This window comes from Amycolatopsis sp. NBC_01286 (assembly GCF_035982555.1).
GTDB lineage: Bacteria > Actinomycetota > Actinomycetes > Mycobacteriales > Pseudonocardiaceae > Amycolatopsis.
Window position 1 is genome coordinate 1 of record NZ_CP108428.1, and the last position, 57671, is coordinate 57671.

Below are 57671 nucleotides of genomic sequence, written 5' to 3' on the forward strand. Positions count from 1 at the left end.
TCGGATCGGACATCACCCGGATTGTGAGGCCAGAAGCAGGGCGCTGCGGTAATCGGAGCCGCAACTCACGTGATCCCGCACGGATCTCGCGTGATCCCGGGCGGACTCGTGTGGTCCGGCCGGGAACCTCGTGTTTCCAGGCGGATCTCGCGTGATTGAGACCGGAACTCGCGCACCGCCCGGTGAGCAGCTCGCACACCCGAACAGTCAGCTCGCGCACCCAGCCGGTCGGTTCGCGTACCCAGAGAGTCGGCTCATGTACCCGGATGGTCGGCTCACGCATCTAGCCGGTCGGTTTACGTCCCGAACGGTCGACTCGCGTACTCAGACAGTCGGCTCACGTGCCTCGACGGTCGGCTCCCGCGATCGAAGCGCCGGCCACCTACGATCCAGGGGGTCGGCACCCGTAATCAGGCAGTCGACACCGGTAATTCACGGGTCACCACTCGGCCAGACGGCCGGCGCGCGTGCGTGCGTGCGTGCGTGAAGGGTCAACTCGCGTGATCAGAGGGTCAACACGTGATTGGAAGGTCAACTCGTGTGATGGGAGGGTCGACACGAAGTGGGTCGCGGTGCCGGCGGCACCGGGTTGTGGGCATAAAGAAAAGGGCCTGGCCCGGGAGAACTAGTGTTCTCGACCGGGCCAGGCCCTCTCCCAACGAAATGTTCGGCGGTGTCCTACTCTCCCACAACCCTTCGGTTGCAGTACCATCGGCGCTGTCAAGCTTAGCTTCCGGGTTCGGAATGGGACCGGGCGTTTCCCTGACGCTAAAACCACCGAAACACTATCAAACACCCACACCCCCCAAAAACACGAGGGCCGTGTGGTGTTTCAGAACCGTAGAGTGGATGCGTAACACCTTCGTAGACAAGTCCTCGGCCTATTAGTACCAGTCAACTCGACAACACATTACTGTGCTTCCATATCTGGCCTATCAACCCAATGGTCTATTGGGGGCCTTAACCCACAAAGGGTGGGATACCTCATCTTGGAACAGGCTTCCCGCTTAGATGCCTTCAGCGGTTATCCCTTCCGAACGTGGCCAACCAGCCATGCCCCTGGCGGGACAACTGGCACACCAGAGGTTCGTCCGTCCCGGTCCTCTCGTACTAGGGACAGCCTTCCTCAAGTATCCTACGCGCGCGGCGGATAGGGACCGAACTGTCTCACGACGTTCTAAACCCAGCTCGCGTGCCGCTTTAATGGGCGAACAGCCCAACCCTTGGGACCTACTCCGGCCCCAGGATGCGACGAGCCGACATCGAGGTGCCAAACCATGCCGTCGATATGGACTCTTGGGCAAGATCAGCCTGTTATCCCCGGGGTACCTTTTATCCGTTGAGCGACACCCCTTCCACCAGGTGGTGCCGGATCACTAGTCCCGACTTTCGTCCCTGCTCGACATGTCTGTCTCACAGTCAAGCTCCCTTGTGCACTTGCACTCAACACCTGATTGCCAACCAGGCTGAGGGAACCTTTGGGCGCCTCCGTTACTCTTTAGGAGGCAACCGCCCCAGTTAAACTACCCATCAGGCACTGTCCCTGAACCAGATCATGGCCCGAGGTTCAGATTCCCAATTCGACCAGAGTGGTATTTCAACAATGACTCCACAGTAACTAGCGTCACCGCTTCACAGTCTCCCACCTATCCTACACAAGCCGAACCGAAAACCAATACCAAACTATAGTAAAGGTCCCGGGGTCTTTCCGTCCTGCCGCGCGTAACGAGCATCTTTACTCGTAGTGCAATTTCGCCGGGCCTGTGGTTGAGACAGCCGGAAAGTCGTTACGCCATTCGTGCAGGTCGGAACTTACCCGACAAGGAATTTCGCTACCTTAGGATGGTTATAGTTACCACCGCCGTTTACTGGCGCTTAAATTCTCAGCTTCACCCCCGAAGGGATTAACCGGTCCTCTTAACGTTCCAGCACCGGGCAGGCGTCAGTCCATATACATCGTCTTGCGACTTCGCATGGACCTGTGTTTTTAGTAAACAGTCGCTTTCCGCTGGTCTCTGCGGCCACCCACCCCTAGTCCGTAAAGGACTTCAGGATGTTTGGCCCCCCTTCTCCCGAAGTTACGGGGGCATTTTGCCGAGTTCCTTAACCACAGTTCACCCGATCGCCTTAGTATTCTCTACCTGACCACCTGTGTTGGTTTGGGGTACGGGCCGTGCATGCACTCACTAGAGGCTTTTCTCGGCAGCATAGGATCACTCTACTTCACCTCAAACGGCTACGCATCACGTCTCAGAGTATATAAAGCACGGATTTGCCTATGCTTTCTCCTACACGCTTACACCAGGACAACCATCGCCTGGCGGAGCTACCTTCCTGCGTCACCCCATCGCTTGACTACTACGAAATCAGGTCCCACGCTCCACAATGCCAACTCCGCCCGAAGGCATCACCGGCACGCTTTGGGTGGTTAGTATCAAACGCCTCGTCATGGGCGCACATGCTCGGGTACGGGAATATCAACCCGTTGTCCATCGACTACGCCTGTCGGCCTCGCCTTAGGTCCCGACTTACCCTGGGCGGATTAGCCTGGCCCAGGAACCCTTGGTCATCCGGCGGCAGAGTTTCTCACTCTGCATTCGCTACTCATGCCTGCATTCTCACTCCCACACCCTCCACCGCTAGCTTCCGCCACGGCTTCCCTGGGTGCAGGACGCTCCCCTACCCATCAACACGACTACACAAGGACTTCAAGAGCCCAAGTGGATCTATTGTGTCAATGACACAGCTTCGGCGGTGTGCTTAAGCCCCGCTACATTGTCGGCGCAGGACCACTTGACCAGTGAGCTATTACGCACTCTTTCAAGGGTGGCTGCTTCTAAGCCAACCTCCTGGTTGTCTGGGCAATCCCACATCCTTTCCCACTGAGCACACACTTAGGGGCCTTAGCTGGTGTTCTGGGCTGTTTCCCTCTCGACGACGAAGCTTATCCCCCGCCGTCTCACTGCCGCACTCTCACACCACGGTATTCGGAGTTTGGTTGATTTCGGTAACCCGGTAAGGCCCCTAGACCATCCAGTAGCTCTACCCCCGTGGTGAAACATGCGACGCTGCACCTAAATGCATTTCGGGGAGAACCAGCTATCACGGAGTTTGATTGGCCTTTCACCCCTACCCACAGCTCATCCCCTCAGTTTTCAACCTAAGTGGGTTCGGGCCTCCACGACGTCTTACCGTCGCTTCACCCTGGCCATGGGTAGATCACTCCGCTTCGGGTCTAGACCACGCGACTCATTCGCCCTATTCAGACTCGCTTTCGCTACGGCTACCCCACACGGGTTAACCTCGCCACGCAGCACTAACTCGCAGGCTCATTCTTCAAAAGGCACGCCATCACCATTACAGCTCTGACGGCTTGTAGGCACACGGTTTCAGGTACTCTTTCACTCCCCTCCCGGGGTACTTTTCATCTTTCCCTCACGGTACTAGTCCGCTATCGGTCTTCAGGAAGTATTTAGGCTTACCGGGTGGTCCCGGCAGATTCACAGCAAATTCCACGAGCTCGCTGCTACTCGGGAACACCACCAAGAACAACAACACAAGTTTTCGCGTACGGGGCTCTCACCCACTCCGGCCGCCCATCCCAAGGCGTTCCACTAACCCATGCGTCAATTCCGAAGAAATGTCAGTTCCTTCAAGGCAGGTCCCACAACACCGACTACACAACCCCTGACAGGTATCACATGCAATCGGTTTAGCCTCTTCCGCTTTCGCTCGCCACTACTCACGGAATCACGGTTGTTTTCTCTTCCTACGGGTACTGAGATGTTTCACTTCCCCGCGTTCCCTCCACACACCCTATATATTCAGGTGCGGGTAACACCACATCACTGGTGCTGGGTTTCCCCATTCGGAAATCCTCGGATCACAGCTCGGTTGACAGCTCCCCGAGGCTTATCGCAGCCTCCTACGTCCTTCATCGGCTCCTGAAGCCAAGACATCCACCATGTGCCCTTAACAACTTGACCACAAAGATGCTCGCATCCACTCTACAGTTCTCAAACACCACACCAGAAACAAACATCGCTCCCGAGGCGTAAGCCCCGAGGCGTGTTGCCTCAGGACCCAACAGTGTGCATAGCAAACAACCCACCACTCGACTCGGCGAGCGTCCTCCACGACCCCGAAGGATCAGTACTAACGCCGGCGTCTGTCACCGCGATGAGCCATAACCAGTAGTTCCACAATTCCTTGAGCAACCAGAGCAACACTGCATTCGAGTGTTAAACCCCAGCCACCCCACGCTCTAGTTCCGGGTATCCCGGGAACGTGGATGTGTTGTGCTCCTTAGAAAGGAGGTGATCCAGCCGCACCTTCCGGTACGGCTACCTTGTTACGACTTCGTCCCAATCGCCAGTCCCACCTTCGACCACTCCCTCCCCTTACGAGGTTGGGCCATGGGCTTCGGGTGTTACCGACTTTCATGACGTGACGGGCGGTGTGTACAAGGCCCGGGAACGTATTCACCGCAGCGTTGCTGATCTGCGATTACTAGCGACTCCGACTTCACGCAGTCGAGTTGCAGACTGCGATCCGAACTGAGACCGGCTTTAAGGGATTCGCTCCACCTCGCGGTATCGCAGCCCTCTGTACCAGCCATTGTAGCATGTGTGAAGCCCTGGACATAAGGGGCATGATGACTTGACGTCATCCCCACCTTCCTCCGAGTTGACCCCGGCAGTCTCCCACGAGTCCCCGCCATAACGCGCTGGCAACGTAGGATAAGGGTTGCGCTCGTTGCGGGACTTAACCCAACATCTCACGACACGAGCTGACGACAGCCATGCACCACCTGTACACCAACCACAAGGGAAGCCCCATCTCTGGGGATGTCTGGCGCATGTCAAGCCCAGGTAAGGTTCTTCGCGTTGCATCGAATTAATCCACATGCTCCGCCGCTTGTGCGGGCCCCCGTCAATTCCTTTGAGTTTTAGCCTTGCGGCCGTACTCCCCAGGCGGGGTGCTTAATGCGTTAGCTACGGCACGGACAACGTGGAATGTCGCCCACACCTAGCACCCACCGTTTACAGCGTGGACTACCAGGGTATCTAATCCTGTTCGCTCCCCACGCTTTCGCTCCTCAGCGTCAGTATCGGCCCAGAGACCCGCCTTCGCCACCGGTGTTCCTCCTGATATCTGCGCATTTCACCGCTACACCAGGAATTCCAGTCTCCCCTACCGAACTCAAGTCTGCCCGTATCGACTGCACGCTGAAGGTTAAGCCTCCAGATTTCACAGCCGACGCGACAAACCGCCTACGAGCTCTTTACGCCCAATAAATCCGGACAACGCTTGCACCCTACGTATTACCGCGGCTGCTGGCACGTAGTTAGCCGGTGCTTCTTATCCAGGTACCGTCACTTGCGCTTCGTCCCTGGCGAAAGAGGTTTACAACCCGAAGGCCGTCATCCCTCACGCGGCGTCGCTGCATCAGGCTTTCGCCCATTGTGCAATATTCCCCACTGCTGCCTCCCGTAGGAGTCTGGGCCGTGTCTCAGTCCCAGTGTGGCCGGTCACCCTCTCAGGCCGGCTACCCGTCGTCGCCTTGGTAGGCCACTACCCCACCAACAAGCTGATAGGCCGCGGGTTCATCCTGCACCGCCAGAACTTTCAACATTCTCCCATGCGAAAGAATGTGATATCCGGTATTAGACCTCGTTTCCAAGGCTTATCCCAGAGTGCAGGGCAGATTACCCACGTGTTACTCACCCGTTCGCCACTAATCCACCCGAAGGCTTCATCGTTCGACTTGCATGTGTTAAGCACGCCGCCAGCGTTCGTCCTGAGCCAGGATCAAACTCTCCAACAATGAATAGTTTGATCGAGACTATGTACTCAATCATTCTCAAAGGAACCTCATACGAGGTTATATATAAGCTCTACTGGCTTAGTTCACTAGCACACTGTTGAGTTCTCAAGCAACACACTCCGGAATCCGCCACCTTATCGGCGGCTTCACCCTCGGCGATTGTTTCAAGCCTTTGTTGTTCCGAGGCTATCACCTCGGTTCAGGACCACCCACTCTACCACCTTCGTGGGAGCTTGGTTCGCGGTCCTGGCGGCCACCCGGTTTCCCTGGCGACTTGGAGAACTTTACATGCCCCGAAACGGCCTCGCACAGGGGGGTCCCCTTTTTGCACACGAGGCCGCTGACCTGCGGCGATCTACTCCCGCGGCTGCCCGTCGGCGAAGACGACCGTGACGGCGACGAGCGCGGCCGTGAGCACCGCGGTGACGTGGATCGGCACCGGCGTGAACGACGCCGCGACGACGAGCACCGCGGTCACCGGGAAGCCGACCGCGATCGGCCGGCACTCGTTGGCCGGGCCGATGTGCAGCAGCCAGACGCTCAGCAGGAATATCGCGACCGGCACGGTCGTCGCCATCGCCGCGGCGATCGGGCCGACGTCGTGCAGCGTGTGGGTGTCGTAGCCGACCGCCACCTCGAGCCCGGCCCCGACCGCCGCCGCGGACGCGAAGATCAGGTAGTGGCCGTAACCCCAGCTCATCGTCGTGAACAGGGTCGGCCGGCGAACCAGCCGCGCGTGCCCCGGCTGGTCGAAGTACAGCCACCACATGGCGAACACCAGCACCAGGCCGGCCGCGGCGAGCGAGATGAGCCCGCCGACGTGCTCCGCCTCGGCGGCCCCCTCCTTGATCGCGGTGGTCGCGCCGAGGATCACCTCACCGAGCACGATCAGCGTGAACAGGCCGTACCGCTCGGCGATGTGGTGCGGGTGCCACGTCGTGCCGAAGCGGCGCTCCGCCCACAGCGGGACGGCGAGCTCGAGCACGACGAGCACGAAGAACGCGACGACGGCCGGCGTTCCCGACAACCACAGCCGGGCGATCCACAGCACCTGGACGGCGGTGATCCCGACGGCGTAGCGCAGGGCGGCGGGCCGGCAGGGCGGGTCCGACCGCGCGGCGCGCAGCCACTGCGTCACCATCGACAGCCGCATCAGCACGTAGCCGGCGACCATCAGCCGGAAGTCGCCCTCGAAGGCGGTCTCCACCCCGGCCGCGACGGTCAGGCCGCCGGCGATCTGCACCAGCGTCGCCAGGCGGTACGGGACGTCGTCGGTGTCGAACGCTGAGGCGAACCAGCTGAAGTTCAGCCAGCCCCACCAGATCGCGAAGAAGACCAGGGCGAAGGAGAACACGCCGTGGCCGATGTGGCCCTCGGCGAAGGCGTGGTGCAACTGCGCGGCCGCCTGGCCGACGGCGACCACGAAACACAGGTCGAACAGCAGTTCCAGCGGCGTCGCGACGCGGTGTCGCTCACTTCGGTCGCGCGCCAGCATCGGCCGGTGCCACAGGCGGATCCGGCTTCCGGGCCGCGGCGGCTGCTCGGTCATGGACCCTCCCGGGCTCGTGCCTGTCGGATCCGGTCATCCCAACATGATCACGAGCAGCGGGAAAGCGCGACACGGGCGAAAAGGACGGGCGGGCCCGGTTCCCCCTCACCCGGGCCCGCCCGCCGCCGTCACGCGCGCTGCGGCCGGCCGATGGGCAGCCCTTCCGCGAGTGCCGGACGGTCCCCCGCGGACGCCGACACTCACTGGACGGAAGGTGACCGAGTGTGTCCACTCCCTCGAACTCCGGACGCTTCGGTCGCTCGGACCGGTCACCCCATCCCCGGGTGGCCGATCGATTGCCACTGTCGGTAGCCGAAGCCGCGCAGTGAAGGCTCCATAAGATCTACCCGGTCGCTCTGCGTAGCACCAGTGCCTTTCCGTGCTCGTCACTCGTTTGGAGCATCGCGAATCTGCGGAAAGTAGTGTCCTAGCCCCGGTGGACGTCCGCAGCGGACGTCTCGGCCCCGCCGGCCGCCCGATCGTCCCTGGAAAGCTGCGCACGGTGTCTCCGCGCCCGCAGTTCGGCCACGGCGAGGCCCAGCGCGCCACACGTCAGGACGGCCGCGCAGCAGAGGGCGACGGTGAGCGCCACCTGGTAGTCCCCCGCCGCGACGACGACCGCACCGAAGACCGACGCCAGCACGGCCGTGCCGATCGCCGTGCCGATCCGCTGCCCGGTCTGCAGCGCGCCGCCGGCGACGCCGGCCAGCCGGACCGGGACGCACTCCAGCGTCAACGTCGTGTTCGGCGAGATCACCATGCCGCCGCCGACCCCGGCCAGCACCAGCGGCAACGCGAACGCCCAGCCCGCGGCCGCGGGCGGCACCAGCTGGGCCAGCAGCGCGACGATCAGCAGGCCGAGGGCGACCAGCGCCAGCCCGGTGACGGTGAGCCGGCGGCCGAAGCGCGGCACCAGCCGGCCGGCGACGGCCGCGGCCACCGCCGAGCCGAGCGCGAACGGCGTCACCGACAGCCCGGACTGCAGGGGTGTGTAGCCGAGGCCCTGCTGGAAGAACATCGCGAAGACCAGCCAGATCCCGGCGAACCCGCAGAAGTAGAGCGCGCCCACCGCGGCGCCGCTGGCGTATCCCGGGGTGCCGGTGAACAGCCGGGTGTCCAGCAGCGGCGAGCGGCCGCGCCGGACCAGCGAGTGCTCCCAGCGCACGAAGCCGGCGCCGAAGACGAGCGCGATGACGAACATCCACCACAGCCGCGCCGGGCCGCCGTCGTCGGACTCCACCACCGGGAGCAGCACGCCGAGGACCGCGACGGCGAGCAGCAGGATCCCGACGAAGTCGATCTCCGACCGCAGCCTGAGCCCGCTCTTCTCGCTGCGGGGCAGCAGCCGCAGGGCCAGGGCGAACGCGAGCACGCCGATCGGGACGTTGACGTAGAACACCCAGCGCCAGCCGTCCGGATCGCCGAAGACGGCGAGGATCACGCCGCCGAGGATCGGGCCGACCGCCGTCGAGATGCCGACGACGGCGCCGAACATGCCGAACGCGCGGCCGCGCTCGGGCCCGCGGAAGAGGTCCTGGATCAGGCCGGTGTTCTGCGGCGTGAGCATGCCCGCCGCCATGCCCTGGGCGAGCCGCGCGAGCACCAGCGTCGTCTCGTTCGGGGCCGCGCCGGCCAGCGCGCTGGTGGCGACGAACGCCGCGAGGGCGCCGAGGAACATCTTCCGGCGGCCGAACGCGTCGCCGAGGCGGCCGCCGGTGACCAGGACCAGGCCGAACGCCAGCGCGTACCCCGAGACGACCCAGCGGATCCCGCCGCTGCTCGCGCCCAGGTCGCGCTGGATCGACGGCAGCGCGACGTTGACGATGCTGACGTCGAGCAGGCCCATGAACCCGGCCGTCAGCGAGACGGCCAGCGCCTTCCAGCGCTTCGGGTCGGGTTCGTAGTCGTCCATCGAGGGGCTGACCTCACCGGTGCTCACGGGGCGGGGATACCCACTCAGCAAACACGAAGGGCCGGATCCGCGCGCGGTGTGCGCGCGGATCCGGCCCGTTCGAAGCCGTGCTCAGGTCGACGCGGTGATCCCGCGGATGCCCTTCAGCTCGCCGATCAGCATCGAGCTGACCTTCACCGGGTAGTCGTGGAGCGCGAACACCGTCTGGTTCCGCCCGACCAGCTTGAGGTGGACCATCGTCTCGCCCTTGTGCGCGAGCAGTGTGGAGCGCAGCTCGCTCACCACCGACTGGTCGATCTTCTCCGCCGCGGCCAGCAGGACCAGCGGCGGCTCGTCGTCACCGTTGCCGGTGCCGACCTCGGACAGGTCCAGTGTGGCCAGGCCGCCGCCGAAGATCGACATCTTGTCTTCGCGCCAGTTGATCCGGCCCTTCACCAGCACCGCGTTGTCCTCGATCAGCTCGGAGGAGAACAAGGCGTACGACTTGGGGAAGAACAGCACCTCGAGCGAGGCGTCCATGTCCTCGACCGTGCAGATCGCCCAGGGCTCGCCCTTCTTGTTGACCCGCCGTTCGAGCGACGTGATCAGCCCGGAGATGACGAGCTCGCCCTCCCGGGGCGGGTCGGCCAGGATCCCGGCGATCGGCTTCGGGGCGTGCTTGCGCAGGATCCGCTCGGCGCCGTCGAGCGGGTGGGCCGAGACGTACAGGCCGAGCATCTCGCGCTCGTAGGCGAGCAGCTGCTTGCGCGGGTACTCCTCGTCGCCGAACTTCAGGTGCGCGAGCGGTGACGAAGAAACCGCTGCGGCGCTGTCATCCCCGTCTTCCCCGCCGAAGCCGAACAGGTCGAACTGGCCCATCGCCTCCTGGCGCTTGAGCGGGACGACGGCTTCGACCGCGTCTTCGTGGACCTGGATCATCGACAGCCGCGTGTGGCCGAGCGAATCGAACCCGCCCGCCTTGATCAGCGACTCGATGACCCGCTTGTTGCAGACCACGAGCTCGGACTTGTCGAGGAAGTCGGTGAAGGTGGAGTACTTCCCCTTCTCCGCACGGGTCTTGATGATCGACTCGACGACGTTCGCGCCGACGTTGCGGACCGCGCCGAGGCCGAAGCGGATGTCCTCGCCGACGGCCGCGAACCGCAGGGCCGACTCGTTGACGTCCGGCGGCAGCACCTTGATGCCGAGGCGGCGGCACTCGGACAGGTAGACCGCCGACTTGTCCTTGTTGTCGCCGACCGACGTCAGCAGGGCGGCCATGTACTCGGCCCGGAAGTTCGCCTTGAGGTAGGCGGTCCAGTACGAGATCAGGCCGTACGCGGCCGCGTGGCTCTTGTTGAACGCGTAGCCGGCGAACGGGAGGATCGTGTCCCAGAGCGCCTTGACGGCCTCGGCGGAGAACCCGCCGTCGAGCAGCGGGCTGGCCTTCATGCCGGCCTCGAAGCCGTCGTACTCGAGGTCGAGGACTTCCTTCTTCTTCTTGCCCATCGCGCGGCGGAGCACGTCCGCGCGCCCCATCGTGTACCCGGCCACCTTCTGGCCGATGTGCATGATCTGCTCTTGGTACACGATCAGGCCGTAGGTGTCGGCCAGGATCTCCCGCAGCGGCTCGTCGAGCTCCGGGTGGATCGGCTTGACCTTCTGCCGGTTGTTCTTGCGGTCGGCGTAGTCGTTGTGCGCGTTCATGCCCATCGGGCCGGGGCGGTAGAGCGCGCCGACCGCGACGATGTCGTCGAACACCGTGGGCTCCATGCGGCGCAGCAGGTCGCGCATGGGCCCGCCGTCCAGCTGGAACACGCCGAGCGTGTCGCCGCGGGCGAGGAGCTTGTAGGTTTCCTTGTCCTCGACGCCCAGGGTGTCGAGGTCGATGTCGATCCCGCGGTTGGTCTTGATGTTGTCGATCGCGTCACCGATGACCGTCAGGTTCCGCAGGCCCAGGAAGTCCATCTTCAGCAGGCCGATGGCTTCGCACGACGGGTAGTCCCAGCCGGTGATGATCGAGCCGTCGTCACGCTGCCAGAGCGGGATCGCGTCGGTCAGCGGGTCGCACGACATGATGACCGCGCAGGCGTGCACGCCCGCGTTGCGGATCAGGCCTTCGAGACCGCGGGCGGTGTCGAAGATCGTCTTGCACTCTTCGTCCGTCTCGACCAGCGCGCGGACCTCGGCGGCCTCGCCGAAGCGCTCGTGCTGTTTGTCGACGATGCCCGAGAGCGGGATGTCCTTCGCCATGATCGGCGGCGGCAGCGCCTTGGAGATCTTGTCCGCGATCGCGTAACCGGGCTGGCCGAAGTGGACCCGCGCCGAGTCCTTGATCGCGGCCTTGGTCTTAATGGTGCCGAAGGTGATGACCTGAGCGACCTTGTCGACGCCGTACTTGTCGGTCGCGTACCGGATCATCTCGCCGCGCCGGCGGTCGTCGAAGTCGATGTCGATGTCGGGCATCGAGACGCGCTCGGGGTTCAGGAACCGCTCGAACAGCAGCTTCTGCGGGATCGGGTCCAGGTTGGTGATACCGAGCACGTACGCGACCAGCGAACCGGCGGCCGAACCACGGCCGGGGCCGACGCGGATGCCGACGCGGCGGGCGTAGCTGATGAGGTCGGCGACGATCAGGAAGTAGGCCGGGAAGCCCTTCCCGATGATGACGTCGAGCTCCTTCTCGATCCGCTCGTCGTAACCCTCGGGCGGACCGGCCGGGAACCGCCAGGCCAGGCCCTTCGCGACCTCTTCGCGCAGCCAGCCGCCCTGGTCGTAGCCCTCCGGGACCTCGAAGAACGGCAGCCGGTCCTTGTGCGAGTAGACGTCTTCGTAGGACTCGACGCGCTCGGCGATCAGCAGCGTGTTGTCCGACGCGCCGGGGACTTCCTTGTCCCAGTACTCGCGCATCTCGGCGGCGGCCTTGAGGTAGTAGCCGTCACCGTCGAACTTGAACCGGGTCGGGTCGTTGAGGGTTTTGCCGGCCTGGACGCACAGCAGCGCCGAGTGCGTGTCGGCCTGGTCCTTGGTGACGTAGTGCGAGTCGTTCGTCGCGATCGGCTTGAGGTCGAGCAGCCGGCCGACCTCGAGCAGGCCCTCGCGGACCGACCGCTCGATCGGCAGGCCGTGGTCCATCAACTCGAGGAAGAAGTTGCCGGCGCCGAAGATGTCCTTGTAGTCGGACGCGGCCTGGATCGCCGCTTCCTTCTGGCCCAGCCGCAGCCGGGTCTGCACCTCGCCCGACGGGCAGCCGGTGGTCGCGATGATCCCCGAGTGGTTCTCCGAGATCAGCTCGCGGTCCATCCGGGGCTTGCGGTAGTAGCCCTGCATGCTGGCCAGCGAGGACAGCTTGAACAGGTTCCGCAGGCCGGTGGCGTTCTGCGCGAGCATCGTCATGTGGGTGTACGCGCCGGCGCCCGAGACGTCGCCGCCCTCGCCCAGCTCGTCGGACCCGCGCTGGTTCTGCTGCCCCCAGAAGACCGGCTTCTTGTGGAAGCGGCTCTCCGGCGCGACGTAGGCCTCGATGCCGATGATCGGCTTGATGCCGTGCTTCTTGGACTGTTGGTAGAACTCGTCGCCGCCGTACATGTTGCCGTGGTCGGTCATGCCGACCGCCGGCATGCCGAGGCGCGCCGCCTCCGCGAAGAGGGGAGCGATCTTCGCCGCACCGTCGAGCATCGAGTACTCGGTGTGGACGTGCAGGTGGACGAAGGAATCGTTCGACACCAGCGAAAACCTCCCCTAGATCGGTGGGACCGGCTGCGCGCGGGTCACTCACCCTAACCCGTGGCTCGAGTGGCCCGCGCACGTGCTCGCCGCGCTCGATTCTGCTCCTCGCCGGAGCCGTTCGGGCGGTGCGACGCGCCACCGCTTCGGGCGGTGATGATCACGGCACGCGGTGCTGCCGGGCGGTCACCCGGAGCGTCAGCCGACGGGGGTGACGAGGGGTCGGAACGGCTTGGGCGTGACGGCCGGGGCGGCCACGTTCGGGTGAAATGCCGGGAGCGCGGCCTGCGGCGGGGCGTCCGCGGCCGCCGTGCCCCACGTCGGGTTCGGCGTCGTGGACAGGTCGTAGGTGATCGTGCCGCCGTTCGCGACGAACGACTCCGCCACCCACGGCTTCGACGACGGCGAGCCGTTCACGCGCACGCCCTGGACGTAGTACGTGTCCGCCGACGCGCGCGGGGCCTCGACCGTGATCGTCGCGCCGTTGCCGCGGTGGACGACCGCGCGCGGGAACAGCGGCGACGCCAGCACGAGGTCGGCGCGGCTCGGGACCTGCGGGAACATGCCGAGCGTGGCGAAGACGTACCACGCGGACATGGTGCCGAGGTCGTCGTTGCCCGGCAGGCCGCCGGTGCCCGGGCCGTAGACCGTGTTCACGATCTGGCGGACCGTCTGCTGCGTCTGCCACGGCCGGCCGAGGTAGTCGTAGAGCCAGGGCGCGTTGATGTCCGGCTCGTTGCCCGGGTTGTAGTGGACGTCGTCGACGCCCGACAGCGCCCAGTTGCCCGCCGCGTCGTGGAAGAAGCCGTCGAGGCGCTTCACCGTCGCGGACGCGCCGCCCAGGCCGCCGACCACGCCGGCGACGTCGTGCGAAGCCATCCACGTGTACTGCGCGCTGCTGCCCTCGACGAAGCCCGTGTCCGTCGACGGCTGGAACGGCGTCACCCACGAGCCGTCGGCCTTGCGCGCCTGGACGTAGGGGCCGTCGACGCTCGCCCGCGGGTTGACCAGGTTGCGCCAGTAGCCGGAGCGCGCGAGGAATGTAGAAGGGTCACTGCCGATGCGGGACGCCCAGTCCGACAGCGCGAAGTCGGCGACGGAGTCTTCGAGCGTCTCGGCGGCCGAGCCCCAGCAGTGGCAGGCGTCGTCCGGCGCGTAGTGCAGCTTCAGGTAGTCGGCCAGGCCCGGCCGCTGGCCGATGCACTGGATCGGGCAGCCGGCGTCGCGGCTGTCGTTCGCGGTCGGCACGGTGGCCGCGCTGACCAGCGAGCCGAACGCGCCCTGGACGTCGAAGCCGCGGGCGCCGAAGGCGTACATCCCGGCCAGCGCGGGCGCCGACGGGTCACCGGACATCACGTGCGTGCCGCCGTTGTCGTGCAGCCAGCGGTCCCACTCACCGCCGTTCTGCCCGGCGAAGTTGTAGAGCGACTGCGCGTAGTCACCCGCCCGGGCCGGGTCGAGGAACGCGAGCAGCTGGACCTGCCCGCGGTAGACGTCCCAGCCGGAGAACGTGCCGTACTGCGCGTGCTGGCCCTTCGCGAGCCGGTGGACCTTCCGGTCGCTGCCGAGGTACTCGCCGGTGACGTCGCTGGCCAGGCTCGGCTGCTGCAGCGCGTGGTAGAGCGCGGTGTAGAACGTCGTGAGCTGCGCGTGCGTGCCGCCGCCGAGCTCGATCTTCGTCAGCTGGTCCTGCCAGGCCTTCCGGGCCGACGCGCGGACGCCGTCGAACGTCCGGCCGGCGGGGATCTCGGCGTCGGCGTTGCGCTGGGCGTTGGCGGCGCTGACGTAGGAGATGCCGATCCGCGCGGTGACCGGGCCCTTGCTCGCGTCGAAGCCGACGTAGCCGCCCGAGCCCTTGCCGACGCGTGCGGCGTCCGTGAAGCCCTCGCCGCCGGTCGCGCTGCTCGTGCCCGGCCGCAGGGTGCCGTCGACCCAGGTGCCCTGGCCGGTGATCGGCTGGTCGAAGGTGACGCTGAAGTGCAGCGTGTAGTAGGAGCGCTGGTTCTCCTCGCCGCCGGTGGTGCGGCCGCAGAAGCCGCCCGAGTCGACCGAGCCGGTCACCCGCCGGTGCGCCGCGTCGATGCTGATCGAGGCGTTCGAGCTGCCCGGCAGCGAGTTCGACGTCCGGAAGAGCAGGTTCGCGGGCTTGTCCGCGGGGAAGGTGAACCGGCCGAGCCCGGCCCGGTCGGTGGTGGTGAGGTCCACGCCGACGCCGTTGGCCAGGCCGACGCCGTAGTGGCCCGGCTCGGCGGTCTCGTCGGCGTGCGAGAAGTCGCTGGCGAAGACCTGGTCGGTGCGGTCGGCCGACGGCGAGGACAGGACGGCGCCGGGGAACGGCATGATCGGCACGTCGCCGGACGCGCCCGGCGTGCAGCCGGTGCCGTTGAGGTGGGTGAGGCTGAAGCCGCGCACCCGTGTGACGTCGTATTGGTAACCGCCGGCGGCGCCGGTCCCGTTCTGCAGGCCCTTCGTCGTGGTCGGGCTCCAGGCGATCATCCCGAACGGCGTCGTCGCGCCGGGGTAGGTGTTGCCCGCGTTGGTGCTGCCGATCAGCGGGTCGACGTAGGACGCCGGGTCGGCGACCAGCTCGACGCCGGCCGCGGCGGGCGTCGCGAACGCCGTCGCCGCGAGGGCCACCGTGCCGAGCAGGGTCAGGATCTTCCGCGCGGCCATGGCCCGCCCTTCGCCGGTGACGTGCGACAACGTTGTCAGACTGACGCTGCGCAACGCTACGGTCACCCGTTTGCACCCGTCAACGACCCGGTGAACTTCTGTCCGGTTGTCAGGGTGGCCGGTGAAGTGAGCCACAAGCGCGTGGTCCCGCGTTGACACCGCCGCGGCCGGGACCGAGCATCCGATCCATGAACCTGTCCGACAGCCGGACAGCCGGTCCTCGGCGGGTGAGCGCCATGGAGGCCGTGCTGGCCCACCTGCGCCGCCAGATCGAACGCGGCGAGTACGCCGTCGGCGACAAGCTGCCGTCCGAGGCCGCGCTGGGCAAGGAGTTCGAGGTCAGCCGCTCGGTGGTCCGGGAGGCGCTGCGCGGGCTGCAGGCGCTCGGGCTCACCGAGTCGAAGTCCGGCAAGGGCACCTTCGTCACCGCGACCGGGCCTGCCGAGCACCCGGTGTTCGGGCCGTACTCGGCCCGCGACCTGATCGAGGTGCGCCGGCACGTCGAGATCCCGGTCGCCGGGTACGCGGCCCTGCGGCGCTCCGCCGACGACCTCGACCTGCTCGGTCACCTCGTCGAGCGGATGGACGCCGAGACCGACAACACCGCGTGGGTCGCGCTGGATTCGCTCTTCCACATCACCATCGCCCAGGCGTCGGGCAACCCCGTGTTCGGGAAGGTGATCGAGGAGATCCGGGACGCGCTGGCCCGCCAGTCCGCCTTCCTCAACCAGCTCGGCGACCGCCGGCAGCGCTCGAACGTCGAGCACCGGGCGATCGTCACGGCGATCGCCGACGGCTCGGAAACCGCCGCGGTCGAGGCCATGACGGCCCACCTGCGGCACGTCGAAGCCACCTTGACCAGCATCGTGAACGGGGACGAGTAGCACCTTGACCGAACAGACCCTCACCCCGGAAGCCACCGCCGACGCGGGCGACGCCGGTTACCGCAAGGCCCTGAAACCGCGGCACGTCACCATGATCGCGATCGGCGGGGCCATCGGCACCGGCCTGTTCCTCGGCGCGGGCGGCCGGCTCGCCCAGGCCGGGCCGGCGCTGGCGATCGTCTACGCCGTCTGCGGGCTCTTCGCGTTCTTCGTCGTCCGCGCGCTCGGCGAGCTCATCCTGTACCGGCCTTCGAGCGGCGCGTTCGTCTCCTACGCGCGGGAGTTCATGGGCGAGAAGGGCGCGTACGTCGCCGGCTGGATGCACTTCCTGAACTGGTCGACCACCGGCATCGCCGACATCACGGCCATCGCGCTCTACGCGCACTTCTGGTCGTTCTTCACGCCGATCCCGCAGTGGGTGCTCGCGCTGATCGCGCTCGCCGTCGTGCTGACGCTGAACCTGGTCTCGGTGAAGCTGTTCGGCGAGATGGAGTTCTGGTTCGCCATCGTCAAGGTCGCCGCGCTGGTGCTGTTCATGGTGATCGGGATCGTGCTGCTGGCGACGCGGACGCCGATCGACGGCGTCGCGGGCGGACCGCAGCTGATCACCGGCCACGGCGGGATCTTCCCGGCCGGGCTGCTGCCGATGGTCATGATCGTGCAGGGCGTGGTGTTCGCCTACGCGTCCATCGAGCTGGTCGGCGTCGCCGCGGGCGAGACCGAGCACCCGGAGAAGATCATGCCGAAGGCGATCAACTCCATCATGTGGCGCATCGCCGTGTTCTACGTCGGCTCGGTCGTGCTGCTGGCGATGCTGCTGCCGTGGAGCTCCTACACGAAGGAGCAGAGCCCGTTCGTCACCGTGCTGTCGCACCTGGGGGTGCCGGCCGCGGACAGCGTGATGAACCTCGTCGTGCTCACCGCGGCACTGTCCAGTCTGAACTCGGGGCTGTACTCGACCGGCCGGATCCTGCGCTCGATGGCCGCGGCCGGGTCCGCGCCGAAGTTCACCGGCGTGCTGAACCGCAACCAGGTGCCCTACGGCGGGATCCTGCTGACGGCGTCGGTCTGCGTGCTCGGCGTCGGGCTGAACTACCTGGTGCCGAAGGAGGCCTTCGACATCGTGCTGAACTTCGCCGCGATCGGCATCCTCGCGACCTGGGCCATCATCGTGCTCTGCCACCTCCTGTTCGTCCGCAAGACCGAACGGGACGGGCTCGAGCGGCCGACGTTCCGGCTGCCGTTCTCGCCCTACACCGAGATCGTGACGCTGGTGTTCCTCGCCGCCGTCGTGGTGCTGATGGGCTTCGACGAGACCGGCCGGATCACGCTCATGGCGTTGCCGGTGATCGCTCTCGCGCTGGTCGCCGGCTGGTTCGCCGTGCGGAAGCGGATCGACATGAAGGCGTTCGACAAGGCGGGCCTGTGAACCACGAACTCCTGGTCGAGCTGGTGCGCGACGGCATGGTCGAGGGCGGGCACCACGGCTCGGTGATCGTGCTCGCCCCGGACGGCACCACCCTCTTCGACGCCGGCGCGCCGGACGCCCCGATGTACCCGCGGTCGACGGCGAAACCGGTGCAGGCCACGGCGATGGCGCGGCTCGGGCTGCGCCTGCCGCCCGCCGGGTTCGCCATCGCGGCGGCCAGCCACTCCGGCGAGCGGATGCACCTCGACGCCGCGGCCGCGGTGCTCGGCGGGCGCTCCCCCGGCGAGCTGGGCAACCCGGCGGACTTCCCGTACGACCCGGTCGAACGCGACGCCTGGGTCGCGGCCGGGCGGGCCCCGAGCAAGCTCGCGCACAACTGCTCCGGCAAGCACGCGGCGATGCTGGCGACCTGCGCGCTGAACGGCTGGGCGTCCGAGAACTACCTCGACCCGGCCCACCCGCTGCAGCGCGCGATCGCCGCCACCTTCGAGGACCTCACCGGCCGCGCGATCGACCGGGTCGCGGTCGACGGCTGCGGCGCGCCGCTGTTCGCGACCACGCTGCGCGGGCTCGCCACGGCCGTGTCGAAGATCGCCACGGCCGCGCCGGGAACGCCGGAGCACCTGGTCGCCGACGGGATCCGCCGGCACCCCGAGCTGGTCGGCGGCAGCCGCCGCGACGTCACCGCCGTGCTGCGCGCGGTGCCCGGGCTCATCGCGAAGGACGGCTTCGAAGCCGTCCAGGTCGCGGCTCTGCCCGACGGCACGGCGATCGCGATCAAGATCGCCGACGGCGGCGACCGGGCCCGGCGGCCCGTGCTGGCCGCGGCGCTGGCCCTGTGCGGGGTGCGCGTGCCGCCCGGGCCGGAAAACCTGCGCGTCACCGGAAAACTGGCCGAAGCACTCGCCGTGGGAAGTCCCTGAGCCACGTCGCTCCGGTTGCCAGGCGCGCGACCTCGGGTACCGTCGGATCCGGAAGGTGTTACTCCGCTTCGGAAGGCGTGTGCCCGTGCTGGACCGACTTGTCGACAGAGCTCTCGGACTCCCCCGCGCCGAAGGACCGAAACCGGTCATCACGCGCGACCTGCCGGTGCCGATGCCCGACGGCGTCACGCTGCTCGCGGACCGGTACGCCCCGGCGGGTGACACGCCCGCGCCGGTGGTGCTGATCCGCACGCCGTACGGGCGCGCCGGCCTCCTGTCGAAGCTGTTCGGGAACACGTTCTCGCGGCACGGGCTGCAGACGGTCATCCAGAGCACCCGCGGCTCGTTCGGCTCCGGCGGCGAGTTCCGGCCGTTCCACCTCGAGCGGGAGGACGGCGTCGCCACCGCCGAATGGCTGCGCGCGCAGCCGTGGTGCGACGGCAACCTCGCGATGGCGGGCGCCAGCTACCTCGGGCACACGCAGTGGGCGCTCGGGCCCTACCTCGACCCGCCGCTGGCCGCCATGTGCCTCGGCATCACGGCGTCGGAGTTCGTCTCGACGTTCTACCCGGGCGGCGTGCTCGCGGCGGACAACATGGTGTCGTGGTCGGCGATGATCGGCCGTCAGGAAGAGCGCTTCGGCGCGTTCCCGAACCCGCTGCAGGCGCGCAAGACGCGCCGCGCGATGGCGCACCTGCCGCTCAGCGGCGCCGACGTCGCCGCGATCGGCAAGCCGGTGCGGTTCCTGCAGGACATCACCGAGCACTTCGTGCCGGACGACACCTACTGGGCCATGTCCGACCACAGCGCCGACGTCGAGAAGCTCGACGTCCCGGTGTCGATGGTCACCGGCTGGTACGACCTGTTCATCCGCGGGCAGCTGCAGGACTTCCGGCGGCTCGCCGAGGCCGGCAAGGCGCCGCGGATCACGATCGGCCCGTGGTCCCACGGCGAGCCCGCGAGCATGCGTCCGATGATCCAGGACCAGCTCGGGTTCCTGCGCGCCCACCTGCTGGGCGACCGCACGTTCCTGCAGCGCGCGCCGGTCCGGATCTTCCTGCAGGGCGCGGACACCTGGCTGGACTTCGAGGCGTGGCCGCCGCCGTCGACCGCGACGGCGTCACACCTGCGCCCGATCGGCGGCCTCGGCGAGGTGGGCGGCGGCGAAGCGCGGCCGACGACGTTCACCTACGACCCGGCGGACCCGACCCCGGCGGTCGGCGGGCCGCTGCTGACGGGCGTGACGAAGCAGCGTGACAACCAGGAGGTCGAGGCCCGGCCGGACGTGCTGGTCTTCACCGGCGAGCCGCTGGCGTCGGACCTGGACGTCATCGGCGAGGTGGCCGCGACCGTGCACGTGCGCACCGAGCTCGGGCACGCCGACGTCTACGTCCGGCTCTGCGACGTCGACGCGGGCGGCGTCTCCCGCAACGTCACCGACGGGATCCTCCGGCTGCGCCCGGGCTTCCCGGCGGCGGACGCGGACGGCGTGGTGACGGCGGAGGTCACACTCGACCCGACGGCCTACCGCTTCCGCCTCGGCCACCGCCTGCGCGTCCAGGTGGCGGGCGGCGCGTTCCCGCGGTTCGCCCGCAACCACGGCACGGACGAGCCGGTCACCGCGGCGGTGGACGGCAAGCCGAACCGCTTCGAGATCTTCCACGACGCGGCCCGGCCGTCCCGGATCACGCTGCCGATCTTCACTCCCTAAAAGACGTACGGGACCACGCGGTGGTGCGTGGTCACCCGGCCGTCGTCGTGCAGTGCGTGCAACAGCAGCGACGGCGGCCGGTCGTACTCGAGCGGGCCGCCCTCCTCCCAGCCCCGGTCGCCGCCCGGCTCGACCGGTAGCAGCGACCCCGAGACGACGCCGGGGGCGATCCGCAGCGGCACGCCGGCGAACGTCGTCGACGCGCCGGTGTGGACGTGGCCGGCCAGCAGCGCCGCCACGCGCGGGTGGCGGGCCAGTACCGCCGCCAGCCGCTCCTCCCCCGTCTGGCGGATGCCGTCCACCAGCGGGAGGCCGACCTCGACCGGCGGGTGGTGGAAGGCGACGAAGGCCGGGCCGTCGCCGCCGGACAGCACGCCGTCGAGCCAGGCGAGGGTCTCGTCGGCGAGGTAACCCGCGCCGCGGCCGGGGATCGTCGAGTCGCACATGGCGAACAGCACGCCGTCGACCTCCCGCGCGAGATCGATCGGACCGTCGGACGCCGGCTGATCGAGCAACCCGGTCCGGAAAGCCGCGCGGACGTCGTGGTTGCCCGGGCAGACCAGCACCGGCGCCGGATGCTTCAGCAGCGCGGCGGCGCGTGCGTACTCCGCGGCCGCGCCGTGGTCGGCGATGTCGCCGGTGACGACGACGGCAGCGACGGCCAGCCCGTCCAGGTACGCCATCACGGCGGCGACGCGTTCTTCCGCGCGCGGCCCGTCGTCGAGGTGCAGGTCGCTCAGGTGCGCGATGATCATCTTTGGTCCTTCCCCAGGTAGGCCAAGGCTTTCACCCAGTTGCGGACGAGCACCGCGGACGCCGTCGGCAGGTCGCCGTCCCGCAGTGCTGCGGCGATCCGGCGGTGCTCGCCGATGCTCTCCCCGGCGCGGGCGGCCCCGCCGAAGTAGCACGATTCGTACCGCTTGAGCAGGGGCTTGGTCTGCTCGATCAACCGCAGCAGGTGCGGGTTCGGGCAGCGGGACAGCAGCAGCGCGTGCCACTGTTCGTCCACTTCGGACAGATCATCGCCGCGCTCCAGCGCCGCGACCATCCCGTCGGCGACGACGTCGAGCGCGTCGGGCAGCCCGGCGAGCTCCAGTGGCGACGTCCAGCGCAGGGCGAGGGCCTCCAGCTCGGCGACCAGCGGGTAGAGCCGGCGGGCCTCGTCCGGGTCGAACGGCGGCACGATGAAGCCGCGGCCCGGCTCGGAAACGAGCAGGCCGCGGCCGGCGAGCCCGATCAGCGCCTCCCGCAGCGGCGTCCGGCTGACGCCCAGCTCGCGGGCCAGGTGCACCTCGTTGACGCGGGCGCCGGCGGCGAGCCGCCCGTCGAGCACGCGGGTGGTGATCTCCTCGATGAGATCGCTGCGCAAAGGAGTGCGGGCCATCCGGGCAGTATTGCATGCAATCGGGTCGTACTGTATTCAGTTGGCATGACCTTTGACGGCTTCGATGTCGACCGCGCCCGCCGTGAGACCCCCGGCTGCGCGGAAGTGGTCCACTTCAACAACGCCGGATCCGCCCTGCCCCCGGCCGTCGTGACGGACACGGTGGTCGACTACCTGCGCCACGAAGCGCTGATGGGCGGGTACGAAGCGGCCGCCGAGGCCCAGGACCGGCTGGCGGCGGTGTACACGTCGGCGGCGAGACTGGTCGGCGGCGAACCCGACGACATCGCCATCACCGACAACGCGACGCGGTCCTGGCAGGCCGTCTTCTACGCGCTGCCGTTCGCCGCGGGCGACCGGATCCTCACCTCCACCGCCGAGTACGCCAGCAACGCGATCGCGTACCTGCAGATCGCCCGGCGCACCGGCGCGGTCGTCGAGGTGGTCGGCGACGACGAGTCCGGCCAGCTCGACGTCGAGGACCTGAAGCGCCGGATCGACGGCAGCGTCAAGCTGATCGCCGTCAGCCACGTGCCCACCCAGGGCGGGCTGGTCAACCCGGCCGAGGAGATCGGCGAGGTCGCCGAAGCCGCCGGGATCCCGTTCCTGCTCGACGCGTGCCAGTCCGCGGGCCAGCTCGACCTCGACGTCTCGCGCCTGAAGTGCGACGCGTTGTCGGTGACCGGCCGCAAGTACCTGCGCGGGCCGCGTGGCACCGGTTTCCTGTACGTCCACCCGCGGCTGCGGGAGCGGCTGGAGCCGGCGATGCTCGACCTGCACTCGGCGGTCTGGACGGCGCCCACGGAGTACGTCGTCGACTCGACCGCCAAGCGCTTCGAGGTGTGGGAACGCGACTTCGCCGCGGTCTTCGGCCTCGGCGCGGCGATCGACTACGCGCTCGAGTGGGGCCTGCCGGCCATCGAAGCCCGCGTCGCTTCCCTGGCCGGGACGCTGCGCGGCCGGCTGGCCGACGTCGGCGCCCACGTGCGCGACGTCGGCGTGAAGAAGTGCGGGATCGTCACCTTCAGCGTCGAGGGCACGCCCGCCGCAGACATCAAGGCACGGCTGGCGGAGGCGGGGATCAACACGTCGGTGTCGTCGCGCACGTCGGCGCAGTTCGACTTCACCGCGCGCGAGCTGCCGGACCTCGTCCGGGCGTCGGTGCACTACTACAACACCGAGGACGAGATCGAGCTGCTCGTGAAGGCGGTCGAGAAGCTCTAGAAGGCGTTGACGCCGGTCAGTTCGGCCGACACCGTCCACAGGCGCTCGGCGAGCGCCGGGTCGATCGCGTAGTCACGCACGCCCACGCGCATGCCATCCGCGGGCGTGGGCTCGGCGACCTCGCAGTCTTCGAGGTAGACGCCGCCGAGGCCGTCGAGCTGCGGGGACGTCGCCGCCCAGACCTGGGTGGCGGCGCCCTGCTCGGGCGTCTTGGCACCGGCTTCGGTGACCTGCCCGGTCTCGTCGACCATGCCCGCGTCGACCAGCTCCTGACGGCTCAGGTGGCGCACCAGGTCGGTCAGGATCCGGCCCGGGTGCAGGGCGAACGCGCGGACGCCGTGGCCCTGCGCGAGCTTGTTGAGCTCGACCGCGAACAGGACGTTCGCGGTCTTCGCCTGGCCGTAGGCGAGCCACTTGTCGTAACCCTGCTCGAAGTTCAGGTCGTCGAAGCGGACCGGGCCGAAGTGGTGGCCGCGCGAGGACACCGAGACGACACGGGCGCCCGGGTTGAACGCGGGCCAGAGCCGGTTCACCAGGGCGAAGTGGCCGAGGTGGTTGGTCGCGAACTGCGCCTCCCAGCCCGGGCCGACGCGCGTCTCCGGCGCCGCCATGATCCCGGCGCTGCCGATGAAGACGTCGATGCCGCGCCCGGACGCGACGAACCGCTCGGCGAACGCGCGGACGCTGTCGAGGTCGCCGAGGTCCAGCTCGTCGATCTCGACGTTCTTCAAGCCCCGCAACGCTTCCTCCGCCGTCGCGCGGCGGCGGGCCGGGACGACGACGTGCGCGCCCGCCTCCGTCAGCGCGCGCGTCGTCTCGAGGCCGATGCCCGAGTAGCCGCCGGTGACGATCGCGAGCTTGCCGGTCAGGTCGATGCCGGCCAGGACGTCGGACGCCGTGCTGGTGGCGTCGAAGCCCGAGCCGATCTTGTGCTGTGCAGTGGTCATACCCCCGACGTTAAGAGCTGGAGTGCACTCCAGCGCAAGTCAGCCCTTGAGCAGCTGCCGCGCGATCACGAGCTTCTGGATCTCGCTGGTGCCCTCGTAGATCCGGAACAGGCGCGCGTCGCGGTAGATCCGCTCGACCGTGACGCCCCGGACGTACCCCATCCCGCCGTGCACCTGCACCGCGCGGTCGGCGACCCGGCCGAGCATCTCGGTGCAGAACAGCTTCGCCGACGACGGCCCGAGCTTGCGGTCCTCGCCCGAGTCGTACCGCGCGGCGGCTTCGTGGACCATCGCGCGGCCGGCCGCCAGCTCGGCGTGCGACTCCGCCAGCAGCGCCTGCACCAGCTGGAACTCCCCGATCGGGTGACCGCCTTGGCGGGCCGTGCGCGCGTACTCGACGGCTTCGGCCAGCGCGCGTTCCGCCATGCCGACGCACAGCGCCGCGATGTGCAGCCGGCCGCGGGCGAGCGAGGCCATCGCGATGCCGAAGCCCTTGCCCGCTTCGCCGACCAGCGCGTCCGCCGACACCTCGACGTCGTCGAAGACCACCTCCGACGTCCACGCGCCGGCCTGGCCCATCTTGGCGTCGTGCGGGCCGACGGTGACGCCGGGCGCGCCCGCGGGCACCAGCAGCGCCGAGATGCCGCGGCTGCCCGCGCTGTCCGGTTCGGTGCGCGCGAACACGACGAAGACCTCGGCGAGCGGCGCGTTGGTGATGAACCGCTTGGTGCCCGAGAGCCGGTAGCGGTCGCCGTCGCGGACCGCGCGGCTGGTGAGCCCGCTGGGGTCGGAGCCGGCTTCGGCCTCGGTGAGCGCGAACGACGCGATCGCCTGGCCGGCGGCGAGCCGGGGCAGCCAGCGGGTGCGCTGATCCGGCGTCCCGTAGTGCACGATCGCCTGGCCCGCGATGCCGTTGTTGGTGCCGAACAGGGATCGGAACGCGGGCGTCGTCCAGCCGAGCTCGACGGCCAGCCGGACGTCCTCGGCCATGCCGAGCCCGAGGCCGCCGTACTCCTCCGGCAGCGCCCAGCCGAACAGGCCCAGTTCGGCCGCTTTCTCCCGGATCTCGGCGGGGATTTCGTCGGTTTCGTCGATTTCCGCCTCGCGCGGGACGACCTCCTTGCGCACGAACTCCCGCACCGCGCCGAGCACCTGCCCGAAAACGTCCACGTCCATGCGTCGCACCGTACCCGGTAGCGTGCGGTGCGTGAGCACCTTCTACGACGTCGCCGCACAGCACCCGGACCGGCTCGCGGTGCTCGCCCCGGACGGGCGGTCCGCGACCTTCGGCGAGCTGGCCGCGCGGGCGAACCGGCTGACGCACGCCCTGCACCGGCTCGGCCTCGGCGCGGGCGACGGCGTCGTCGCGATCGTCCACAACGGACTCCCCTACTTCGAGCTGCTGTTCGCCACGCTGCAGGCGGGGATGTACTTCACGCCGGTCAACTACCGGTCCTCCGCCGAGGAAATCGCCTACGTGGTGGGCAACAGCGGCGCACGCGTCGTCGTCGCGGACGCGGACATCGCCCGCGACTGCCCACCTTTGGCTGCGGTGGAACGCTTTTCGGTCGGCGCGGCGGACGGCTGGGCGGACTACGCGTCCTGGGGCGAGGACGAGCCGTCGACCGCGCCGGAACCGCGGACGGCCGGGCAGACGATGCTCTACACGTCGGGCACCACGGGCCGGCCGAAGGGCGTCCGCCGCGCGCTCAGCGGGAAACCGCCGTCCCTGCACGAGATCCACCACGACCTGCTCGCGATGATGGACGTCCACGAGGGCCCGGGCGTGCACTTGGTCGCCTGCCCGCTCTACCACGCCGCGCCGGGTTCGTTCAGCGTCAACGCGATGCACCTCGGGCACTCCGCGGTGCTGATGGACAAGTTCGACGCCGAGGAGACGCTGCGGCTGATCGAGCGCCACCGGGTGACGAGCACCCACCTCGTGCCGACCATGTTCCACCGGCTGCTGCGGCTGCCCGAAGACGTCCGCGCGCGGTACGACCTGGCGAGCCTGGTGAGCGTGATCCACGGCGCGGCGCCGTGCCCGCCCGAGGTCAAGGAGCGGATGATCGCGTGGCTCGGCCCGGTCGTGCACGAGTACTACGGCGCGTCGGAGGGCCTGATCTGCGGCGTCACCGCAGCGGAGTGGCTGGCGGCACCGGGCACGGTCGGCCGGCCGCTGACCGGCGTGCGGCTGAAGATCGTCGACGACGACGGCGCCGAGGTGCCGGCCGGCGAGCCCGGCACGATCTACTTCAGCTCGGCGCACACCGCGCTCGACTACCTCGGCGACCCCGAGAAGACGGCGGCCGCCCGATCGGGTGAATTCCTGACGGTGGGCGACTTCGGCCACCGCGACGCCGAAGGCCGCGTGTTCCTGCTCGACCGCCGCACCGACCTGATCCTGTCGGGTGGCGTCAACATCTACCCGGCCGAGATCGAGGCGCGGCTGCTCTCCCACCCGGACGTCGCCGACGCGGCGGTGATCGGCGAGCCGGACGACGAGTGGGGCCAGCGGGTGATCGCCGTCGTCCAGCCGATCCCCGGCGTGCCGGGTGACGACGCCCTGGCCGCGCGGCTGGCCGAGCACTGCCGCGCCGCCCTGGCCGGCTTCAAGACCCCCAAACGGTTCGACTTCACCGAGCAGCTGCCGCGCACGGAGTCGGGCAAGATGCTGCGGCGCACCCTCCGGAAGGACTGACCGCCCGATGCGCAAGCCGATCGCCGTCACCACCGCCGCACTCGCGGCCTTGCTGATGCTGCCCGCCACCGCGTCCGCGACGCCCGGCAGCGGGGTCACCGGCACGATCCTCTCGCAGAAGACGATCGGCCACACCGACTACACGCTGCGGGAGATCACCATCCAGCCCGGCGGCTACACCGGCTGGCACTTCCACGACGGCACGCTCTACGCGTACGTGAAGGCGGGAACGCTGACGCACAACCTGGCCGACTGCTCCCTCGACGGCCGCTACCGCACCGGGCAGGCGTTCACCGAGCGGCCCGACCAGGTGCACATCGGCCGCAACCTCGGGACGACGCCGATGGTCCTCGAAGTCCTGTACGTGCTCCCGGCGGGCAGCCCGCTCTCGGAGGACGCGCCGAACCCGGGCTGCGGCTTCTAGCTCGAGAACCAGCCCGCCGCGTCGAGGCGGTAGGCCGCGGGGCCGACGACGGCGCGCAGGTCGGTCTCCAGCGCCGCCATCCGCTCGGTGCCCACCGTGCGCGCCCAGTCGGCGCGCAGCTCGTCGAAGATCTCCGCCGACTTCGTGAGGGCGTCGACGCCGTGCGCGGTGAGCCGCACGATCTTGCGGCGCGCGTCGGCCGGGTCGTCGGCGCGCTCGGCGTACCCCAGCGCCTCGAGCCGCTCCACGGTCTTGCCCGCCGCCTGCTTGGAGACGCCGAGGCGCCGGCCGATCTCGGACGCCGTCGCGCCCTGGACGCCGATGGCCTGCATCGCGAAGCCGTACGACGGCCGGACGCCCGCGTGCCCGCGGCGCGCGAGCTCGGCGTGCAGGCGGTCGATGAGCGTGCGGAAGCCGCCGAAGAGCAGGAACGGCAGCTCGTAGCCGGGTACGTCGGTCATAGCCCCTTGCCAATTTCGACAACCAGGTTTACGGTTTCGACAACCACATTGTCGATCCTACGTCTGGAGACGTCTTGTTCCCCGATCACACCCCAGAGTCTGCTCCCCCGGCCGCCCGCCCCGCGATGGCGGCCACGGCGAAGAAGTTCGGCGGCCACGTCCCGGCCGCCGTCGCCCGCCTGGCGACGTCACCCGAGCTGCTGAACGGCTTCCTCAAGCTGAACGCGATCTTCGAGTCCACCACCCTGCCGGCGCTCGACCGCGAGGTCCTGATCATGACGGTCGCCGCCCGCAACGGCTGCCACCTCTGCGTCGCCATGCACACGGCGTCCCTGCACGGCCTCGCCGCCGCACCGGAACTGGTCACGGCGCTGCGGGCGGAGTCGGCGTTGCCCTCGCCGCGCCTGGAGGCGTTGCGCGGGTTCGTGCACGCGGTCATGGACACGACGGGCGAGGTCCCACCCGAGGCACTGGACGCGTTCACCGGCGCGGGTTACACCCCGCGGAACGCGCTGGAAGTGGTGCTGGGCATCGGAACCTACACGCTGTCGACGTTCGCGAACCGCCTGACGGGAGCACCGCTGGACGACGTCTTCGCCTCCCACGCCTGGCACGCTACCGCGGCCTGACGGTCGTGCCGTTCGCGTCGCCTTCGACGAGGTCCCGGTAGGCCTCGGCGACGACGGCCACCGGCGTCCCGCGGTGGCCGTCTTCGCCCATGGCTTCAAGGGTTTCGCTGATCCAGCCCGGACTGACGGCGTTGACGCGCAGCCCGCGCGTCAGCTCGGCGGATGCGGAACGGACGAAGCCCTCGAGCCCGGCGTTGACGAGCGCGCCGAGGCCACTGCCGGGGATCGGCTCGGTGAACGTTCCGCCGGTGAGGGTGATCGAGCCGCCGTCCGGCAGCCGCCCGGCGGCGAGCCGCACGAGCGCGACCTGGCCGAGCAGCTTGCCGCGCAGGTCGTCGAGCACCTGCTCGTCGGTGAGGTCGCCGAGCGGCCGCAGCGGGACGTTGGCGGCACAGCACACCACGGCGTCGGGCCCCGTCTCGAACAGCGCGTCGAGAGAGGAGGGGTCGGTCAGGTCGGCGCGAACCGGCGACGTCCGTGAGACGGGCACGATCTCGTGGCGCGGCCCGAGAGTGGCGACGACGGCCCGGCCGACGAGCCCAGTGGCGCCCAGCACGACGATCTTCACCCCGCTGACGTTAGTGGCGAGGGCAACCCGTTTCCGGGGTCAGAACGGGCGCCAGAAGTGGCCCACGACGTCACACTCCCGCGGGCTGCTGTCCTTGAGGCGGTAGAGGCACCGGGTGATGCGAATCCGGTCGAACCCGCCGACCCGGTCGGGGTCGCCGAGGGTGAAGTGGATGCTCCTCACGCCGTTCGGGTAATCGTCGAAGGTGACGGTCCGGCTCTCCGAGGCGATCCGCGTGGAGCCCTTCATCGCCTCGAAGACGATCTGGGTCGTCTCGATCGGGTTGTCCTCCCCGGTCATGACCGGGTTCTGGGTGCTGATCGCCCCCTGCACCTCGGTCGTCCGGTTCCACCACGTGAACGAGCCGTCGGCACCGTAGCCGTACCCCACGTCGAACGTCGTCGAGTCGCCGACCTGTCCGGCGCTCGCCGTGCCGGTGGCGGTCATGAGGCCACCCGCCAGCGCCAAGCCCAGGAACAGCGCGCGCAGCTTCCGATTCATCGATGGCCCCTTCGCGTCGGTTTCGTCGCCGACTACTCGCCGGAGGAGGCCGGCCGGTTTATGTGACCCAGCTCTCACCGAGTCGTGTCCGGTCCCCCGTCGCGGCTTCGACCCCTTGGTGTTCACACCACCGAGAAGGAGTCGAAATGGACAAGCCGGCCGGCCGGCGCGAGTGGCTGGGGTTGCTCGTACTCGTGCTTCCCACCCTGCTCGTCGCGATGGACATGACCTCGCTGTTCCTCGCCCTGCCGAAACTGAGCGCCGACCTGGGCGCGAGCGGTACCGAGCAGCTCTGGATCACCGACAGCTACGGCTTCCTCGTCGCCGGGTTCGTGATCACCATGGGCACCCTCGGCGACCGGATCGGCCGGCGGCGGCTGCTGCTCGTCGGCGGGGCGGCCTTCGCGGCCGTCTCCGTCGTCGCCGCGTTCGCCACCACTCCCGGGCTGCTCATCGCCGCCCGCGGGGCGCTGGGGATCGCCGGGGCGACGCTCATGCCCTCGACGCTCGCCCTGATCACCACCATGTTCCGCGACGAGCGGCAGCGCGGGAAGGCCATCTCGATCTGGGCCACCTGCCAGTTCGCCGGCGGCTCGCTCGGCCCGGTCCTCGCCGGGTTCCTGCTCCAGCGCTTCGCGTGGGGCTCGATCTTCCTGATCGCCGTGCCCGCCATGGCCGTGCTGCTGATCGCCGGGCCGATCCTGCTGCCCGAGTTCCGCACGCCCGCGCCGGGACGGCTCGACTTCGGCGGCGTCGCGCTCTCGCTCGCCGCGGTCCTGCTGGTCGTGTTCGGCCTCAAGCAGCTGACCACCGGCGCCGGCCTGCCCGTGCCGCTGGGTGCGATCGTCGCCGGGATCGTGCTGGGTGCCGTGTTCGTCCGCCGCCAGCTGAGGCGACCCGTGCCGCTGCTGGACCTGCGGCTGTTCCGGAACCGGCCGTTCACCGCCGTGCTGGTCGCGCTGGTGTTCGCGGGCGTCGCGATGGCGGGCGTCGGCCTGCTGGTCACCCAGTACCTGCAGGGTGTGCTCGGGTACTCGCCGCTCGCGTCGGCCCTGCTGTTCGCGCCGATGGGCATCGGCGTCGCGGCGGGCACGACGGTGGCGCCCGCGCTGGCCCGGCGGCTGGCCCCGGTGACGGCGATCGCCGGCGGCCTGGTGGTCTCGGCGGCCGGCGGCCTGCTGCTGGCCTGCACCGACGGGCTCCCGCTGGTCGTCGCGGGGATCGCGGTGCTGACGCTGGGCACTGGTCCGCTCTTCGCGCTGGGCATCGGCCTGGTCGTCGGCTCGGTGCCGCCGGAGCGCGCCGGGTCGGCCGCGTCGATGGCCGACACCGGCAACTACCTGGGCGGCTCGCTGGGGCTGGCCTTCATCGGCCTGGTCGCCACGGCCGTCTACCACCACACGTTCCCGGCCGGCACCACCCTCGCCGCCGACGTCGCCCGCGCGAACGTCGCCAACCAGGCGAAGGCGGCGTTCACGACCGGCCTGAACGTCACGGGCGTGATCGCGGCGGTGCTCTTCGCGGGTCTGGCCGTGCTGGTGACGCGGATGCGGGCCTCAGCCGAGCGCGCCGAGGAACTGCAGGACGCCCAGCAGGCCCGCTAGGGCGCCGAAGAACTGGTAGATCCCGAAGCTGCCGCCCACCCGGCGGACGGACGCCTCGGCGCGCGGGTCGAGCAGCACGGCGACGGTCTTCCCGACGCGCGGCGACACGAAGGTGTACCGCCCGGCCCACGCCGAGCGCGTCCGTCCGTAGACGGTGTACCGGACCTTGGGCTCGCTCGGCGCGCGGTTCAGCCACCGCCGCTCGTCGACGACGTCACCTTCGATCTCGCGGGCTCGCCGTCCGAAGCGCAGGCGGCCCGCCGCGATCCCCGCGGACAACGCCCCGAACAGGGTGAACACCCAGGCCACGAGCAGGTAGGACGCGGTGACGTCGCCGGCCAGGCCCAGCTGCCCGGCGGCCAGGCCGAACGCCACCAGCAGCACCCCGTGCACGACGAAGGTGACGGGCAGCGCGGTCCGGGGCGTGGGCAGCAACCGCACCCGGCCGTTTCCGGCCGGTCCGCACCGCACGACGTCGTCCACCAGCACGGGCACGGTGGTGCGCAGCAGTTCGCGTTCCCCGCCGCTCAGCTCGTCGGCGACGGTGCCGGCCACGAGGGAAACCCGCAGGACCGACGGCAGCGGACGCACCGCCGTCACGCGGTACCGGCGCAGCCCACGCGTGAACCACCACCGGAACGACGACCAGGCCACGCCCGCGATCGCCTCGATCGAGCCGGCCACCAGGAAGACCTGCACCGCCGCACCGTGCACGCGTTCAGCCAGGTCCCTTCGAGGATTCAGGTGGGCGTAGTTGAGGCGCTTACGCACCCCTCAAGCCAAGTTCAACGCTTGCTGAAGATGGCGGCCTTCTGGCCACCGGAGCTCGCCCCCTCCCCCACATACGCGGCGACCTGTCGGACGTTGCGACAGCTCCGCCCTCGCGAAATCCAAGAGATGGTGGCGGAGGCTCGCGCCGGGGCTAGCGTACGGCAGCTCGCCAAGAAGTACGGCGTACATCGCTCGACTATCGGCAAGCACCTTGACGCACACGAGGTGAACACGCGGAGGCTCTTACTCGGAGATCGACAGATCGTGGAGGCCGCACGGCTCTACCGGGAGGGAGCGACCCTCGAAGACTTAGCAAGCCGGTACGGGGTCAGTGACACGACAGTGCGGACACACTTGCTCCGCGCAAGAGTGACTATGCGACGGGGCGGGCGGACGAGGCGCGATGCTGGAGCTCAGCGCCCGGCGAGCTAAAGAATCTGAGCAGAAAAAAGGCCAGGCGTTGCGAGCCTCGTGGCTCTTGCCTGGCTTTACTGGCCACTTACTAATCGCGTGGCTTTCGAAGCCACCAAACAATCACGTCAAGAAAAGTGAACCCAACTTCAAGGCCAACTGGAGCTGACCGTACTGCTCGGTAACGCCCGGCACATGGTCGACGATGTCGGCTACAAGTGCCAGAGTGGAGAGGACTGAAGCAAGAACCCGTCGGGTCTTCGCCTTCCACTCTTGCAGCTTGGTCAGCTTCCTAGCCAACCGCGCCGCCCGTCTCAACCACTTGGTTTTCGACGATGGGTACTGCTCCTCGTGCGCCACCGCTACCCCTCTCTGCGTTGTACCCCCCGAGGCGACCAGCAAGTACTGGTCTCCTCGGCGAGCACAACGGCAAGGAGGCGCTGCGATTACCTCAGCGTAGAGGGCTGTCAGCCTTTTTGGGTAACATTCCGACCAAGCTACCGACAAGTGTGACTGACGCAACAAGATCAAATTGTCACTGCCCGCGACAAGTAGCCCACCTGCAACTTTCGCATGCTCAGCGACCAGCTGAGCTTTCGATCAGCGAAGTGTTAAAACTCTTCCGGCCTCCAACCGGTTAGATACTTTAAAGCAAGCTCAACCGCAGCTTTTGCAGTTTCATCATCAGCGGCAAGATTAGATCGCACTGATTCGATCGCATCACGAAGTTTTTCCTCCCCACCGTAAACCACCAGAAGCGCGTCCCAGCCCAAGCGACGCTCCCGCGAAACGAAACGACTATCGAGCGCCTGGCCTCGCACCTCACTGTACGCCTGCAACAGAATGTGACGGTTAAGCTTCGGGTCTGCAAACAGCGCGTCAATTGCCTGCTGCTCCTCAGTTGGCCGCTTGCGCATCCAGAGCAGCAACCTAAAGGCGCCAGGATCAGCAGCCAGCGTAGGCGATACTGCGCTTTGCAGTTGCGCACTTAGCTGATCCTCGAAGGCTTGGCTGTCTTCTTCCCTTGCGAGCTCATGCCCCACGTACTCGCGATGGCCTACCATTTGGATCAGGTCAAGCTTAGCCGAGAATGTCGTCAAGGCTGCAAGAACTCTTTCGACTGCGACCTTCACATCACTCGGCTCCTTCAACACCCGAAAGAGCCGGAGCACGACCCTCTTAACCGTCGACCGAGAGCTACCCGCAGCCAAACCTGCGCGTTGGCGCTCCGGCAAGTCGGGAAGAATATTCAGAAGAACAGCGCTAGCTGGCACCACTGCATCCATAGGGTACTCGCCTTCAAAGTTTTCAAGTTCCGCGATTACATCTTCACGGCGAGCAGAGTCGATCTCCATAAGAACATTCTGCAACTCGGTCGGATTTTCGAGAACGGCAAAGGCTCGCTCAGCGTGATTGAATGCCACCAAGTCGTCGCCAACTAAGCGCTCCAAATAAAGCCCCAAAACATAAGGATGCGCCAGACGGCGATCTCGTAGCCAGCTTTTCCGAAAATCTCCCCCATAGTTCATGCCACCTTGCACGTACTGCCCCGCTGCTAAAAAAACACGCCGGATGAGCGCTTCAGCAACCTTCTCGTGCCCTGGCGAGCTCTCAAGCAAGGCTTCAACCGTAGCCCTATGCTCTTCGTTAGGCCGAGTCCCGATATACATGCTGGCAGGAGTCGTAAGAGCTACCCGACCAGAAACGACGCTTCTGAATAGCTCAGGGGCAAAGACACGCACCGCTTCCAGGGCGATCACGTCGACCGTATCAACATCACCTTCAAGGCTTCGGAAGGTTCCCCGGGCCGACCCTGCAAACCGGCGAACATCGCGCATGTTGCGAACAAAAGGATGGACGATCTCCATCATGATATCCGGCCAGCGGGTCTCATCGAAGCGACTATCACCCATATCTCCAAGCGTCTCATTTAGGGCGTCAGCAACTTGCGAAACCAGGAGATTGTCTGAGATAGCGGGGACTTCAGCTGAGGCTTGCACGATTTTTTCCAGATAGCTTCGCCCCGTTACACCCTCGCCAGACAGGGCCAGTTCGACCCGATGACGGTCGAAAGCGAGCAAGTAGATGATGTTCGGAAAGCTGGCCGTGAGCCGCACCAACTTAAAGATGTCGCGAATCTCACCGCTGTCAAGACGATCCAGGTCGTCGATCACGACAATCACGGGCTGCTCAAGCTCTGAGAGTTGCCCGGCCAACTTAGCCCGCCGCTGAGTCACACTCTGTTTACGTCGCTCTTCAAATTTCTTGATCGCCTTGGCCCCCGCGCCAAATCGCGTTACCCAGGACCCTACGAACGGGATCGCGCCTAGCGGGCTAAGCAGTTCACCGTAGGCGTCCAGCTCTTCGGCGATCTTCTTCAACTTGCCGGGTCGCTCGCCGAGCTGTGCAGCGATCTCCACGAAGAACGAATCGACGAGTTGCTCAGCTCCGGAGAACATCCACGGATTGAAGTCCACCACCGTCAGGGCAGGCTCTTTCGCCAGATTCTCGCGAATTAGGTTAACCAGCGAAGTCTTCCCGGACCCCCACGGCCCCATGATTGCGAAAACGCTGCCCTCAGTGACGTCGAGGTTGCGCAGCTCCACCGCGAGGTGACGGGCCAGTGGCGCCCGCCCTAATGCGTCGTCGGGTGAGCCTTTGATGGGATTATCGCCGGTAGCTACCATGCCCATATTTCAGCACAGCACGGCGCGGTTCGCCAGTTCACTAACTCGCCGTGCCAGGCCGACACGAATTTTCTATACCGCGGTAAGCGCAAAGTTTTGGTAGCGCCACCGTTGAGCGGTCGCGTGCGCTCGCTCGACCACCTCAGCCACCTCCGGTATGGGCGCCGTCTTATCCCGCAAGCGTCTCTGGATCTTTTCTTGCAGCGTAGGCCAGAGTTGATTAGCCAGATCCACCTTACTGGGTTTGTAACTCCATCGCTCCCATACATTCTTAATATCGGTCTTCTGGTTTGCGGTGCCGTAGCGGGCACGCACCTCCGACAGCCGCTTCACAAGCTGGTCACGAGTCAACCCGTTGACCGTCCGATGAATCGCCGTGATACCGTCCGCGAGTTCATCGTCGTCAAAGTGCGCGAACTCGTAGCACGCCGCACTCCAAGTATGAATATGAACCAGAAGATCTAGCTCTTCTTCGACAGTCTTAGCGCCTTGCGCCTTAAGAACGTCTCGAATCTCGGAAAGAATATTGGCACGGGTCTTTGCAACTTTACCAGGCGCGAAATAGGCCCCCTCGGGGTCTGCGGCTACCATCAGGCAAGTTGGCGGCTTGAGCAAATCCCAGTGCTTGTCACCTTTGCGGCCAGCTATTAAGGGGGCGGCAGCGAGTGCCGCCACTTTTTGGAGATCTTTATCTGCGCCACCCAGCTTCAGCAAACGCATCAACTCAGGGGCGTCACGGTAACCAAGTTCAGACCAAATCTTCGGCACATGCACTTGCTCGCTCTCCCCTTCAACCGCTAGCACGACGCGCGGATGAGGTGAGATCCCAAGGCTGACGAGATCTTCATCGAGGTTGGTATCACGGTGACTGATCCGCTCAACTAGGGGATGAAACGCCATCGACGGAATCTCGGGCAACTCGGGCACTGCGGACTGTTCGGCGAGGTCTTCGTAAAACAGGAGCAGAATCTCAGCTGTTTGCCGAAGGTCCATGGCACCAAGGGCCGCACCTTTCAAGTCCTCCCACGACTTCTTTGGCGCTCGGCGGGCTAGCCTGCCCCACGAGCGCCCCAACGGATCGATGGAATGGGCGAGCAGCAACAGACGTTCAGCATCGTCCCTCGCCTGCTCGCCGCTGTAGCTCAGCACGCGACTGACTTCGACAGGGTTGAAGGCGTCGCGATACTGCTCCCATACTTCAACCTTAACGTTCGAGAGATGAACCCACTCGGGATCGAGTTTCGGCAGGTAACGCGCCTCAAGCGCCGTTGCCATGGTGGCAATCCGCCTGAAAGCGTCAGCTTCCTCCACGAGCCAGGAATGAGGGGCAGGCAACACGTCTTGAAAGTCATCGCCACGCCGGCGGTACCGGCGATGCGCCAGTAGATCCCTTAGCTCCCACAAGATGTGCAGCTGGTGCCACGAGTAAATGAGGCCATTCCACCAGCGCGTCGAGAAGTGAGGGTGGCGAATAAACGGCAGCCGCGGCCGGAATGGCTGCAGCCCAAGGTCGTACAGGCCACCATCCTCACGAGCTTCGCGCATTGCCCACAGGATGCTACTGCCCCCGACGGGTTCGTCGATCTTCGGTAAGGCTTGACTGGGAGTTCGCCGATCTTGAATAGAGGCGAACGGGATCAGGAGCCGGTGGCGGTATAACTCACGCACGAGTTGCGCATTCAAATCGAAGCCGCGCGCCTTGGCTTCGTCAACGAAACCTTTTAGGTTGAGCGGATGGCGTTGCGTGAATACCCACGGCGATGCGAGGGCAACCATAGTCGACATGGAAGCCGCCCGAGTGAGGTTCCGTGCCGATGAGCCGCCTGGCGAGTGTTGCGTCACACGTCTACTCTAAGTCATCTCCTTCAGATGTGCGAATTATCACGACATCCACGGGTACACTGCAACTCTTTCAAGACTGGAGTAGGCAGCTGCAGCCTCATTCGCGACACACGGCGGAGACAAGCCAACGGTAAGGCTGACGTGAACTACCCACCTCGCCCTACCCCAAATTACTCCGAGGAACCAATGACAACGACTCTCAGTACGATTCTTGTCTCAGCCCTCACTTCCGGCGTTGTGGCGTTAGGCATCGAATGGCTGTTCAAGCCACGCCTGGAAGCTCGGAAAGAACGACTGCTGGAGCTACATCGGAAGCGACGCGCATTTGAAGCGCAGATGGCTTCAGTTCTGGTCAACACTGCTAAGTGGGCCGGCTTGGGGATGCCGGACAGCATGTCGGAGACGGTGGCCGCGCGGCTCGCTGACGACAAAGAGACGGCCGGACGACAAATCGAAGAGGCAGCAGCGGCCATGAACAACGAGCTATATGACGTGGCGGCCGCCTACCCGACGCGACGCATACGAGACATCATCATCCGCTATATCTTCGCCATGTGGCTCGTGCAGCAATCAGACCGGACGCAGGAGGTCAAGTGGGAGATATTCGCTGACCTAACACAGGCTGCACACACGTGGCTGTTCAGTCGGGCTTGGCGAGTGCGCTCGCGTGCCAGGGCGATGTTTCACCTCATGAAGGCGCTCGACGAGTTGTCGGGGAACGGCGTAATCAAACCAGACACCGGGCAGATCGAACCTGACTCAGCCCACGTCGATAGCTGAGCGGGCGACGACTTTGACCGAGTCGGGAGGTCTGCGGACCTGATGTCATACACCGCCTCCGCACGTCAGGCCCATGATCAATCAACTCCTGGGCGTCACCGTTGACGGGTGCGCCACCCTCGGTCACCATGGACTAGTACAGCGCAATATCCGGCACATTGCTCGCAAGGAGGCCTCATGCGCGCTCGGTTCCTCGGTAAAGACCCTGACTCGCAGGTCGACAACTCGCCCACGCTGTTCGCCACCGACCGGACCGACCGGGTGACGTACATCGCCCAGGGCTGGAAGGTGACCGATCCTCAGTTGCTCGCCGACGTCGGCCCGGTGCCTGACCACGAGACCCTGATCGAGATTCCCGAAGACGTGCTGAAGTTCTACGCACGTCGCTACGCGCAGGAGGAGGGAGAGCGCTGACCGAGCTCATCAAGCCAGGGCCGGAGTTCCGGCAGCTCTTCCACACGTTCGAGCACACGGCCTTCCGGCTGGAGACGTTCGACCAGTACGACGCCACCTACGAGAACGAGTCCTTACGCAAGTACCTGGCGGGCGAGCCGGACGACCTGCCGTGGATGCAGAGCTGGCTGACCATGCTCGGCGAGGCCACGGCAGCCGGGCGGACCTTCGCCCGGGTGCGGGTGGTGACGACGCCGCTCAACGATTACAGCCGCTTCGGCGTCTGGTGCTCGCAGTTCACCGGCGGCGCTGGCGAAGACATCCGCTACCTGCCGCGCGACCAGGCCGGCGATCTGCCGCAGCACGACTACTGGCTGTTCGACTCGCGCAAGCTGGTGCGGATGCACTTCGACGAGCGGATGGCCTTCCTCGGCGGTGAGGTGGTCAACGACCCGGCCGAGATCATCCAGCACAATTACTGGCGGGATGTCGCCCGGCATCACGCGGTACGACGGGAAGACTTTGCCAAGGAATAAGGCCACTGGTGCCTCAAATGTCCACGAGGCACGCTTGGCGCTAGGCGGACGGCTCCGCGAGCTGCGCGAACAAGCCGGGCTGACCGGCAAGCAGCTGGCGGAGTCGCTCGGGTGGCAGGCCTCGAAGGTCTCAAAGATCGAGAACGGCAAGCAGACGCCGAGCGTCGCCGACATCGAGAGCTGGACGCAGGCGACTGACAGCTCAGCCCAGACGCCGGCGCTGCTGGCGTCCCTGCGCACCCTTGAGGTGCAGCACGCCGAGTGGCAGCGCATCTTACGCGGCGGCATCCGGCCCCGTCAGAACTCCCTGGCCGAGCTCGACCAGAAGACGCGGCTGTTTCGCGTGTTCGAGCCGACGGTCATCCCGGGCCTGCTCCAGACGTCGGAGTACGCCCGCGCGCGGTTCGCGGAAAGCATCCGTATCTTCAAGCTGCCTAACGACATCAACGAGGCGGTCGAAGGGCGCATGAAGCGCCAAGACATCTTCTACCGGCCCGACAAGCGATTCCACTTCATCCTGACGGAGGCGGCACTACGCTTCCGGATGTGCTCCGCAGGCGTCATGCTCGGGCAGCTCGACCGCCTGGTGTCACTGTCGGCCCTGCCCAACGTGAAGCTTGGGATCATCGGGTTCGAGACGCAGTACACGGCCTCGCCCTGGCACGGCTTCTGGCTGTACGACGACCAAAAAGTCCTGGTCGAGACGTACTCGGCGGCGCTCAGCCTGGCCCAGCCGCAGGAGATCGAGCTGTACAGCAATGTGTTCGGCGAGCTGTCGGCTGTCGCCAGCTACGGCCGTTCGGCAAGGGCCATCATCACCCGCGTGATCGACGAGCTGGCTTCCGGCGACGCCGAAGCGTGAGGGCGCGCGTTTAGGCTCCCGCGCCGAGGTGCTGCTCAATGAGGATGACGTCCTGCTTGTCCTTGGGACGCCCAAACGCCCGCTTCCACTTCAGGACTTCGGTAAGCGGAGCGAACGGCACGCCGTCGATAAGGTCGGCCATGGCAACGAGTTCTTGGATCGTCGGGTTGTAGTCGCCGTACTTCCAGCTGTCATCGGCCTCATAGATGCCGCTGGCGAGATGGACCTTGCCGCAACTGGTCGCCTTCTCTGTCCAGCCAGCGGCCCTGAAGTGCTCGTAGAGCTCGGTGGTGACGAAGAGGTCGACGTCGGCGGTATCGCGAAGGCCATGGGCTGCTAACGGACCGGCGCCGAACACTACATACTGGTGCGGCGGCAAGTTGAGGGCTTTGACCGCTTCAACGATGTCCATCGCGCCAACGTAGCGAGGGCCGCGGACGTACGTACCCCCGCTGGCTCGGCATTGCCCCGATCGCGCGCTGATCTCGACCTTGCGAGCAATACCGAGCAACTTGCTTTTCCGATGCGTGACGCCGCGCTTACTCTCCTGGCACCCAACCCGCTGACCAGGGAGAAGCGCCGTGCCAATGCCCGTACCGCTCCTCGATGCCGACCAGATCGCGCGCCTATCTGAGCGTGCCCGGGAGGTGGTCGAGTACCGCAAGAGCGGCCTGAGCCTGAACCACATCCAAGGTTGCCCGCTGGGATGTGCCTACTGCATCCGCCACACCTACGGCCTGTGGGACGAGAACCAGCCGCGCGCCCTGATGACGGACGCGGCGGCCGTCGAGGAGCTGGTAGGCCACCGTTACTTCCAGCCGCACGTCACGCCGATCCAGTTGTTCAACCGGGCGACCGAGCCGTTCTTGCCGAAGGTGCGGCCGCATACCTTTGCCGTGCTCGAAGAGCTGGACGCGCGGGAGCTGACCAACCACGTCCTCGTCATCAGCCGGCATCAGATGAAGCCGTACGACATCGAGCGACTCAACCAGCTCCGGCATGTCAAGGTGACACTGCTGTTCACGTACTCGGGCATCGACAACCCGAAGATCGAGCCGTACCCGTCGCAGGTCGCGGCCGACTCCCTGAAGCTGATGAGCGTGCCGCAGCTGCGCAGGTACCGCACGGTGCTGTACTGGCGTCCGCTGGTGCCGGGTCTCAACGACACGGACGAGCACTTGGCGGCCGCGTTCGAGCTGAGCCAGCATGCCGACGCGACGGTGTTCACCGGCTTGTTCTACCGCGACCAGATCGCCGACTACTACAAAGCCAACGGCATACCTGAGCCCTACGAAGACACGGCCCGCCGCAAGATCGTGCCCGAGACACTGGAGCGGCGCGTCCTCGATGCCTTCTCGAACTCGTCGGCCTTGTTCCGCAAGACGTCGTGCGCGGTGAGCTACGCCCACGGCCTGCCGGACTACAACGGCCACTACGGCATCCGGGAGCTGTGCGACATCTGCCCGCTCTCCCAGCTTGAAGTGTGCGCGGGCGCCCACCGTGTGCCGACGCGCGAAGACGTACACCAGATTGCCCGCGTGTTGCCCGAGGCCGACCACCTTCAGGTCGTAGACATCACCGAGCGGGCGGCCGTCGTGACGGGCCTGGCCGTGGAGCAGCCGCGCTACTTCCTGCAACACGCGCTGGGGTTCCAGGTCCACGACGCACGCCACCCGCACCACGCGAACCGACACGGCCGCGCGGACATCGGATGGAAGGAAGTCGCCAGCTCATGACGGACTGGAAGAGTCTTAGCTACGTGGTTGTCGATGTCGAAGGCAACGGCCAGCAGCCGCCCGATCTCGTGGAACTGGCGGCGGTGCCGATCGTGGCCGGCGTGGTCGCGGAGGCGTCGAGCTGGCTGGTGAAGCCGGACCAGCCGATCTCTCATTTCGCCCGCCGGATTCACGGCATCAGCGACGAGCAGGTTGAGGACGCTCCGGTGTTCGGCTACGTCGAGGCGGACGTACTCAAGGCGCTCGACGCCTCGGCGCTCATCGCCCACAACGCCCATGTCGATGTCGGCGTACTGCAGCGCAAGCTCGGCGACTGGGAGTGCCCGGAGGTCTTCGACACGCTCAAGCTGGCCCGGCGACTGTTACCGGGACGCAAGACCTACAAGCTCGGCGCGCTGGTCGAGGAGTTCGATCTCGCCCGCGGTCTTGGCGGGGAAGACCAGCCGCACCGAGCCACTTACGACGCCGTCGTCACAGCCCGCCTGTTCGTCCACCTGGCAAGCCGGCGAACGCTCGAAGAACTGCGCGACCAACCAACAGGAGGGAGCCAAGATGACACCCCGGCACTCTTCTGACCGCAGGCACGGCTTGTTCGTCAGCGTCGACGGACCGGGCGGTGCGGGGAAGACCACGATCGTTCGCCACTTGGCGCAGATGCTGGTGGCGAGCGGTGAGCAGGTGCACGTCACCGCCGAACCATCGACCAGCGCCATTGGACAGCTGGCCTCCGAACTGACGCCGACCGTCACCGGGCACGCGTTGGCCTGCCTGTATGCCGCTGACCGCTACCACCACGTCGAGTCCGAGATCCGGCCACGCCTCCGGGACGGCAATATCGTGATCTCAGACCGCTACCTCGCCTCGGGGCTGGTGGTGCAGCGCTTCGACGGCGTCGACCCGGTGTTCCTGTGGCAGCTCAACGAGGAGGTCGAACGACCGGACCTCACCGTCATCCTGGAAGCCGATCCCCAGGTGATCGCCGAGCGGCTCGGCGAGCGCGGCCCGCATAACCGCTTCCAGCTGGCTCCCGGCAGCAGCCATGCCGAGGTCACGTACTACCGGCAGGCCACCGAAACGCTGGTGGACGCGGGCTTTGAGGTGCTGCGGGTGGATTGCAGCAGCCGCCCGCCCGAGCAGTCCGCGGCGGTCATTTGCGACCGGCTGACGGCTCTCCTCGCCCCAGGCGAGGCGCTGATCTCATGAGCGAGTCCATCACTGACGAGGACGCGGTCCGCCGCTACCCCGAACTCCAAGCTCTGGTGACCGCCCGGCAGGCCGGCTGGGTATTCCGCGCGCTGCACGAGGACGACGAGCCGGTCGGCATCGCGGGGAGCTACAGCCGTCAGCAGTACACCGACGCTCTGTTCATCTTCGACCGCACCAATGTCAGCGCCGCCCGCGTGCTCGACGAGGCTTACGGCGGTGGGTGCGTCTGGTCCAAAGAGGGTTCCGACCTGCCAGAGGTTGTCCACGCACTGCTCGGCTTACCCGAACCCGGCCAGCCGGGAGCCCCGGCGCTGGTTAAGCGCTCTAGCCTGCTGTGGACTCCCCGATGAACGCGTCCGTTCAGGTGCACGGTGAGCTGCCGGTACACACCGAGATCCCCCGGATGCGGGAGGAGCCTCGCTTCTGTGACTCGCTCGACTTGGTGGCACTGCCCACGGCAGTCTCGGTCGCGCGCATGTTCGTCGCGGACACTCTCAGGCGGTGGCACGCCTTGTTCATCGAGGAACATATGGAAGTAGTGGCCGTCGAGATGGTGTCGCTCGCGGTAGCGGCGACCGGGCCATCCGAAGCCACGAGTTGGTCAGCCCTCACCGAGCTCAGCCCGATCCGGCTGCAGCTGCTTGGCTACCAGCGGCACATCGTCTTCGAGGTTACCGACACGCACACCGAGGCTCTCGAACTTGCGGGCGAGGCGCCGCCAGACTCCGGCCTCGGTCTGGTCACGACGCTCGCGAGCCGCTGGGGTTCTGCAATCACGCCGCGAGGCCGGGTGAACTGGGCTGAGCTGGATGTCTATGAACGGACGGAGGCTGGCCTGCCACGTCGTGCGAGCACACCTTCGCCCAAGCCGCCGGCTGTCACGGGTGGGTCACTGCCGGAACATGACTATGACTTTCTCCAGCGAGTCCACAACGGGCTGGGGCGGCTGTAAGCCCAACAGTTGTGTCATGGCGGCAATGCTAGACAAACAGGAGGCCCTATTGTTGTAGGCGCCGTCGCGCACTCCTGCCGCGCTTCGACGGCGGCTTCGGCACATTTTCGATATCTATCTGCCCCTCACTCCCAGGCAGCAGGAACGACTCATCAGTTTGGCCCCAGTTGTCGATATTCGAGGGCGAAGACTTAGCAGTAGCCCCGGCTGCTTCGAGCAGAGTTTCAAACATGTCGGTTGCGGTTTGCGCCGTAAAGGGCGGAACCACTTCAGGCAGAGCGAGGCGGGGGAGGGTCATCTCAGGGCCATCGAACCAGGAACGCAATGACGGCGACGGAGACCGACCGCGCAGGGCCGCAGGTTCAGCGGAAATGACGATAAACGCCGCGAGCAGCTGACCAGCTCTTTCACCGCGCGAAGGCGCCCGGCGTTCAACTAAGACGAGTCTCGGGTTTGAGGAAGCAAACGTGAACTCCTCATATTGCGCGCCATCTAGGAAGCGCAGCGGCGCCAGCCGCGCCTTACCCCACCCGATCAGACCACCAACTGCAGCGGCAGGACGGGCCTTCTTATCCGATAGGCGCCTAAAGACTAGGGTTGGGGACGATTGGATGTTGAGCTGCGCGCGCAGCTCCTGGCTGACCCATTGGCGCTCCTCGGACGACCGGTGTAGCACGACTGCAACCGAATGCGCCCCGTCGTACCCTCCTCCTCCATAGCCAATCTCGCGAAGGATGCTGTCAACTTCACCCGAGAGGGCGCTTGCTGCTGCGGCGTCCTGGTTAGGCGCACTAAATCGCGGCGCCGGCGGAACGTTAGCCGAGACTGACGACTCAGGCGAATGGCCAGCGGTTCGCCAGCTGCCGCCAGGAGCTGGCGTTGACGTGGCCGAGGGCCGCCGAAGCTTGCCTTGCGAAGCGTCTGCAAACCATGTAACCCAACGATCTAAAACCTGGTCTGCTTCTCCCGGGGCGAGAAAAGTGAAGGGCCACGCTATTTTGAACTTCCCATACATGAGGCCGGTCACGACACCTGAGGTTAGCTCTGAAAGCCGCGCCGCGCTGTCTGGCATGGCAGCGATTGGCAGGTAGTGGCCTGGAGGGGTGTAAATTCTGCCTGTTGAAGTCGACTTTACCCAGAAGTAGCCATTGTATCCCAGACTGGGATCTCCCATGCTGTCAAAAGCCTGGTCGAACGAAAAAGCAACTTCATACCAACCGTATTGTCCCTCGGTCTGAGCATCGCAGAACCAGAGCGAATGCGCCCGGCCGGAGTAGTCAGCCTGCAACTCGAACGAGTGTTCATGGACACTTCTACCGACCGCGAGGTAGCAATGAGCAATGACGTCGAAGGGCAAGGCAGGTGACCCACTATCTAGCGGAGCCTGTTTACATGGCTTGGATAGCACAATCGAAGCGTTACCAAGCCGCAGAGTCCAGCCAAGGTCCGAGATCTCGGTCACATGGCAGGTTGGCGCGTTTTCAACGATCGTCTCTCTGAGATGATTACTAATCTGCTCCCATTGCACGGTTGCAACGCGGAACAGCTCCTCTTGCTCTATACGGTGCTGGCTTGCTAGCTGCCCCTGCCAGGCGGCTTGACCACGTCGCGCTGTCTCGGCGAGGTGTGCTGCCTGCAGCGCACTCATGCCACCCGTCGTCACCCGAGTCTGCCCCGAAGTCGCTCGAGCTTTTTCCTCTTGCAATCGCCTCAAGAGGCGACCGGGCGAAGGTCTCGTCCCCGCGTGTTTGTACAAGCACTCCGCGATAACGGTGGCAAGCGATGATGAAATCCCCGTCAAGGGCGGCGCCTCAGAGGCAAGATGCTGCTGCCTCAGGTCTGTGCCCGTGAAAGGCCTAGAACCCATCAGCAGCTCAAAAGCGATAACGCCGAACGCGTAAACGTCGGTCTCGGCGGCTGCGGTTTCGCCACGCCACTGCTCTGGGGCAGCATAGTGCGGCGTCATGCCATACCGCCTCGTATGCATTTCCGTGGCGTGATCAGCGTGGCGTGCAATGCCGAAGTCCGAGAGGCTCCACGCACCGTCAAGGTACAGCACGTTCTCAGGCTTGAGATCACGATGAACAATCCCCGCGCCGCCATCCGCCGTTCGAGCCTGTGCCAATCCGGCAAGGGCGTGGGCAATATCGCACAAGATGACAAGTGCCTCATCTTCAGGCAATGGCCCGCCTGCAGCCTTGATGTGATCGCGGAGCGATCTATCGGCCTTGGGCATCAGCATCGCCAAGTGGGTTTCGGTGCGGCCCGTGCCGAGCACCGGAACCACGTTGGGAACGTCGAGGTTGCGCGTGATCGTCAACTCCCGAAGCGCGCCGTCTGCTATCGGCACGAGCTTGATCACATGGGGCTCACCGTCTCCGCAGGTGGCGATACGGACCTCGCCGGCACCGCCCGAGCCGATGACGTCGCCCAGCTCCCAGCGATCTTCACCGCCAATCAACACGCTCACCATCGCTATGCCTCCTCTGCGAACGGCGCTCCTACCACAGGCCGTCGGGCGTCGGGCTGTTAACGACCGTCGGCCCGTTATGCCGATGACGCTCGGCGACCGCCCGCACCTGCGGGTACTCCTCCCGTAGGAGTCGCTGCAGCCAGCGATTTGTTGCAGAGTCGCTGTCGAGAATGGCAAGCAGCAGGTGCAGCTCACTAACCACGAGCCGACCGTCACTGATCGCATACTCTGCGGCGAGCTGCACGTCGGATCGCTCTAGCCATGTGAACGGCACGAAGGGTTCATGATGCCGGTCGTCGCCCAGTGTTGCTGCCAACTGCTCGCGGATACTGACCGCCTGCCCGATATGCGTAGCTTCGTCGAAGCACTGGGCCGCCCGTTTGCCGGGTAGGTCGAGGAGTGTCACCAGCAGGTCGGAGGTATAGAAGATACGGTTCTGAGCCTTGCAGGCATCGCGGACGAAGTTCAATGCTTGCTGAAGCTCGCCGGATAGTTCGACGAGATGAGCGAGGGAATTCCCTTGGCGCGGCGGACGCGGTGGGGTCGCAAGCTCTACGCTGACTCCAGGGGAAGAGGCCGCGCCTGCGGCGACCTTGACCATACGTTCAGCGATCTGCTCGATGGCCTCGTCCAAAATGCGCTGAAGGCTCCGCATCGAGGCGCTACGGTCTCTGCCATACTTAAGCAATAGCCAGTCGCGTCGCTGCTGCAGACTGCTTCGTCGAAGCACTACGGCTTCTCTTTTAGTCGATGCGTTGAAGCTGATTTCAGCAACTTCCTTCGACCAATCAACATCTTCCGGTGATACTGGTCGGTGAGCGCGCCGAGGATACAGATTCTCAATGTAGCCAATCAGGTTAGACCATACGATGTTTCGAACCGCTTCCAACCCGCTTGCTAAGTTGATATTCCAGTGTCGCTGTAGCGGGCTCCACTCGCCCTTAAGTCGATCAACAAGATCGCTGCGCCAGATGCCATGACCCTGCGCCAATGCTCGCAGGCAGCGGTCGATCTGCTCATGGTCACCAGTCAACGCGAGGTTTTCCACGGCGCCCTCCTCGCAGCTCAACAGCAAAGCAGAAGCAGTCTAGCACCGCAGCGCCCCACCGATGACTTTGACAAGAATCGCTGGCGAACCGATACTTGTCTTAAGTTAATAGGTAACCAAGCCATGGGCGAACTGCCACCATCCCCGGAGAGCGGATCTGAGGATCAAAATAGGCCTAAGCGGCGGCGCAAGTTGCCCAACTCAAGGGACGACCGACTGACCCTTGAGGAATTCGAGGAGGCATGGTTCGCCCTTTCTGACGTAGAGAAAGCAGAGAGATTCCCTCGAGCAGCCGATAATCCTTATGTGTCCCCATTTCCGGATCGCGCAGCAGCGCAAGATTTACTGGGCGAAGACGAACCCAACCGCTTCATCCCGACCAGTGAAGAACTGCCCGAGATGCAGGCTTGGGAAGAACAAAACCGACAACGACTTGCGAAGATGTCCAAACGATGGGCTCGAAATGCTCGATTTGAGGCCCTGCAGGAGCTCCGCGCCCGATCCGCTCGCGAGCGGATCGACGCGATCTCACTAGACGTCCCGGAGAGCACCGACCCCGAGGACAGCACGGAGTCGTAGCCCGGCTCGTGAACCGTGGTCATGATCTTGGCCAGTTGAAGGCTCTGAGCTGCGGCAACACAGTGGTCACGTTCGAGGCTCGTGCCAAATTGCAGCCGCACGATCCCGTGACCTGTCTACTTCTCGGTGTCAGCCGGACGTCAGCGCAACCAGCGCAGTTCGCAACCGAAGGAGACAAGATGGACAGGTTCCAAGCAGCCACCGAAGCATACGGCCGGGTGGTCGGCGGCCACCTCGGGTCGCAACCGGACGCCGGCCTCGCCCGCAGAGCGCCGAGCTCTCCGGCCCGGCGGGTTCCCGACCCGGTGAGCTATTCGAGCGACGTGACCGAGCGCGACCGCTACTACCGGGCCGCCTCGACGCTCCACACGGGCGGCGAACTGGTCGAAACCGCCTTCGACCGGGTCGAGGAGTCGGACCAGCGGATACAGCGAGCCCGTGACCGCGGGGTGTCGCCCCTGACTTTGTCGCTCATGGAGCGGATGCACGTCACGTACGGGGCGAGCTCGAGCTACCTGATCGACGACTATCTCAACCGACCTTACGAGCGGTGGTGATCCACCATGCTCACGGTCGCATGCGTCGTGGCGGTGGTGCTGCTCATCGCCTTCAACATCTGCCTGCTCGGTTCCTATCGTTATGATTTGCAAAGGCTGGACCGGCGGATACAGCACATTAAAGCTGTCTCACGAGAGCAGCAACGCAAGATGACTCGTTTCACCGAGCACCAGCTGAATGCGCTCTGGAACCGCGCACAAGCAGATGTCGATCGGGAAATTGTGCGGGCGCGGCAGCGCAATCGCGCGCAGGGAGGTTCGCGGTGAGCAAATCTTCCAAGTCACCGCTTGCCGCCATGCTCGGCAAGTTCCGCTCGGTCATGACAGCCATCTTCGTCCTCATATTCGGGCTCGGCGTGGCCCACGCGATGCCCGTACAACTGATCTACGCGCTGGGCATCGTGTCGGCGCTGTTCTTGATTCGCCTCTACATGGAGCGTAGGCGGCGCTAGCAGCATTCGCACCGCACGGCCCATCTTTCATCCACAACATTCACGCCGGGGCGGAGCTATGCCCTGTGGCGGCTCTGCCCCGGCAGGAAGGAGGCCCAAGATGCCTCGAAGAACCCGTAAACAGCTGGTCGAGAGAACCGAAGACGAGGACATGGCTCGCCAGGAGCGAGAGGTGGCGTACAAGACCTGGGCGTGCGAGCTGGCCTGCCAATGGCAGGACGGGCGACCGGTCGCCGAGGCCGGCGCGGAGCCGACTCCGGCCGGGTTGAGCTAGTCCCGAAATCCGGGTTCATGCAATGGCGCAGCGTGTGCCGAGAATACCGGATTGTTCAAAATCTGTCGTCAGGCGTTTTGCCATAACGTCGGCCTACCGTTCGGCTTTTGTTCTGGTTAAACGCCTCTAGGTTGAGGCATGAGCAGTCGAGATAATAACAAAGTCTGAACGCGCCACCAGGCGCAGCGAGTAGAGAGTCCCTAGGAAGTTCTTCTCCGCAAGCGTTGCACTGGTGACTACGTTCAGGTGTTTTACACATCAACGACCTCGAAACGGGGGCGCTGTGTGCATTCCATTACACGCCTACCGAGTTGCAGTGTCAAGCGGGACAGGCTGTCTTAAATGTGCACATCTTCCCTTCGTTTCGGGACTACCCGAGAGGAGGGTTTTATGTCCGAGTCATTTTCAGAACAACCGCTTAGTGTCACAGCTCAGGAGCGGCTGCACCCGGCTTTACGGAAGTTGGCACGGGCGTGCATTGCCCTCGCCCGGGTCGCGAGTCCACCGCCCCCGGCGATTCCCCCAACCAACGAGCCGGACGGTGAGCAGCCCGCCCGGCGAGAGGCCGCGCGATGATCGACCTGTATTGGTACGAAGCTTTTCCGCCGCGTGACGCGACGCTGGCGGACGTTACGGCCATGGTGCGGGTGCTGGCAGGGCGGCCGCACTACGGCCTGCTGGGGTTGCAGCCGGTGGTGGTGTTCGAGTTGTGGGTGCATTCGGACCGGGTGCGCTGGCTGCTCGGGATAGAGGCCCGGATTGCGCGGACGTTGCCCGGCGAACTTCGGGGGCAGCTCCCCGGCCTGGTGCTGGCAGCGACGGATAACCCGCAGCGGCCAGCCACAGTCACGGCACGGGAGATCCGAGTCACGAGCGTGGTGCATCCCATCCGGCTGGACACTGCCCGGCAGGTCACTACCGGCCTGACGCGGCTGCAAGACGCGCTGCGCAGCGGCGAAGCCGTGGCAGTGCAGTGGGTGATTGGGCCGAGTCAGACCTCGACGACCCCGCCCGATCAGCGGTCGCCGCTGGAACTGCTCGGCTTCGGGGCGCCCCACCAGCCCGGCGGCGAAGAGCAACGCGGCTGGAAGGCGCGGCTGAGTGAGCCCCGGTTTGGTGTGCGGGGCCGGGTGGGCAGCGTCGCCCCGACCTTGCGCCGGGCCGCCGAACTCCTGCGCCCGGCGGTGTCGGCGCTGGGTCTGGCGAGCGCGGCGCACGCCCGGGTGTACGGCTCACGGCAGTCGACGCGCACGGCCGAGCAACTGGCCGTGGTGATGGGACGTGCGCGGTCGTGGTCGGGGATGTTGAACGCCAGCGAACTGGCCGTCCTGCTGGGCTGGAGCCTCGACGGGCTGGAGGTGGCAGGTGGCGCCAGTGACTTCGCTCCGCCCCCGGCGCCCTTGCTCCGAGCGGTCACGGCGGGTGCGCCCGGAGCGGCGGCGCGCCCCCTGGGCGTCAGCACGCACCCGGCGGCCGGGCGGGCGGCGGTGTGGTTGCCCCGGTCCAGCTATGGCACGCACTGCCACGTGATCGCTCCCAGTGGAGCCGGGAAGTCGACGCTCCTCGCTCAGTGGGTGACGGCTGAAGCGGCGGCCGACGGCAGCCTGATCGTCATCGAGCCCAAGGGTGACTTGGTGTTGGACGTGTTGGCGCGGCTGCCGCAGCCTTCGCGTCACCAGGTGGTGGTGATCGACCCCGGAGTGCCCGGTCCGGTGATCGGCTTCAATCCGTTGAGCGGCCCGCCGGCTGACGCCGAGCGACGAGCCGACACCGTGCTGGGCCTGCTCCGTGAGCTGTTCGGCTCCGCCATTGGACCGCGCAGTGCCGACGTTCTCCTGCACGGGCTGATCTTGGCCAGCCGCCTGCCGGACGGCGGCCTGACCGACATCATCCCGATCTTGACCAACCCACGGCTCCGTCGGTCGGTGGCGGCGCGCGTCGGTGACCCGCTGACGATTGATCCGTGGCTGGCCTGGTTCGACAACCTGTCGGAGCCGGAACGGACCCAGGTGGTGCAGCCGGTGGCAAATAAGCTGCGGCCGTGGACGGCCCGTCCGGCCGTGCGCCACCTGATCGGGCAGGCGCACCCGAAGTTCGATGTGGCGTCGGTGTTCGCGCGGCCCACCATCCTGCTGATCAACCTCAACGCCGGGGTGCTCGGCTCGGAGACGGCCCGCCTGGTCGGCAGTTTGATCTTGAGTCAGCTGTGGCAGGCGATCCAGCGCCAGACGGCGAAGCCCGCTCCCCAGCGACGGCCGGTGTCGGTGTTCGTAGACGAGTGGCAGAGCTTCACAGCCGGGCTCGACTTCGCTGACGTGCTCGCAAGAGCCCGGGGTGCGAACGTGTCGTTTACGGTTGCCCACCAGCACCTTGATCAGCTCGGTAGCGAGCTGAGAGCGGCGGTGCTGGCCAACGTCGGTGCGCGGGTGGCGTTCCGCCCGGCGGAGGGTGACGGCCGGACTCTGGCGAACGTGTTCGGTGCGCCGGTAACGGCGGCGGATCTGGAGCGGCTCCCGGCGTATCACGCGGCGGCCCGGGTACTGGTGAACGGCGCGCCGAGTCAGCCGTTTGAGGTCGCCACCCCGGCGCTGTCGGATGCCCTGGCCGACCCGGTGCAGGTGCGGCAGGCCAGTACGGACCGCTACGGCATGGGCCCGGCTGAAGTCGATGCCGAACTGCTCAAACGGTGGCACGGCAGTACCCCGCCCAGCGCGCCGTTGGGGAGCCGGAGGGCACCACGATGAGGAGCCCACAACGATCTTCCAGCCCTGCCGCTCGGCCTACCGATCGCGTCGAGCTGGCGACGCCCTGGCGTGCGCAGATTCGCGATAGCTACCAACGACTGTCTAGCGCTTTTCGTAGCCACTTTGGAGTTTTCAGATGAGTGGCCGTGGACGAGCGCGCCTCGTCGCCGAACGGCTCAGCCCACGCGACTGGGAGATCTTGAAGTCGCTCCGTCAATTGCAGCTGCTGACGGGTCATCAGCTCCAGCGCTTGCACTTCGCGGTCGGTCGGCCCGACACCCAAGCCCGCAAAACCCGAGCCGCCCTGCAACGGCTGTTCACGCTGGAGCTCGTCGTACGACTGCGCCGTCGCATCGGTGGGCTGCGGACTGGCAGTGCCGGGTACCTGTATGGGCTGTCTGGTCTCGGCGCGGCGGTGCTTGACCTCGGGCAGGCCCCGTCCCAGCGGCATCGTAGGGCGTATGAGGCCCAAACCGCCTTCCAAGATCACACGCTAGCGGTGGCTGAAACCTATGTGCAGCTGGTCGAACGGACCCGCGCCGGCCGGGCTGAGCTGCTCGACTTCACCTTTGAACCGCGGTGCTGGCGGACTTTCTACGGCGTCGGCGGCGCGCTGACTACCCTCAAACCGGACGGCTACGCACGGGTCGGCATCGGCGGGTGGGAGTACAGCACCTTCCTGGAAATTGACCTCAACTCCGAGAGTGCGCCCACCATCCGCCGGAAGCTCGAAGCCTACGTGCGGTACTGGAACAGCGGGGCTGAGCAGCGCCAGTACGGCGTGTTCCCGCGGGTGTGGTGGTTCGTCCCCGATGGCACCCGCGCGGCGGTTATTACCCGTGAGATCCACAAGCTCCTGAAGGAAGCCCGCGTGCTGTTTCGCGTCGGCCTGCTGCATGAAGCTGCCGACGTTCTGACCCAACCCACTGAAGGAGGTGCCCGATGAGCCAAGCAACCCACTCTAGCGTGCCCACGGGGCGCATCCTGGTTGGCGATGTGCGCGACCGGTTGGCGGAGCTGCCCGACGCCTCGGTGGACTGCGTGATCACGAGCCCGCCGTACTGGGCCATGAGGGACTACGGCAACGACGGGCAGGTCGGAGCCGAAGTGGATGTCGAAGCTTGGGCAGCCGAGATCGCGAGCATCTGCGACCAGCTCGCTCGCGTGCTGGTGCCGACCGGCTCACTATTCCTCAACCTGGGCGACGGCTACAGCCGCCACGAGCGCGAAGGCGCGACCAAGAAGTCTCTCCTGCTTGGTCCCAGCAGGGTTGCCCTACGGCTGACGCGCTCCGGGTGGCTGCTGCGCAACACCATCGTGTGGGCGAAGCCGAACCCGACGCCGTCAAGCGTGCGCGACCGGTTCACCAACGCCCACGAGTATGTCTATTTCTTCACCCGGCAGGCGAGCTACACGTTCGACCTGGACGCAGTCCGAGAACCCGCCAAGACCGCAGGCGCCGGCCGGTCCTCGAGCCGGGCTCGGCCGACGCTGCCGCGCACAGCGGTGCCGAGCCTCGGCGGCGGCAGCAGTCCCCGGGTGGACCTCAACCACGGCTTGGCCCGGCTGAAGCGGGCCGGGATCGCCAGTCACCCGCTGGGGAAGAACCCCGGCGACTGGTGGGTGGAGGCGACCGGCAGCTATCGGGGCGCGCATTTCGCCACGTTTCCACTCCGTATCGTGCGAAGAGGTTTGCTCGCCACATGTCCGGAACGGGTGTGCGTATCTTGCGCCGCGCCGTGGCAGCGGGCACCGCAGCGCCTGCACGGCCGGTTGCTGGCCACCGGCCCCCTGCGGCTCGCTTGTAACTGTCGGGCTGACTGGCGGCCGGGCCGGGTGCTCGACCCGTTCATGGGCTCCGGGACCACGGCGGTGGCCGCCGAGATGTACGGCCGGGATTGGGTCGGCATCGAGCTGAACCCGGAGTATGCCCGGCTGGCCGAGGAGCGCCTGGCAGCGTGGCGGGCGACGCAGGTAGGTGCGGTGTCGTGAGCCGCATCTACCGGGCCACCCCTCCCCGGTGGCCTGTGGCTGCTCATCCCTCGCTCGCATTCCTCGCGGGCATGGGCGGCCACACCAACACCGAGGAGGAGATCAGCTGTGACTGATCCCAACGCAAAGAACGGCGTCAAAACGCTTGGCATCAAGCTGCCGCCGGAACTGCACGCCCAGTTCGCCCTCGTCGCTCAGCTCGACGAGATCAACTTGACGGTTGCCATCCTGCGGGCCGTTGAGCTGTACGTGGCGACGAAGCGGGCCGAGCCCGACTTCGCTGAACGGGCAGCCGCCGCCCTGGCGGAGATCCAGAAGGAAGCCGACTCGCGCCGGGCGGCCATTGAAGGCCTGTTCGGCACGTCTCCGGGCGAGGCGGCAGCCGAGGAGCCAACGTCACCGGCCAAGCCGGCGGCGGGGCGCAGCCGCAAGGCCGGAACCGAAGGGTAACCCTTTCGATTCTTCCTCACGGTGACGGGTGGCGGCCTCACAGCCGCTACCCGTCACCCCAAACCTGCAATTTCAACAAGGACCATAAATAAGGACAGGATATCCCGTCTTGGCACTTCCTAAGAACCCTGAAAAAATGATGGAGAGGAATTCCAATAATGGTTCCGTAGAACTGAAAGGTTCGATTAATGCCTGAAACTTACAACCATATCAAAGCTTTTATTTACCTTCGCGTGGCCCGTGACGACCACCGATATGCGGGCCGGGCGCTGGCGGCTCAAAACCGCGTCTGCGAGCACCGAGCTAATGAACTCGGACTCACCGTTCTCGGTGCCTACATCGACCGAGGCTCAAGCTCGACCATGAGCCGACCAGGCCTGACGGCGCTCCTCGGCGAACTGGGCCGTCGCGACGACCTGGCTTTTGTTATCGCCTACGACCATCGTCAGGTGGCCATCCGGGCCGAAGACTACAGCCGGGTGGTGTGGGCGGTCGGAAAGGCGGGCGCACAGCTGGAGATCGCCAGTTTGCCCCATCGAGAAGCCACAGCGGTCGATGCCCAACTCATTGGCCGGATTGGCTCGGTGCAGCTGGCGGAGACGGGCGCGAAGCCGCCGCCATTCGGCGAGCCGGATGACGACCAGGACTGAACTTAACAACCCTGAGAGGAGGAATTTATGTCATCTGAAGAGAAGAGCACGAGCCGCGCTTTAGAAGTAGCCGGGAGCCGCACGCTGCGGCCGTCCCGGGCCAAGGCTCAGCTGAGCACCGCGCGCCGGGAGACCCCCATCGCCTTCGTGTACGCGCGCGTCAGCACGAAGGAACAAGCGCGGACCGGCGGCGGGACGGAAGGCTACTCGATTCCGGCTCAGCGCGACGCAGGGCTAGCGAAAGCGGGACTGCTTGGAGCAGTGGTGCATCGGGTCTACATCGACGCTGGCGAGTCAGCGCGCTCGGCCGACCGTGATGAGCTGCAAGCCATGCTTCGTGATGTACGGACGATTAAGCCGGACTACGTCATCGTGCACAAGATCGACCGACTGGCCCGGAACCGCGAGGACGACATTGCTATTAACTTGCTACTGCGGCGTCATGGCGTAGAGCTGGTGTCGTGCACGGAGAACATCGACAACACCCCGAGCGGCAAGCTGCTGTACGGGCTGCTGGCGGAGATAGCGCAGTTCTACTCTGGCAACTTGGCGCAGGAGGTCATGAAGGGGCTGCTGCGGAAGGCCGAGGAGGGCGGAACGCCCTACCGGGCGCCTGCTGGGTATGTGAATGTGCGTAAGACGGTGGCGGGGGTGACGTTCGCCGACGTAGATCTCGACGCGGACCGGGCCGACCTCGTGCGGTGGTGCTTAGAGCAGTACGCCACGGGCGAATGGGCCGCCGCTGACCTGCTGATTGAGGCGACTGCCAGGGGCCTGACCAGCCGGCCGACGGCGACGAAGCCGGAGCGGCCGATTGGCCTGACGACCTTCTACCACATGGTGCAAAACCCGTACTACATGGGAATTGTCAGCTACCAAGGCATTCACTATGAGGGGAAGCACCAACCCCTGATCGAGCCGGAGACGTGGCTGGCGATTCAAGACATCTTGGCGGTTCGTGCCCACCTGGGCGAGAAGGACCGCAAACATATGCACTACCTGAAAAGTACGATCTACTGCGCCGACTGCGGCGGACGGTTGGTCTACTCGATTAACGTCGGCAATGGGGGCGCGTACACCTACTACGTGTGCGTCAAGAAGAAGACCAAGACGAGCAACTGCCGCCGCCCGGCGGTGCGGCTGGAGCGCATCGAGGAGGGCATCGCTCGGTTCTACGAGCGGTTCGAGGTGAGCGCGGCTCACATCGAGGCGATTCGGGCCGGCGTGCGGGCACTGTTGACTGCCGACCAGGAGGAGGCGCGCCGTCACGCGACACTGGCCGTCAAGCGCAAGCAGCAGGCGACGGACGAACGGCAGAAGCTGCTGCGGGCCCACTACGCGGGTCACATCCCCGAAGAGGTGCTTGGCTCGGAGATGAAGCGGCTAACCCGCGCGCTGGCTGAGGCCGACGCCATGATCGTGGCGGCCCAGACGTCTACGGCTGAGGTCGAGGCCACGCTTGAGGCGGCCCTGATGGCGGCAGGGCAGTGCCACCGGGCGTACGTGAGCGCACCGAAGCCCATCCGGCGGCAGATTAACCAGGGCTTCTTCGTGAAGCTGTTCATCGGGCGCGACGGATCGGTGGTGCGGGTCGAGCTGACGGAGCCGTTTGCCGCGCTGCTCGCGCAGGAGTTGTCGGTGCGGCTGGCGGACGCGGACGGCGCTGCGAGCGCCGTGACGGCGTCCCAGACGACCGCAGACGGGCCGGGAGATTCACCCGATGGGACGCATCCCATCGGGGCGGGACGGGCGGCAGACCGGCCGTATGACGACCGACGCGACGCGCACCACAACGATACGGAAAGTGACAATGATGTCACACCGCGCGACATTCTTTCATTTGCTAACGGTGTGCAAGATAAAACCTGGTGGGCGCAGCAGGGTTCGAACCTGCGACCGCTCGGGTGTAAACCGAGTGCTCTTCCGCTGAGCTATGCGCCCGGACGGCGGCGGCCCACCCCGCAAGGGGGACCGCCGCCGTGGAGCCTCACGCCAGTTCGGCGACGGCCTTCTTCCAGCCCTGCTGGTCGCGTGCCTCGCCCGGGGCGTTCACCTCGGCGAAGCGGACCACGCCTTCCTTGTCGACCAGGAAGGTGCCGCGGACCGCGAGACCCGCCTGCTCGTTGAAGACGCCGTACGCGCGCGCCACGTCACCGTGCGGCCAGAAGTCGGACAGCAGCGGGAACTGGTAGCCCTCCTTCTCGGCCCACGCCTTGAGCGAGAACGGCGTGTCGACCGAGACGCCCAGTACCTGGACGCCCTTGTTGTCGTAGTCGGCGAACTCGTCGCGGAGCTGGCAGAGCTCGCCCGTGCAGATGCCGCTGAACGCGAACGGGTAGAAGACCACCAGCACCGGCTTGTCGCCCCGGAAGGACGACAGCTGCACCGGCTGCTTGTTGTAGTCGTTCAGTGTGAAGTCAGGGGCCTCAGAACCGACCTCGACGGTCATACCGCGTTTCCTCTCCCGTACGGACACGTGCCTGCGACGACAACCCTATCGTGTCAGCCGGGCGGGGCCGGTTCAGCGCTGTTTCGACTTCGACTTCGGGGACACCAGCCTCGTGCCGATCCAGTTCGCGCCGACACTGATGTTGGCGGTCTGGGCCAGCCCGACGACGGGCACCGCTTCCGCGATCTCACTCGGCTCGACGTGCCCGGGCTGTCCCGTCTTCGGGGTCAGCACCCAGATCACGCCGGTCTCTTCCAGGGGGCCCCTGGCGTCGATGAGCGCGTCGCCGAGGTCGCCGTCGTCCTGGCGCCACCACAGCAGCACCACGTCGATGACCTCGTCGGCTTCCTCGTCGAGGATGTCCCCGCCGATCTGCTCCTCGATCGCCGCGCGGACGTCGTCGTCGACGTCCTCGTCCCAGCCGATCTCCTGGACCACCATCTCGGGCTTGATGCCGAGCCTCTCGGCGACGCCGGTCTGATCAGCGTCTCCCGCGGCGACCACTGCTTTCACTCCTCCAACTACGACGGAGCGTGGCGCTCGAGCACCCTCGTGGAGGGTACGGCTGCGCCACACTCGGCTACCCGGTTGCCGATAGCGAACACTGGTGTGGCTCTGCGCGCAACCGTCCACACCGGATCCGTGACAACTCGTGTCGCAGGATACGGGCCGCGGGGCCCCCGCCGCGACGGCGTATCGGGTACCTCGGGGACCGGTCTGCCACCCCGCCGGAGCCCGTCCCCTAGGGTGATGAGGAAGAAAACGCGCGCG

At 66.3% G+C, this 57671-nt stretch carries 48 protein-coding genes, 1 tRNA gene, 3 rRNA genes and 1 pseudogene; 30 read left to right on the forward strand and 23 right to left on the reverse strand.

Features of this window, described 5'->3' with window-relative positions:
* Window positions 1-665 precede the first annotated feature (665 nt).
* The 7 genes from rrf to OG570_RS00035 all read right to left on the reverse strand — a co-directional run bounded on the left by rrf (window position 666) and on the right by OG570_RS00035 (window position 15732).
* A 5S ribosomal RNA gene (rrf, locus tag OG570_RS00005) occupies window positions 666-782 on the reverse strand.
* 82 nt (window positions 783-864) lie between these two features.
* Window positions 865-3986 (reverse strand): 23S ribosomal RNA (locus OG570_RS00010).
* Window positions 3987-4309: 323 nt separating this feature from the next.
* Window positions 4310-5827 (reverse strand): 16S ribosomal RNA (locus OG570_RS00015).
* The 16S, 23S and 5S rRNA genes sit together here, the layout of an rRNA operon.
* A gap of 355 nt (window positions 5828-6182) precedes the next feature.
* Window positions 6183-7376 carry a low temperature requirement protein A gene (locus OG570_RS00020; protein WP_326955104.1) on the reverse strand — a complete coding sequence of 398 codons (1194 nt, stop codon included), beginning with the start codon at window positions 7374-7376 and terminating at the stop codon, window positions 6183-6185.
* Between the two features lie 427 nt (window positions 7377-7803).
* Window positions 7804-9288, reverse strand: coding sequence for an MFS transporter (locus tag OG570_RS00025; RefSeq protein WP_326959808.1), 1485 nt, complete (start codon window positions 9286-9288; stop codon window positions 7804-7806).
* Window positions 9289-9399: 111 nt separating this feature from the next.
* The gene (gene dnaE, locus OG570_RS00030) at window positions 9400-12993 is read right to left on the reverse strand and encodes a DNA polymerase III subunit alpha (RefSeq protein ID WP_326955105.1); all 3594 of its coding nucleotides are present in this window, start codon (window positions 12991-12993) and stop codon (window positions 9400-9402) included.
* Between the two features lie 198 nt (window positions 12994-13191).
* Window positions 13192-15732: a GH92 family glycosyl hydrolase gene (locus OG570_RS00035; RefSeq protein ID WP_326955106.1), complete on the reverse strand. Its 2541-nt coding sequence runs from the start codon at window positions 15730-15732 to the stop codon at window positions 13192-13194.
* A 170-nt stretch (window positions 15733-15902) separates the two neighbouring features.
* On the opposite strand from OG570_RS00035, the gene OG570_RS00040 reads away from it, so the two are divergent.
* The 4 genes from OG570_RS00040 (at window position 15903) to OG570_RS00055 (ending at window position 20613) form a co-directional block, all read left to right on the forward strand.
* A complete protein-coding gene (locus OG570_RS00040) occupies window positions 15903-16550 on the forward strand; it encodes a FadR/GntR family transcriptional regulator (RefSeq protein WP_326959810.1) in 648 nt (215 codons plus the stop codon).
* A gap of 4 nt (window positions 16551-16554) precedes the next feature.
* Window positions 16555-17979, forward strand: coding sequence for an amino acid permease (locus OG570_RS00045; protein WP_326955107.1), 1425 nt, complete (start codon window positions 16555-16557; stop codon window positions 17977-17979).
* Complete coding sequence (locus OG570_RS00050; RefSeq protein ID WP_326955108.1) at window positions 17976-18902, forward strand: asparaginase; 927 nt, start codon at window positions 17976-17978, stop codon at window positions 18900-18902. Before OG570_RS00045 ends, OG570_RS00050 begins: the two co-directional genes overlap by 4 nt.
* An 85-nt stretch (window positions 18903-18987) precedes the next feature.
* Window positions 18988-20613 (forward strand): CocE/NonD family hydrolase, encoded by a 1626-nt coding sequence (locus OG570_RS00055; RefSeq protein ID WP_326955109.1) that lies wholly within the window; start codon window positions 18988-18990, stop codon window positions 20611-20613.
* Here OG570_RS00055 and OG570_RS00060 read toward each other — a convergent pair.
* Window positions 20610-21368, reverse strand: a complete 759-nt coding sequence (locus OG570_RS00060) for a metallophosphoesterase (protein WP_326955110.1) — start codon at window positions 21366-21368, stop codon at window positions 20610-20612. The two genes, OG570_RS00055 and OG570_RS00060, sit on opposite strands and share 4 nt — an antisense overlap.
* Window positions 21365-21997, reverse strand: coding sequence for a GntR family transcriptional regulator (locus OG570_RS00065; protein WP_326955111.1), 633 nt, complete (start codon window positions 21995-21997; stop codon window positions 21365-21367). The genes OG570_RS00060 and OG570_RS00065 overlap by 4 nt, the downstream gene beginning before the upstream one ends.
* Window positions 21998-22042: 45 nt before the next feature.
* Here OG570_RS00065 and OG570_RS00070 point away from each other — a divergent pair, with 45 nt between their 5' ends.
* Window positions 22043-23221, forward strand: coding sequence for an aminotransferase class V-fold PLP-dependent enzyme (locus OG570_RS00070; RefSeq protein WP_326955112.1), 1179 nt, complete (start codon window positions 22043-22045; stop codon window positions 23219-23221).
* Here OG570_RS00070 and OG570_RS00075 read toward each other — a convergent pair.
* On the reverse strand, window positions 23218-24168 hold the full coding sequence (locus tag OG570_RS00075) for an SDR family NAD(P)-dependent oxidoreductase (RefSeq protein WP_326955113.1): 951 nt from the start codon (window positions 24166-24168) through the stop codon (window positions 23218-23220). The two genes, OG570_RS00070 and OG570_RS00075, sit on opposite strands and share 4 nt — an antisense overlap.
* Before the next feature lie 39 nt (window positions 24169-24207).
* Window positions 24208-25344, reverse strand: coding sequence for an acyl-CoA dehydrogenase family protein (locus OG570_RS00080; RefSeq protein ID WP_326955114.1), 1137 nt, complete (start codon window positions 25342-25344; stop codon window positions 24208-24210).
* A 31-nt stretch (window positions 25345-25375) separates the two neighbouring features.
* Between OG570_RS00080 and OG570_RS00085 the strand changes: the two genes are divergently transcribed.
* Together OG570_RS00085 and OG570_RS00090 are read left to right on the forward strand one after the other, a co-directional pair.
* On the forward strand, window positions 25376-26869 hold the full coding sequence (locus OG570_RS00085) for an AMP-binding protein (protein WP_326955115.1): 1494 nt from the start codon (window positions 25376-25378) through the stop codon (window positions 26867-26869).
* Window positions 26870-26876: 7 nt separating this feature from the next.
* A complete protein-coding gene (locus OG570_RS00090) occupies window positions 26877-27293 on the forward strand; it encodes a cupin domain-containing protein (RefSeq protein ID WP_326955116.1) in 417 nt (138 codons plus the stop codon).
* On the opposite strand, the gene OG570_RS00095 is transcribed toward OG570_RS00090, so the two are convergent.
* Entirely contained in the window at window positions 27290-27754 is a 465-nt protein-coding gene (locus OG570_RS00095; protein WP_326947281.1) for a MarR family winged helix-turn-helix transcriptional regulator, read from the reverse strand. The genes OG570_RS00090 and OG570_RS00095 overlap by 4 nt on opposite strands.
* 125 nt (window positions 27755-27879) lie before the next feature.
* On the opposite strand from OG570_RS00095, the gene OG570_RS00100 reads away from it, so the two are divergent.
* Entirely contained in the window at window positions 27880-28383 is a 504-nt protein-coding gene (locus OG570_RS00100; RefSeq protein ID WP_326959812.1) for a carboxymuconolactone decarboxylase family protein, read from the forward strand.
* On the opposite strand, the gene OG570_RS00105 is transcribed toward OG570_RS00100, so the two are convergent.
* Together OG570_RS00105 and OG570_RS00110 are read right to left on the reverse strand one after the other, a co-directional pair.
* Window positions 28370-28951 (reverse strand): short chain dehydrogenase, encoded by a 582-nt coding sequence (locus tag OG570_RS00105; protein WP_326955117.1) that lies wholly within the window; start codon window positions 28949-28951, stop codon window positions 28370-28372. The two genes, OG570_RS00100 and OG570_RS00105, sit on opposite strands and share 14 nt — an antisense overlap.
* 39 nt (window positions 28952-28990) lie before the next feature.
* The gene (locus OG570_RS00110) at window positions 28991-29452 is read right to left on the reverse strand and encodes a hypothetical protein (protein ID WP_326955118.1); all 462 of its coding nucleotides are present in this window, start codon (window positions 29450-29452) and stop codon (window positions 28991-28993) included.
* Window positions 29453-29598: 146 nt separating this feature from the next.
* Here OG570_RS00110 and OG570_RS00115 point away from each other — a divergent pair, with 146 nt between their 5' ends.
* Window positions 29599-31056: an MFS transporter gene (locus OG570_RS00115; RefSeq protein WP_326955119.1), complete on the forward strand. Its 1458-nt coding sequence runs from the start codon at window positions 29599-29601 to the stop codon at window positions 31054-31056.
* Here OG570_RS00115 and OG570_RS00120 read toward each other — a convergent pair.
* Window positions 31009-31755 (reverse strand): hypothetical protein, encoded by a 747-nt coding sequence (locus tag OG570_RS00120; protein ID WP_326955120.1) that lies wholly within the window; start codon window positions 31753-31755, stop codon window positions 31009-31011. The genes OG570_RS00115 and OG570_RS00120 overlap by 48 nt on opposite strands.
* 475 nt (window positions 31756-32230) lie before the next feature.
* Here OG570_RS00120 and OG570_RS00125 point away from each other — a divergent pair, with 475 nt between their 5' ends.
* Window positions 32231-32407 carry a hypothetical protein gene (locus tag OG570_RS00125; protein ID WP_326955121.1) on the forward strand — a complete coding sequence of 59 codons (177 nt, stop codon included), beginning with the start codon at window positions 32231-32233 and terminating at the stop codon, window positions 32405-32407.
* A gap of 442 nt (window positions 32408-32849) precedes the next feature.
* On the opposite strand, the gene OG570_RS00130 is transcribed toward OG570_RS00125, so the two are convergent.
* Entirely contained in the window at window positions 32850-34925 is a 2076-nt protein-coding gene (locus OG570_RS00130) for a KAP family P-loop NTPase fold protein (RefSeq protein WP_326955122.1), read from the reverse strand.
* A gap of 72 nt (window positions 34926-34997) precedes the next feature.
* Window positions 34998-36701, reverse strand: coding sequence for a hypothetical protein (locus OG570_RS00135; RefSeq protein ID WP_326955123.1), 1704 nt, complete (start codon window positions 36699-36701; stop codon window positions 34998-35000).
* A gap of 252 nt (window positions 36702-36953) precedes the next feature.
* On the opposite strand from OG570_RS00135, the gene OG570_RS00140 reads away from it, so the two are divergent.
* The 4 genes from OG570_RS00140 to OG570_RS00155 all read left to right on the forward strand — a co-directional run bounded on the left by OG570_RS00140 (window position 36954) and on the right by OG570_RS00155 (window position 39338).
* Window positions 36954-37547 carry a hypothetical protein gene (locus OG570_RS00140; protein WP_326955124.1) on the forward strand — a complete coding sequence of 198 codons (594 nt, stop codon included), beginning with the start codon at window positions 36954-36956 and terminating at the stop codon, window positions 37545-37547.
* Window positions 37548-37724: 177 nt separating this feature from the next.
* Entirely contained in the window at window positions 37725-37961 is a 237-nt protein-coding gene (locus OG570_RS00145) for a hypothetical protein (RefSeq protein ID WP_326955125.1), read from the forward strand.
* An 8-nt stretch (window positions 37962-37969) separates the two neighbouring features.
* Window positions 37970-38476, forward strand: coding sequence for a DUF6879 family protein (locus OG570_RS00150; protein WP_326959814.1), 507 nt, complete (start codon window positions 37970-37972; stop codon window positions 38474-38476).
* A gap of 34 nt (window positions 38477-38510) precedes the next feature.
* Window positions 38511-39338, forward strand: coding sequence for a helix-turn-helix domain-containing protein (locus OG570_RS00155; protein ID WP_326955126.1), 828 nt, complete (start codon window positions 38511-38513; stop codon window positions 39336-39338).
* A 10-nt stretch (window positions 39339-39348) separates the two neighbouring features.
* On the opposite strand, the gene OG570_RS00160 is transcribed toward OG570_RS00155, so the two are convergent.
* A complete protein-coding gene (locus OG570_RS00160; protein WP_326955127.1) occupies window positions 39349-39750 on the reverse strand; it encodes a hypothetical protein in 402 nt (133 codons plus the stop codon).
* Between the two features lie 175 nt (window positions 39751-39925).
* On the opposite strand from OG570_RS00160, the gene OG570_RS00165 reads away from it, so the two are divergent.
* Genes OG570_RS00165 through OG570_RS00185 form a run of 5 tightly spaced genes read left to right on the forward strand, consistent with a single transcriptional unit; the run spans window position 39926 to window position 43232 of the window.
* Window positions 39926-41074 (forward strand): radical SAM protein, encoded by a 1149-nt coding sequence (locus OG570_RS00165; RefSeq protein WP_326955128.1) that lies wholly within the window; start codon window positions 39926-39928, stop codon window positions 41072-41074.
* Window positions 41071-41649 (forward strand): 3'-5' exonuclease, encoded by a 579-nt coding sequence (locus OG570_RS00170; RefSeq protein ID WP_326955129.1) that lies wholly within the window; start codon window positions 41071-41073, stop codon window positions 41647-41649. Before OG570_RS00165 ends, OG570_RS00170 begins: the two co-directional genes overlap by 4 nt.
* Window positions 41627-42277, forward strand: coding sequence for a dTMP kinase (gene tmk / locus OG570_RS00175; protein ID WP_326955130.1), 651 nt, complete (start codon window positions 41627-41629; stop codon window positions 42275-42277). Before OG570_RS00170 ends, tmk begins: the two co-directional genes overlap by 23 nt.
* A complete protein-coding gene (locus tag OG570_RS00180) occupies window positions 42274-42630 on the forward strand; it encodes a hypothetical protein (RefSeq protein ID WP_326955131.1) in 357 nt (118 codons plus the stop codon). The genes tmk and OG570_RS00180 overlap by 4 nt, the downstream gene beginning before the upstream one ends.
* Complete coding sequence (locus OG570_RS00185) at window positions 42627-43232, forward strand: hypothetical protein (RefSeq protein WP_326955132.1); 606 nt, start codon at window positions 42627-42629, stop codon at window positions 43230-43232. The genes OG570_RS00180 and OG570_RS00185 overlap by 4 nt, the downstream gene beginning before the upstream one ends.
* A 46-nt stretch (window positions 43233-43278) precedes the next feature.
* On the opposite strand, the gene OG570_RS00190 is transcribed toward OG570_RS00185, so the two are convergent.
* Together OG570_RS00190 and OG570_RS00195 are read right to left on the reverse strand one after the other, a co-directional pair.
* Entirely contained in the window at window positions 43279-45705 is a 2427-nt protein-coding gene (locus OG570_RS00190; RefSeq protein WP_326955133.1) for a serine/threonine-protein kinase, read from the reverse strand.
* A gap of 28 nt (window positions 45706-45733) precedes the next feature.
* On the reverse strand, window positions 45734-46753 hold the full coding sequence (locus tag OG570_RS00195) for a hypothetical protein (protein ID WP_326955134.1): 1020 nt from the start codon (window positions 46751-46753) through the stop codon (window positions 45734-45736).
* 123 nt (window positions 46754-46876) lie between these two features.
* Between OG570_RS00195 and OG570_RS00200 the strand changes: the two genes are divergently transcribed.
* The 11 genes and pseudogenes from OG570_RS00200 to OG570_RS48225 all read left to right on the forward strand — a co-directional run.
* A complete protein-coding gene (locus OG570_RS00200) occupies window positions 46877-47332 on the forward strand; it encodes a hypothetical protein (RefSeq protein WP_326955135.1) in 456 nt (151 codons plus the stop codon).
* A 179-nt stretch (window positions 47333-47511) separates the two neighbouring features.
* Complete coding sequence (locus OG570_RS00205; protein ID WP_326955136.1) at window positions 47512-47889, forward strand: hypothetical protein; 378 nt, start codon at window positions 47512-47514, stop codon at window positions 47887-47889.
* A gap of 6 nt (window positions 47890-47895) precedes the next feature.
* Window positions 47896-48156 carry a hypothetical protein gene (locus OG570_RS00210; RefSeq protein ID WP_326955137.1) on the forward strand — a complete coding sequence of 87 codons (261 nt, stop codon included), beginning with the start codon at window positions 47896-47898 and terminating at the stop codon, window positions 48154-48156.
* Window positions 48153-48341, forward strand: coding sequence for a hypothetical protein (locus OG570_RS00215; RefSeq protein WP_326955138.1), 189 nt, complete (start codon window positions 48153-48155; stop codon window positions 48339-48341). The genes OG570_RS00210 and OG570_RS00215 overlap by 4 nt, the downstream gene beginning before the upstream one ends.
* Window positions 48342-48441: 100 nt before the next feature.
* On the forward strand, window positions 48442-48615 hold the full coding sequence (locus tag OG570_RS00220; RefSeq protein ID WP_326955139.1) for a hypothetical protein: 174 nt from the start codon (window positions 48442-48444) through the stop codon (window positions 48613-48615).
* A 572-nt stretch (window positions 48616-49187) separates the two neighbouring features.
* Window positions 49188-51359, forward strand: a complete 2172-nt coding sequence (locus OG570_RS00225; RefSeq protein WP_326955140.1) for a type IV secretory system conjugative DNA transfer family protein — start codon at window positions 49188-49190, stop codon at window positions 51357-51359.
* 136 nt (window positions 51360-51495) lie between these two features.
* Window positions 51496-52305 carry a replication-relaxation family protein gene (locus OG570_RS00230; RefSeq protein WP_326955141.1) on the forward strand — a complete coding sequence of 270 codons (810 nt, stop codon included), beginning with the start codon at window positions 51496-51498 and terminating at the stop codon, window positions 52303-52305.
* Window positions 52302-53351, forward strand: coding sequence for a DNA-methyltransferase (locus tag OG570_RS00235; RefSeq protein WP_326955142.1), 1050 nt, complete (start codon window positions 52302-52304; stop codon window positions 53349-53351). The genes OG570_RS00230 and OG570_RS00235 overlap by 4 nt, the downstream gene beginning before the upstream one ends.
* Window positions 53352-53459: 108 nt before the next feature.
* Entirely contained in the window at window positions 53460-53801 is a 342-nt protein-coding gene (locus OG570_RS00240) for a hypothetical protein (RefSeq protein ID WP_326955143.1), read from the forward strand.
* Between the two features lie 188 nt (window positions 53802-53989).
* Entirely contained in the window at window positions 53990-54451 is a 462-nt protein-coding gene (locus OG570_RS00245) for a recombinase family protein (protein ID WP_326955144.1), read from the forward strand.
* 27 nt (window positions 54452-54478) lie between these two features.
* Window positions 54479-55606 (forward strand): annotated as a pseudogene (locus OG570_RS48225) (recombinase family protein); the annotation flags it as partial.
* A 711-nt stretch (window positions 55607-56317) separates the two neighbouring features.
* On the opposite strand, the gene OG570_RS00250 reads toward OG570_RS48225, so the two are convergent.
* The 3 genes from OG570_RS00250 to OG570_RS00260 all read right to left on the reverse strand — a co-directional run bounded on the left by OG570_RS00250 (window position 56318) and on the right by OG570_RS00260 (window position 57404).
* A tRNA-Val gene (locus tag OG570_RS00250) sits at window positions 56318-56392 on the reverse strand.
* A 46-nt stretch (window positions 56393-56438) separates the two neighbouring features.
* Complete coding sequence (locus tag OG570_RS00255) at window positions 56439-56900, reverse strand: peroxiredoxin (RefSeq protein ID WP_247062586.1); 462 nt, start codon at window positions 56898-56900, stop codon at window positions 56439-56441.
* 72 nt (window positions 56901-56972) lie between these two features.
* On the reverse strand, window positions 56973-57404 hold the full coding sequence (locus OG570_RS00260; protein WP_247062584.1) for a DUF3052 domain-containing protein: 432 nt from the start codon (window positions 57402-57404) through the stop codon (window positions 56973-56975).
* Between the last annotated feature and the right edge of the window lie 267 nt (window positions 57405-57671).

Bases quoted from the DNA above. Each gene is read 5' to 3' on its own strand.
- OG570_RS00020 (WP_326955104.1), bottom strand. From the start codon at position 7,376: ATGACCGAGCAGCCGCCGCGGCCCGGAAGCCGGATCCGCCTGTGGCAC.
- OG570_RS00025 (WP_326959808.1), bottom strand. From the start codon at position 9,288: ATGGACGACTACGAACCCGACCCGAAGCGCTGGAAGGCGCTGGCCGTC.
- OG570_RS00040 (WP_326959810.1), top strand. From the start codon at position 15,903: ATGGAGGCCGTGCTGGCCCACCTGCGCCGCCAGATCGAACGCGGCGAG.
- OG570_RS00060 (WP_326955110.1), bottom strand. From the start codon at position 21,368: ATGATCATCGCGCACCTGAGCGACCTGCACCTCGACGACGGGCCGCGC.
- OG570_RS00065 (WP_326955111.1), bottom strand. From the start codon at position 21,997: ATGGCCCGCACTCCTTTGCGCAGCGATCTCATCGAGGAGATCACCACC.
- OG570_RS00070 (WP_326955112.1), top strand. From the start codon at position 22,043: ATGACCTTTGACGGCTTCGATGTCGACCGCGCCCGCCGTGAGACCCCC.
- OG570_RS00075 (WP_326955113.1), bottom strand. From the start codon at position 24,168: ATGACCACTGCACAGCACAAGATCGGCTCGGGCTTCGACGCCACCAGC.
- OG570_RS00080 (WP_326955114.1), bottom strand. From the start codon at position 25,344: ATGGACGTGGACGTTTTCGGGCAGGTGCTCGGCGCGGTGCGGGAGTTC.
- OG570_RS00090 (WP_326955116.1), top strand. From the start codon at position 26,877: ATGCGCAAGCCGATCGCCGTCACCACCGCCGCACTCGCGGCCTTGCTG.
- OG570_RS00095 (WP_326947281.1), bottom strand. From the start codon at position 27,754: ATGACCGACGTACCCGGCTACGAGCTGCCGTTCCTGCTCTTCGGCGGC.
- OG570_RS00100 (WP_326959812.1), top strand. From the start codon at position 27,880: ATGGCGGCCACGGCGAAGAAGTTCGGCGGCCACGTCCCGGCCGCCGTC.
- OG570_RS00110 (WP_326955118.1), bottom strand. From the start codon at position 29,452: ATGAATCGGAAGCTGCGCGCGCTGTTCCTGGGCTTGGCGCTGGCGGGT.
- OG570_RS00115 (WP_326955119.1), top strand. From the start codon at position 29,599: ATGGACAAGCCGGCCGGCCGGCGCGAGTGGCTGGGGTTGCTCGTACTC.
- OG570_RS00125 (WP_326955121.1), top strand. From the start codon at position 32,231: ATGCTGGAGCTCAGCGCCCGGCGAGCTAAAGAATCTGAGCAGAAAAAA.
- OG570_RS00130 (WP_326955122.1), bottom strand. From the start codon at position 34,925: ATGGTAGCTACCGGCGATAATCCCATCAAAGGCTCACCCGACGACGCA.
- OG570_RS00135 (WP_326955123.1), bottom strand. From the start codon at position 36,701: ATGGTTGCCCTCGCATCGCCGTGGGTATTCACGCAACGCCATCCGCTC.
- OG570_RS00140 (WP_326955124.1), top strand. From the start codon at position 36,954: ATGACAACGACTCTCAGTACGATTCTTGTCTCAGCCCTCACTTCCGGC.
- OG570_RS00145 (WP_326955125.1), top strand. From the start codon at position 37,725: ATGCGCGCTCGGTTCCTCGGTAAAGACCCTGACTCGCAGGTCGACAAC.
- OG570_RS00160 (WP_326955127.1), bottom strand. From the start codon at position 39,750: ATGGACATCGTTGAAGCGGTCAAAGCCCTCAACTTGCCGCCGCACCAG.
- OG570_RS00165 (WP_326955128.1), top strand. From the start codon at position 39,926: ATGCCCGTACCGCTCCTCGATGCCGACCAGATCGCGCGCCTATCTGAG.
- OG570_RS00170 (WP_326955129.1), top strand. From the start codon at position 41,071: ATGACGGACTGGAAGAGTCTTAGCTACGTGGTTGTCGATGTCGAAGGC.
- tmk (WP_326955130.1), top strand. From the start codon at position 41,627: ATGACACCCCGGCACTCTTCTGACCGCAGGCACGGCTTGTTCGTCAGC.
- OG570_RS00180 (WP_326955131.1), top strand. From the start codon at position 42,274: ATGAGCGAGTCCATCACTGACGAGGACGCGGTCCGCCGCTACCCCGAA.
- OG570_RS00185 (WP_326955132.1), top strand. From the start codon at position 42,627: ATGAACGCGTCCGTTCAGGTGCACGGTGAGCTGCCGGTACACACCGAG.
- OG570_RS00190 (WP_326955133.1), bottom strand. From the start codon at position 45,705: ATGGTGAGCGTGTTGATTGGCGGTGAAGATCGCTGGGAGCTGGGCGAC.
- OG570_RS00200 (WP_326955135.1), top strand. From the start codon at position 46,877: ATGGGCGAACTGCCACCATCCCCGGAGAGCGGATCTGAGGATCAAAAT.
- OG570_RS00205 (WP_326955136.1), top strand. From the start codon at position 47,512: ATGGACAGGTTCCAAGCAGCCACCGAAGCATACGGCCGGGTGGTCGGC.
- OG570_RS00210 (WP_326955137.1), top strand. From the start codon at position 47,896: ATGCTCACGGTCGCATGCGTCGTGGCGGTGGTGCTGCTCATCGCCTTC.
- OG570_RS00220 (WP_326955139.1), top strand. From the start codon at position 48,442: ATGCCTCGAAGAACCCGTAAACAGCTGGTCGAGAGAACCGAAGACGAG.
- OG570_RS00225 (WP_326955140.1), top strand. From the start codon at position 49,188: ATGATCGACCTGTATTGGTACGAAGCTTTTCCGCCGCGTGACGCGACG.
- OG570_RS00230 (WP_326955141.1), top strand. From the start codon at position 51,496: ATGAGTGGCCGTGGACGAGCGCGCCTCGTCGCCGAACGGCTCAGCCCA.
- OG570_RS00235 (WP_326955142.1), top strand. From the start codon at position 52,302: ATGAGCCAAGCAACCCACTCTAGCGTGCCCACGGGGCGCATCCTGGTT.
- OG570_RS00245 (WP_326955144.1), top strand. From the start codon at position 53,990: ATGCCTGAAACTTACAACCATATCAAAGCTTTTATTTACCTTCGCGTG.
- OG570_RS00255 (WP_247062586.1), bottom strand. From the start codon at position 56,900: ATGACCGTCGAGGTCGGTTCTGAGGCCCCTGACTTCACACTGAACGAC.